The organism is Saliniferula longa (assembly GCF_050789285.1).
Taxonomy (GTDB): Bacteria; Pseudomonadota; Alphaproteobacteria; order Rhodobacterales; family Rhodobacteraceae; genus CAVPWP01.
On the sequence record NZ_JBOUVX010000002.1, the window covers coordinates 672,501 to 729,270 of the forward strand.

General features: G+C 64.8%; 47 protein-coding genes, 1 tRNA gene, 2 rRNA genes and 1 pseudogene (2 of these 51 only partly in view). 33 read left to right on the forward strand and 18 right to left on the reverse strand.

Annotation, left to right across the window (positions count from 1 at the left end; translation table 11 throughout):
- From ACRDNQ_RS09855 to ACRDNQ_RS09875, 5 genes are all read left to right on the forward strand, one after another.
- Positions 1 to 2,117, forward strand: a 23S ribosomal RNA gene (locus ACRDNQ_RS09855) (it extends 713 nt beyond the left edge of the window).
- 73 nt (positions 2,118 to 2,190) lie between these two features.
- Positions 2,191 to 2,305 (forward strand): 5S ribosomal RNA (rrf, locus tag ACRDNQ_RS09860).
- A 78-nt stretch (positions 2,306 to 2,383) separates the two neighbouring features.
- Positions 2,384 to 2,460: transfer RNA gene (locus ACRDNQ_RS09865), tRNA-Met, on the forward strand.
- Between the two features lie 97 nt (positions 2,461 to 2,557).
- On the forward strand, positions 2,558 to 3,142 hold the full coding sequence (locus ACRDNQ_RS09870) for a hypothetical protein (RefSeq protein ID WP_431828476.1): 585 nt from the start codon (positions 2,558 to 2,560) through the stop codon (positions 3,140 to 3,142).
- A 105-nt stretch (positions 3,143 to 3,247) separates the two neighbouring features.
- Entirely contained in the window at positions 3,248 to 3,457 is a 210-nt protein-coding gene (locus ACRDNQ_RS09875; protein ID WP_431828477.1) for a DUF1858 domain-containing protein, read from the forward strand.
- Here ACRDNQ_RS09875 and ACRDNQ_RS09880 read toward each other — a convergent pair.
- Positions 3,452 to 4,153 (reverse strand): Crp/Fnr family transcriptional regulator, encoded by a 702-nt coding sequence (locus tag ACRDNQ_RS09880; protein ID WP_431829107.1) that lies wholly within the window; start codon positions 4,151 to 4,153, stop codon positions 3,452 to 3,454. The two genes, ACRDNQ_RS09875 and ACRDNQ_RS09880, sit on opposite strands and share 6 nt — an antisense overlap.
- Before the next feature lie 187 nt (positions 4,154 to 4,340).
- Between ACRDNQ_RS09880 and ACRDNQ_RS09885 the strand changes: the two genes are divergently transcribed.
- From ACRDNQ_RS09885 to ACRDNQ_RS09895, 3 genes are all read left to right on the forward strand, one after another.
- A complete protein-coding gene (locus ACRDNQ_RS09885) occupies positions 4,341 to 4,772 on the forward strand; it encodes a pseudoazurin (RefSeq protein WP_431828478.1) in 432 nt (143 codons plus the stop codon).
- Between the two features lie 65 nt (positions 4,773 to 4,837).
- Positions 4,838 to 6,055, forward strand: coding sequence for a copper-containing nitrite reductase (gene nirK, locus ACRDNQ_RS09890; protein WP_431828479.1), 1,218 nt, complete (start codon positions 4,838 to 4,840; stop codon positions 6,053 to 6,055).
- A 16-nt stretch (positions 6,056 to 6,071) separates the two neighbouring features.
- Positions 6,072 to 6,821 carry a formylglycine-generating enzyme family protein gene (locus ACRDNQ_RS09895; protein WP_431828480.1) on the forward strand — a complete coding sequence of 250 codons (750 nt, stop codon included), beginning with the start codon at positions 6,072 to 6,074 and terminating at the stop codon, positions 6,819 to 6,821.
- Positions 6,822 to 7,011: 190 nt separating this feature from the next.
- Here ACRDNQ_RS09895 and ACRDNQ_RS09900 read toward each other — a convergent pair whose 3' ends face one another.
- A complete protein-coding gene (locus ACRDNQ_RS09900; RefSeq protein ID WP_431829108.1) occupies positions 7,012 to 7,362 on the reverse strand; it encodes a helix-turn-helix domain-containing protein in 351 nt (116 codons plus the stop codon).
- 141 nt (positions 7,363 to 7,503) lie between these two features.
- Positions 7,504 to 8,211: a DUF1194 domain-containing protein gene (locus ACRDNQ_RS09905; protein ID WP_431829109.1), complete on the reverse strand. Its 708-nt coding sequence runs from the start codon at positions 8,209 to 8,211 to the stop codon at positions 7,504 to 7,506.
- A gap of 313 nt (positions 8,212 to 8,524) precedes the next feature.
- On the opposite strand from ACRDNQ_RS09905, the gene ACRDNQ_RS09910 reads away from it, so the two are divergent.
- A complete protein-coding gene (locus tag ACRDNQ_RS09910; RefSeq protein WP_431828481.1) occupies positions 8,525 to 10,333 on the forward strand; it encodes a winged helix-turn-helix domain-containing protein in 1,809 nt (602 codons plus the stop codon).
- 507 nt (positions 10,334 to 10,840) lie between these two features.
- Here the strand turns inward: ACRDNQ_RS09910 and ACRDNQ_RS09915 are convergent.
- The 5 genes and pseudogenes from ACRDNQ_RS09915 to ACRDNQ_RS09935 all read right to left on the reverse strand — a co-directional run bounded on the left by ACRDNQ_RS09915 (position 10,841) and on the right by ACRDNQ_RS09935 (position 18,107).
- Positions 10,841 to 11,392: a hypothetical protein gene (locus ACRDNQ_RS09915; RefSeq protein ID WP_431828482.1), complete on the reverse strand. Its 552-nt coding sequence runs from the start codon at positions 11,390 to 11,392 to the stop codon at positions 10,841 to 10,843.
- A 115-nt stretch (positions 11,393 to 11,507) separates the two neighbouring features.
- Entirely contained in the window at positions 11,508 to 11,990 is a 483-nt protein-coding gene (locus ACRDNQ_RS09920) for a hypothetical protein (protein ID WP_431828483.1), read from the reverse strand.
- A 655-nt stretch (positions 11,991 to 12,645) separates the two neighbouring features.
- Positions 12,646 to 13,668 (reverse strand): hypothetical protein, encoded by a 1,023-nt coding sequence (locus ACRDNQ_RS09925; protein WP_431828484.1) that lies wholly within the window; start codon positions 13,666 to 13,668, stop codon positions 12,646 to 12,648.
- A 1,849-nt stretch (positions 13,669 to 15,517) separates the two neighbouring features.
- Positions 15,518 to 16,708, reverse strand: a pseudogene (locus ACRDNQ_RS09930) (adenylate/guanylate cyclase domain-containing protein); the annotation flags it as partial.
- Complete coding sequence (locus tag ACRDNQ_RS09935) at positions 16,695 to 18,107, reverse strand: hypothetical protein (protein WP_431828485.1); 1,413 nt, start codon at positions 18,105 to 18,107, stop codon at positions 16,695 to 16,697. The pseudogene ACRDNQ_RS09930 and the gene ACRDNQ_RS09935, both read right to left, overlap by 14 nt.
- 834 nt (positions 18,108 to 18,941) lie before the next feature.
- On the opposite strand from ACRDNQ_RS09935, the gene ACRDNQ_RS09940 reads away from it, so the two are divergent.
- The 3 genes from ACRDNQ_RS09940 to ACRDNQ_RS09950 all read left to right on the forward strand — a co-directional run bounded on the left by ACRDNQ_RS09940 (position 18,942) and on the right by ACRDNQ_RS09950 (position 21,941).
- Positions 18,942 to 20,591: a TPR end-of-group domain-containing protein gene (locus ACRDNQ_RS09940; protein ID WP_431828486.1), complete on the forward strand. Its 1,650-nt coding sequence runs from the start codon at positions 18,942 to 18,944 to the stop codon at positions 20,589 to 20,591.
- A gap of 208 nt (positions 20,592 to 20,799) precedes the next feature.
- Complete coding sequence (locus tag ACRDNQ_RS09945) at positions 20,800 to 20,973, forward strand: hypothetical protein (RefSeq protein WP_431828487.1); 174 nt, start codon at positions 20,800 to 20,802, stop codon at positions 20,971 to 20,973.
- A gap of 419 nt (positions 20,974 to 21,392) precedes the next feature.
- Entirely contained in the window at positions 21,393 to 21,941 is a 549-nt protein-coding gene (locus ACRDNQ_RS09950; RefSeq protein WP_431828488.1) for an amino acid synthesis family protein, read from the forward strand.
- A 153-nt stretch (positions 21,942 to 22,094) separates the two neighbouring features.
- Here ACRDNQ_RS09950 and ACRDNQ_RS09955 read toward each other — a convergent pair whose 3' ends face one another.
- The 3 genes from ACRDNQ_RS09955 to ACRDNQ_RS09965 form a co-directional block, all read right to left on the reverse strand.
- Positions 22,095 to 23,183, reverse strand: coding sequence for an AI-2E family transporter (locus tag ACRDNQ_RS09955; RefSeq protein WP_431828489.1), 1,089 nt, complete (start codon positions 23,181 to 23,183; stop codon positions 22,095 to 22,097).
- Between the two features lie 932 nt (positions 23,184 to 24,115).
- On the reverse strand, positions 24,116 to 25,105 hold the full coding sequence (locus ACRDNQ_RS09960; protein ID WP_431828490.1) for an ABC transporter substrate-binding protein: 990 nt from the start codon (positions 25,103 to 25,105) through the stop codon (positions 24,116 to 24,118).
- Between the two features lie 11 nt (positions 25,106 to 25,116).
- Positions 25,117 to 25,980, reverse strand: coding sequence for a fumarylacetoacetate hydrolase family protein (locus ACRDNQ_RS09965; RefSeq protein WP_431828491.1), 864 nt, complete (start codon positions 25,978 to 25,980; stop codon positions 25,117 to 25,119).
- Between the two features lie 131 nt (positions 25,981 to 26,111).
- Here ACRDNQ_RS09965 and ACRDNQ_RS09970 point away from each other — a divergent pair, with 131 nt between their 5' ends.
- The 5 genes from ACRDNQ_RS09970 to ACRDNQ_RS09990 all read left to right on the forward strand — a co-directional run bounded on the left by ACRDNQ_RS09970 (position 26,112) and on the right by ACRDNQ_RS09990 (position 30,443).
- On the forward strand, positions 26,112 to 26,780 hold the full coding sequence (locus ACRDNQ_RS09970; protein WP_431828492.1) for a FadR/GntR family transcriptional regulator: 669 nt from the start codon (positions 26,112 to 26,114) through the stop codon (positions 26,778 to 26,780).
- Between the two features lie 81 nt (positions 26,781 to 26,861).
- On the forward strand, positions 26,862 to 27,662 hold the full coding sequence (locus ACRDNQ_RS09975; RefSeq protein WP_431828493.1) for an ABC transporter ATP-binding protein: 801 nt from the start codon (positions 26,862 to 26,864) through the stop codon (positions 27,660 to 27,662).
- On the forward strand, positions 27,659 to 28,537 hold the full coding sequence (locus ACRDNQ_RS09980; RefSeq protein WP_431828494.1) for an ABC transporter permease: 879 nt from the start codon (positions 27,659 to 27,661) through the stop codon (positions 28,535 to 28,537). The genes ACRDNQ_RS09975 and ACRDNQ_RS09980 overlap by 4 nt, the downstream gene beginning before the upstream one ends.
- Positions 28,534 to 29,406 carry an ABC transporter permease gene (locus tag ACRDNQ_RS09985; RefSeq protein ID WP_431828495.1) on the forward strand — a complete coding sequence of 291 codons (873 nt, stop codon included), beginning with the start codon at positions 28,534 to 28,536 and terminating at the stop codon, positions 29,404 to 29,406. The genes ACRDNQ_RS09980 and ACRDNQ_RS09985 overlap by 4 nt, the downstream gene beginning before the upstream one ends.
- Entirely contained in the window at positions 29,406 to 30,443 is a 1,038-nt protein-coding gene (locus tag ACRDNQ_RS09990) for an ABC transporter substrate-binding protein (protein WP_431828496.1), read from the forward strand. The genes ACRDNQ_RS09985 and ACRDNQ_RS09990 overlap by 1 nt, the downstream gene beginning before the upstream one ends.
- A gap of 104 nt (positions 30,444 to 30,547) precedes the next feature.
- On the opposite strand, the gene ACRDNQ_RS09995 is transcribed toward ACRDNQ_RS09990, so the two are convergent.
- Positions 30,548 to 31,726: a BaiN/RdsA family NAD(P)/FAD-dependent oxidoreductase gene (locus ACRDNQ_RS09995; RefSeq protein ID WP_431828497.1), complete on the reverse strand. Its 1,179-nt coding sequence runs from the start codon at positions 31,724 to 31,726 to the stop codon at positions 30,548 to 30,550.
- Positions 31,727 to 31,806: 80 nt separating this feature from the next.
- Between ACRDNQ_RS09995 and rlmJ the strand changes: the two genes are divergently transcribed.
- From rlmJ to ACRDNQ_RS10050, 11 genes are all read left to right on the forward strand, one after another.
- Positions 31,807 to 32,583: a 23S rRNA (adenine(2030)-N(6))-methyltransferase RlmJ gene (gene rlmJ / locus ACRDNQ_RS10000; protein WP_431828498.1), complete on the forward strand. Its 777-nt coding sequence runs from the start codon at positions 31,807 to 31,809 to the stop codon at positions 32,581 to 32,583.
- 72 nt (positions 32,584 to 32,655) lie between these two features.
- Complete coding sequence (locus tag ACRDNQ_RS10005) at positions 32,656 to 33,561, forward strand: LysR family transcriptional regulator (protein WP_431828499.1); 906 nt, start codon at positions 32,656 to 32,658, stop codon at positions 33,559 to 33,561.
- 156 nt (positions 33,562 to 33,717) lie between these two features.
- Entirely contained in the window at positions 33,718 to 34,872 is a 1,155-nt protein-coding gene (locus ACRDNQ_RS10010) for an ABC transporter substrate-binding protein (protein WP_431828500.1), read from the forward strand.
- A 71-nt stretch (positions 34,873 to 34,943) separates the two neighbouring features.
- The gene (locus tag ACRDNQ_RS10015) at positions 34,944 to 35,939 is read left to right on the forward strand and encodes an ABC transporter ATP-binding protein (protein WP_431828501.1); all 996 of its coding nucleotides are present in this window, start codon (positions 34,944 to 34,946) and stop codon (positions 35,937 to 35,939) included.
- Complete coding sequence (locus ACRDNQ_RS10020) at positions 35,936 to 36,889, forward strand: ABC transporter permease (RefSeq protein WP_431828502.1); 954 nt, start codon at positions 35,936 to 35,938, stop codon at positions 36,887 to 36,889. The genes ACRDNQ_RS10015 and ACRDNQ_RS10020 overlap by 4 nt, the downstream gene beginning before the upstream one ends.
- Positions 36,879 to 37,685, forward strand: a complete 807-nt coding sequence (locus ACRDNQ_RS10025; RefSeq protein WP_431828503.1) for an ABC transporter permease — start codon at positions 36,879 to 36,881, stop codon at positions 37,683 to 37,685. Before ACRDNQ_RS10020 ends, ACRDNQ_RS10025 begins: the two co-directional genes overlap by 11 nt.
- 22 nt (positions 37,686 to 37,707) lie before the next feature.
- On the forward strand, positions 37,708 to 39,132 hold the full coding sequence (locus tag ACRDNQ_RS10030) for a gamma-aminobutyraldehyde dehydrogenase (RefSeq protein WP_431828504.1): 1,425 nt from the start codon (positions 37,708 to 37,710) through the stop codon (positions 39,130 to 39,132).
- A gap of 90 nt (positions 39,133 to 39,222) precedes the next feature.
- A complete protein-coding gene (gene acsA / locus ACRDNQ_RS10035; protein WP_431828505.1) occupies positions 39,223 to 40,920 on the forward strand; it encodes an acetate--CoA ligase in 1,698 nt (565 codons plus the stop codon).
- Positions 40,917 to 42,914 carry a pyruvate dehydrogenase (acetyl-transferring) E1 component subunit alpha gene (gene pdhA / locus ACRDNQ_RS10040; protein ID WP_431828506.1) on the forward strand — a complete coding sequence of 666 codons (1,998 nt, stop codon included), beginning with the start codon at positions 40,917 to 40,919 and terminating at the stop codon, positions 42,912 to 42,914. Before acsA ends, pdhA begins: the two co-directional genes overlap by 4 nt.
- On the forward strand, positions 42,914 to 44,131 hold the full coding sequence (locus ACRDNQ_RS10045; protein WP_431828507.1) for a dihydrolipoamide acetyltransferase family protein: 1,218 nt from the start codon (positions 42,914 to 42,916) through the stop codon (positions 44,129 to 44,131). The genes pdhA and ACRDNQ_RS10045 overlap by 1 nt, the downstream gene beginning before the upstream one ends.
- On the forward strand, positions 44,128 to 44,373 hold the full coding sequence (locus ACRDNQ_RS10050; RefSeq protein WP_431828508.1) for an acyl carrier protein: 246 nt from the start codon (positions 44,128 to 44,130) through the stop codon (positions 44,371 to 44,373). Before ACRDNQ_RS10045 ends, ACRDNQ_RS10050 begins: the two co-directional genes overlap by 4 nt.
- On the opposite strand, the gene ggpS is transcribed toward ACRDNQ_RS10050, so the two are convergent.
- The 3 genes from ggpS to ACRDNQ_RS10065 are packed head-to-tail and all read right to left on the reverse strand — an operon-like array spanning position 44,370 to position 47,797.
- Positions 44,370 to 45,869, reverse strand: a complete 1,500-nt coding sequence (ggpS, locus tag ACRDNQ_RS10055; RefSeq protein ID WP_431828509.1) for a glucosylglycerol-phosphate synthase — start codon at positions 45,867 to 45,869, stop codon at positions 44,370 to 44,372. The genes ACRDNQ_RS10050 and ggpS overlap by 4 nt on opposite strands.
- A 9-nt stretch (positions 45,870 to 45,878) precedes the next feature.
- Complete coding sequence (locus tag ACRDNQ_RS10060) at positions 45,879 to 46,655, reverse strand: HAD-IIB family hydrolase (RefSeq protein WP_431828510.1); 777 nt, start codon at positions 46,653 to 46,655, stop codon at positions 45,879 to 45,881.
- A complete protein-coding gene (locus ACRDNQ_RS10065; protein ID WP_431828511.1) occupies positions 46,652 to 47,797 on the reverse strand; it encodes an NAD(P)H-dependent glycerol-3-phosphate dehydrogenase in 1,146 nt (381 codons plus the stop codon). Before ACRDNQ_RS10065 ends, ACRDNQ_RS10060 begins: the two co-directional genes overlap by 4 nt.
- Positions 47,798 to 48,160: 363 nt before the next feature.
- Here ACRDNQ_RS10065 and ACRDNQ_RS10070 point away from each other — a divergent pair, with 363 nt between their 5' ends.
- A complete protein-coding gene (locus ACRDNQ_RS10070) occupies positions 48,161 to 49,072 on the forward strand; it encodes a UTP--glucose-1-phosphate uridylyltransferase (RefSeq protein WP_431828512.1) in 912 nt (303 codons plus the stop codon).
- Between the two features lie 12 nt (positions 49,073 to 49,084).
- On the opposite strand, the gene rfbA is transcribed toward ACRDNQ_RS10070, so the two are convergent.
- From rfbA to trhO, 3 genes are read right to left on the reverse strand one after another with little or no spacing between them, the layout of a single operon-like run.
- Positions 49,085 to 49,957: a glucose-1-phosphate thymidylyltransferase RfbA gene (rfbA, locus tag ACRDNQ_RS10075; protein ID WP_431828513.1), complete on the reverse strand. Its 873-nt coding sequence runs from the start codon at positions 49,955 to 49,957 to the stop codon at positions 49,085 to 49,087.
- Between the two features lie 16 nt (positions 49,958 to 49,973).
- Positions 49,974 to 50,825 (reverse strand): dTDP-4-dehydrorhamnose reductase, encoded by an 852-nt coding sequence (gene rfbD, locus ACRDNQ_RS10080; RefSeq protein ID WP_431828514.1) that lies wholly within the window; start codon positions 50,823 to 50,825, stop codon positions 49,974 to 49,976.
- Positions 50,822 to 51,688: an oxygen-dependent tRNA uridine(34) hydroxylase TrhO gene (gene trhO / locus ACRDNQ_RS10085; protein ID WP_431828515.1), complete on the reverse strand. Its 867-nt coding sequence runs from the start codon at positions 51,686 to 51,688 to the stop codon at positions 50,822 to 50,824. Before trhO ends, rfbD begins: the two co-directional genes overlap by 4 nt.
- 95 nt (positions 51,689 to 51,783) lie before the next feature.
- Between trhO and pncA the strand changes: the two genes are divergently transcribed.
- The 4 genes from pncA to ACRDNQ_RS10105 all read left to right on the forward strand — a co-directional run.
- Positions 51,784 to 52,389: a bifunctional nicotinamidase/pyrazinamidase gene (gene pncA / locus ACRDNQ_RS10090; RefSeq protein WP_431828516.1), complete on the forward strand. Its 606-nt coding sequence runs from the start codon at positions 51,784 to 51,786 to the stop codon at positions 52,387 to 52,389.
- A 128-nt stretch (positions 52,390 to 52,517) separates the two neighbouring features.
- Positions 52,518 to 53,810, forward strand: coding sequence for a nicotinate phosphoribosyltransferase (pncB, locus tag ACRDNQ_RS10095; RefSeq protein WP_431828517.1), 1,293 nt, complete (start codon positions 52,518 to 52,520; stop codon positions 53,808 to 53,810).
- Positions 53,811 to 53,843: 33 nt separating this feature from the next.
- Positions 53,844 to 55,028, forward strand: a complete 1,185-nt coding sequence (locus ACRDNQ_RS10100; RefSeq protein WP_431828518.1) for a hypothetical protein — start codon at positions 53,844 to 53,846, stop codon at positions 55,026 to 55,028.
- Positions 55,029 to 55,217: 189 nt separating this feature from the next.
- A protein-coding gene (locus ACRDNQ_RS10105; RefSeq protein ID WP_431828519.1) for a DEAD/DEAH box helicase crosses the window boundary here: on the forward strand, positions 55,218 to 56,770 show its 5' portion. The gene runs 655 nt beyond the window's last position; 1,553 of the gene's 2,208 nt are visible here — the first part of the coding sequence; it begins with the start codon at positions 55,218 to 55,220; its stop codon lies off the right edge, out of view.

Here is a 56,770-nt window from a genome sequence, read left to right on the forward strand (position 1 = left end):
ATGGTCAGGCTGAAGGTACGGTAACACGTACTGGAGGGCCGAACCCACATCCGTTGAAAAGGATCGGGATGAACTGTGCCTAGGGGTGAAAGGCCAATCAAACTCGGAGATAGCTGGTTCTCCGCGAAAGCTATTTAGGTAGCGCCTCGGACGAATACCTACGGGGGTAGAGCACTGCATGGGTAATGGGGGCCCACAGCCTTACTGATCCTAAGCAAACTCCGAATACCGTAGAGTACTATCCGGGAGACAGACGGCGGGTGCTAACGTCCGTCGTCAAGAGGGAAACAACCCTGACCTACAGCTAAGGCCCCTAATTCGTGGCTAAGTGGGAAAGCATGTGGGACGACCAAAACAACCAGGAGGTTGGCTTAGAAGCAGCCATCCTTTAAAGATAGCGTAACAGCTCACTGGTCTAGCTAAGTTGTCCTGCGGCGAAGATGTAACGGGGCTCAAGCCACGAGCCGAAGCTTAGGATGTGCAGCAATGCACGTGGTAGCGGAGCGTTCCGTGATATAACTCCATGCCTCTTTAGTGTCCTCGGGCATTACGGAGGCGCGGGGTTTTCTGTGAAGCCGGGCCGTGAGGCATCCGGTGGAGAGATCGGAAGTGAGAATGATGACATGAGTAGCGACAAACAGGGTGAGAGACCCTGTCGCCGAAAGTCCAAGGGTTCCTGCTTAAAGCTAATCTGAGCAGGGTAAGCCGGCCCCTAAGGCGAGGCAGAAATGCGTAGTCGATGGGAACCAGGTTAATATTCCTGGGCCAGGAGGATGTGACGGATCTCGAGGGTTGTTCTTCCTTATCGGATTGGAGGGGCAGCTTAGAGGTTCCTGGAAATAGCCCTCCATCAGACCGTACCCTAAACCGACACAGGTGGACTGGTAGAGCATACCAAGGCGCTTGAGAGAACGATGTTGAAGGAACTCGGCAAAATACCTCCGTAAGTTCGCGAGAAGGAGGCCCAGTTGCTAGGCAACTAGTGGCTGGGGGCACAAACCAGGGGGTGGCGACTGTTTACTAAAAACACAGGGCTGTGCGAAGTCGCAAGACGACGTATACAGTCTGACGCCTGCCCGGTGCCGGAAGGTTAAAAGGAGGTGTGCAAGCACCGAATTGAAGCCCCGGTAAACGGCGGCCGTAACTATAACGGTCCTAAGGTAGCGAAATTCCTTGTCGGGTAAGTTCCGACCTGCACGAATGGCGTAACGACTTCCCCGCTGTCTCCAACATCGACTCAGCGAAATTGAATTGCCTGTCAAGATGCAGGCTTCCCGCGGTTAGACGGAAAGACCCCGTGCACCTTTACTACAACTTCAGATTGGCATCAGGCCAAGCATGTGCAGGATAGGTGGTGGGCTTTGAAGCAGGGACGCCAGTCCTTGTGGAGCCTCCCTTGAGATACCACCCTTGCTTTGCTTGATGTCTAACCGCGGTCCGTTATCCGGATCCGGGACCCTCTGTGGTGGGTAGTTTGACTGGGGCGGTCGCCTCCCAAAGAGTAACGGAGGCGCGCGATGGTTGGCTCAGAGCGGTCGGAAATCGCTCGTTGAGTGCAATGGCAGAAGCCAGCCTGACTGCAAGACTGACAAGTCGAGCAGAGTCGAAAGACGGCCATAGTGATCCGGTGGTCCCGAGTGGAAGGGCCATCGCTCAACGGATAAAAGGTACGCCGGGGATAACAGGCTGATGGTGCCCAAGAGTCCATATCGACGGCACCGTTTGGCACCTCGATGTCGGCTCATCTCATCCTGGGGCTGGAGCAGGTCCCAAGGGTATGGCTGTTCGCCATTTAAAGAGGTACGTGAGCTGGGTTTAGAACGTCGTGAGACAGTTCGGTCCCTATCTGCCGTGGGTGTAGGATACTTGAGAGGAGTTGCCCCTAGTACGAGAGGACCGGGGTGAACGATCCACTGGTGGACCTGTTGTTGCGCCAGCAGCAGTGCAGGGTAGCTATGATCGGAAAGGATAACCGCTGAAGGCATCTAAGCGGGAAGCCCCCCTCAAAACAAGGTATCCCTGAGGGCCGTGGAAGACCACCACGTCGATAGGCCGGAGGTATAAGCGCGGTGACGCGTTCAGCTGACCGGTACTAATTGCCCGATAGGCTTGATTTGACTCAGTGGAAGCCAGACTTCGACTGATCGAAAGCACACTACAGTGTCGACTTGGAGCATGTTCTTCTCTTGGTTTGGTGGTCATAGCGCGAGCAAAACACCCGATCCCATCCCGAACTCGGCAGTTAAGTGCCGTTGCGCCGATGGTACTGCGTCTCAAGACGTGGGAGAGTAGGTCACCGCCAAACCTAGTGAGGAACATGCCGTATCTCTCTTCTGCGATGCTGCCTCATACACGTTATTCGACGCCATGAGGCCATCTTTGGCGCGGGGTGGAGCAGCCCGGTAGCTCGTCAGGCTCATAACCTGAAGGTCGTAGGTTCAAATCCTACCCCCGCAACCACCGAATCCGACACCCCGGCGTTACCGCGCCGGGGTGTTTTCGTTTCGGCCTCACACAGCGATAGTATTCCGGCGAGATCTCCCACGATCTCAATGGCGTGGCCGTCATCTTCTGGGTGCAGTCGGATCTCGTCGATGAGGCTCCGAAGGATCTCTCCCGCCTCCATCCTTATGCCCTCGGCATTCAGCGCGGCGGCCAGGTCCGCCACCTTGCGGCGGTAGACCTCGGCGAGGCCCGAATGGAGCCGCACCAGGTTCTCCTTTGGCTTCAGATCCTCGATGCGGCGCTCGAGACCTGTTTTTCGATCTTCGAGGTCGGTCATGCGATCCTTCATCGTCGGATGGAACATGCCATTCTCGATGGCGTCGATAATAGTGTCGATCTTACGCTTCACGTCCGCGAGTTCACGCTCGACCGAGACGCGCTCTGCAATCTCATCCTGTTGCAGCCTGTTCCACTCTCGTTGATACTCTGCGACGAACTCCGCGATCAGATCGGGGTGCAGCAGGCGCTCGCGCAGTCCGTCCAGGACCCGCTCCTCGATCTCTTCCCGCGTGATCAGGGCGCGATTGGAACAGGCGCCGCGGTTCCGGGAGGCCGAGCACCCGTACTTGGTCGTGTTCATCAGCGTGTACGCGCCCACGGATTTCTTAGGAGCCCCGCCATCGGTCGTTCTCCTTGAACCCGGGATGGCTGATCCCCAGCGCTGCGCCCGGTAGCGAAGTTTGCGCCAGCACAACGTCCCGCCGCTTTGAGGGGTTTAGTCTGGGTGTCCTGGGAGAGACACATGCGAAACGCCTGGCCCGACGATCCTGACATGCCGCTGGCGGACCTGATGACGCGCTGGCCGTCGACGATCCCCGTCTTTGTGCGCCGCAGGATGCTTTGCGTCGGCTGTCTCGTCGGCCCGTTTCACACGGTCGGCGACGCCTGCGCGGAATACGGGCTGGACGAAGCGGCGTTCATGGCCGAGCTCGCCGAAGCGGCCCGATCATAGATCGGACTTCGGCTGCGAGATCAGGACCAGCGCGTGCGGGTCGAGGACCTTGATCCGCTTGCGCCTGCTTTCCACGAGGCCCTGCTTCTCCCAGGCGCTCAGAAGACGGCTCGCGGTGTGCAGCGTCGTCGCGGTCAGCTCGGACAGATCCTGCCGCGTGATGGGAAAGTCGATCTCGATCCCGTCGGGGACCTTGCGGCCCGTCTGATGGATCAGCCGCAGAAGCGCGTTCGCCACGCGCTGCTCGACCTGCTGGGTCGCCATCTCCACCACGCGGTTCTGGATCTCTCCGAAGCGGTTCCCCAGCGTCCTGTAGGTTTCGGTCGCGAAACCGTCGTAGTCGGCGACGAAACTGTCCCAGAGCCGCGTCGGCCAGCTCAGGACGATGGACTCGGTCGCCGTGACGGCGGTGGCTGGATAGGTCTCGCGGCCGATCGCCCTGGCGATGCCCAGCAACTGACCGGACGGTATGTGTAGGGCCGCCACCCGCTCACCGGTCGGGGTGATGCGGACGACGCGGACATAGCCGTCGAGCAGCATGAAGAACCGCTCCGCTGGCGCGCCCTCGTCGAAGATCGCGACCCCCTCGTCGTATCTCCGCGACGTGGCCTGATCGAGGATCGCGCGGATCTGCGGCCGCTCCAGCCTGGAGAACGGGGGAAGGTGCGTCAGCAGGCTTTCGTCGAGCCGCGGCAGGATCTTTCGCGGGGCCAGGTCGGTCACGTCCGACTTGTGCCACGAATGCAGCCGAAAACGCCAACGCAAATGGCGGCAGGACGTCCCCGGGAAAACCGGTCGCGAGTTTGTGGAAGCGCAAATTCCCGCGCGCTGGGAGGAGTATTCTGTGCCTCGACGAACATCGCGATCTGAAAGGAAGAGGAAAATGCTTCGCACTGTTGCAACCGGACTCGCCGTCGCCGTCCTGATAGGGGGCGCCGCGTTCGCCGAAACCTTCGAGGTCCGGATGCTCAACAAGGGCACCGACGGCGAACGGATGGTATTCGAGCCCGCCTTCATCGAGGCGCAGCCCGGCGACACGATCAGGTTCGTCGCGGCCGACAAGGGCCACAATGCCGAGATCAACGCGGGCATGGCCCCCGCCGGCGCCGAAGCCTTCAAGGGCAAGATCAACGAAGAGATCGAGATCACACTCGAGATCGAAGGCGTCTACGGCGTGATCTGCAAGCCGCACTTTGCGATGGGCATGGTGATGACCATCGCCGTCGGCGACGCCACCGTCCCCGAGGGCTTCCTCGAAGGCCGCGTGCCGCCAAAAGCAAAGGCGCGCTTCGAGGCGCAGCTCGCCAGTCTCTAAACCCCATCCAACGGTCGGCGGGCACCGCGCCCGTCGCCGGTCCCACATCCCCGAAGGAGGAACCCATGACCAGAGCCTTCAATCCCGGCCTCAGCAAGACCAGCCGCCGCAACGTTCTGCGCGGCACCATGCTCGCCGGCGCCGCCGCCATGACCGGGGCCGGCGCGATGTCGGCACCGCGGATGCCCAGGCTGAACGGCGTGAACGCGGCGTCCGCGCGGCTCTACAAGGCCGCCGACCCGCAGAACGCCACCAGCGACGCCAAGCCCGCCAACCTGTCGGGTTACACGCGCGTAAAGCAGCAACTCGTTCCCCCGCCCTTCGCACCCGTCCATGAACAGGTCGCGACCGGCGACCCGAAGATCGTGGAGATCACGCTCGAGACCGAAGAGCGGCTGATGGTCGTCGACGAGGACAACGGCGCGAGCATCTGGGCGCTGACCTACAACGGGTCCGTCCCCGGCCCGCTGATCATCGTGCACGTGGGCGACATGGTCGAACTCACCCTGCGCAACCCCGCGTCGAGCATGATGGAGCACAACATCGACTTCCACGCGTCGACCGGCGCTCTCGGCGGCGGCGGCCTGACCCACGTCTATCCCGGCGAGGAATGCGTCCTGCGCTGGAAAGCGACGAAGCCGGGCTGCTTCACCTATCACTGTGCGCCGGGCGGCGACATGATCCCCTATCACGTCACCCACGGCATGAACGGCGCCATCATGGTGCTGCCGCGCGACGGGCTGAAAGACAGGAACGGCAACCCGCTTCGCTACGACAGCATCGCCTACTTCGGCGAGCAGGACTACTACCTGCCCAAGGACGAAAACGGCGACTACCGCACCTTCGAGGCCGCCGGCGACGACTATGCCGACAGTCTCGAGGCGATGCGCGGGCTGATCCCGACGCATTCGGTCTTCAACGGCGCGGTGGGCGCCCTGACCGGGGAAGGGGCCATCAGGGCCAAGGTCGGCGAGACCGTGCTGATGATCCACAACCAGGCGAACCGGGACTCGCGCCCGCACCTGATCGGGGGTCACGGCAACTACGTCTGGGAATCGTCCTTCACCGACCCGCCGCTCCACGACATGGAGACCTGGTTCGTGCGCGGCGGCAGCGCGGTGGCGGCGATGTACACCTTCGAACAGCCGGGCGTCTACGCCTACGTCAACCACAACCTGATCGAAGGCGTGATGCTCGGCGCGACCGCTCACGTGGTGGTCGAAGGCCAGTGGGACAACGCGCTCATGGAGCAGGTCGTCGCCCCGCGCAGTTTCGAAACCTGAGGGAGGAGGAGGACAGATGTCCGCCGCCGCAAGACCCGAGACAAGACCTGGAAAGACGATCCTTCGCTTCACCATGCTGGGTCTGGCGGCGGCGGGCATCGCCTGGGCCGCGCTCTCGCAGCGCGGCCCGGACCCGGCGTTCTTGCCGGAGATGGCCGAACGGGCGGTCGTCATGCCGGACGGGAGTCCGGTCTACGTGCAGAAATTCGAAGTCACTGTGACCGAGTGGAACAGATGCGAGGACGACGGCGCCTGTTATCTCGGCCTGCGGGCTGGGCCCGATCAGAATCCAGCAACGACACCGGCAACCGGGCTCAGCTACGTGGACGTTCAGCAATACGTCGCCTGGATCAACAAGAGAAGCCGTCATGCCTTCCGGCTTCCGACCGCAGAGGAGTGGGAAGTCATGGCCGCCCCGGTTCTGCCAGAGAAATCCGACCCGCTCTTCACCGATCCCTCGCTGACTTGGGCCTCGAGCTACCTGGTCGAGGGCGTGGCTCCTCGAGCGCTGAAAGCCCAGGGCAGCTTCTCGACCTCGCCGGAGGGCATCGCCGATCTCGATGGCAGCGTCTGGGAATGGACGATGGAATGCTACGACGGGCTCGCCGCGGGGACACCGCCCGATCGGTGCCCGGCGTTCTTCGTGGGTGGCGAGCACCTTGCGGCGATGTCCTACTTGGTCCGGGACCCCGCGCGCGGCGGTTGTGCCGTGGGAACGCCGCCGGCACACCTCGGCATGCGTCTCGTCAGCGATGACTCCGTCTGAGCGATGTTCGCGGTCTAAAGGACTCTCCAAACCGGTTTCGTGCTTGAGGAAGAGTGAAGAGCAATGGGATCCGAGCCGCAGCAGTACTGGCGTTGACGTAAGAAAGAACCGAACTTGTACGAGTCCGGTTTGTCCGCACACCGGACCTCAGGGGCTATCTCGACCACGTCCGCTTCGCCCGACACAGCGGTCATCTGAGCGAACGCGTCAGATATCTCCTTCGTGCCCTTCTCGGACCTCCGGTTTGAGCGCAGCATTCGACATGATGGGCGGTGAACGGACCTTCGCCGCAAGCGGTCCCAATGTCCGCTCTCTCACCTTTTGCAGTCCGAGGGGCGCCCGAGAAATCAGCTGGCCCCGGGCGCGAGAGCGCGGTTCGCTCGGAAAGTTCGGACTCGAGCGCCTTTCCGTCGAGGATCGTGATCGACCCGTAATCCGTCCGGATCATTCCGCGATCGACAAGATCCTTCAGGATCAGGGCCGCCGAAGAGCGGGACAGGCAGGACGCGTCCGCAAGCTCGTTGTGTTTGACGGGAACAATCGCGTAGGGCGCGGTTCACCGCTCCTACAGTGATAGAAAGCTACTTCTGATAATCGATCAGCGGTCCGGACGTTCAGGCAAGGCGCAACCAAGGTCTGGCTCCCGCCCCTACTGCCCGGCAAGCATGAAGGCTTCTAAGGATTAGTGCCCGAATTGCAGCGCCGCGAGAGTTTCGGGCCTAATCTCACGCAGGAGCTTGATTTCGATCGCGGCGGCAAAGCTCTCGAAGCTCTCCACCTCCATGACGAACGCTCCGGGGCCGGCAATCAACCTTGTCCGATACCACTCGCCAAGGTCGGGAACCTCTCGCGCAATCGCGAGCGCGTTGATCGTGATTCCGAGCGCCTCGGCGCGCAAGCGCGCATCAGCCGTGGACACCGCGGTTCTTTTGCGCGGCGCCATCGACTCGGGACCGTCGCCAGACAGGTTTATGATCCGGCGGTAGGCGCAGACGCCGGGAGCGTCGAGGAGTCTGGTCGCCGCCGCTATCGCGTTGCCGATACCGGTGTTGCCGCGAACGGGACGTGGTATTGTCTCGAGGTGCCGCGCCAAATCGTCGGCGCCAGCTCCCCTGACGAGCCTCGTCATCGGCATGATCTGCAAGTCCCGCACCGAGTCGCTGAACACAACCGCGCCGATGTCCACGATTCCGGCATTGGCGAGCGCCGCCCGGACACCCGGGGACCGGAACGCCCGGGCATAGCCCTGTTGCTGTAAGAAGTACTCGTCATCCTTCACGCTGCCCGAGGCGTCGAGCGCCAAAACCAGCGCCACATCGGCGCAGGTCGCCGCCGCGGGAGCGGCCCCACCCAGCGCGATCGCCGCGACGAATGTCCGCGCGGTCAGCATCAAGGGCTGCACCCACCTTGGTCCGGCCCCCGTGGCAGGAAGCCTTCGCGGCGGACGCCGGAACTGTCGGTGCTCGGCTGTGAGCGGGGCGCAAGAATGGACCACTGAGGGAGGAATCAGAATGGCGGCAAAAAGCATTTGTGATCCCCTTGACCGTTGCACGGACGACCGGATCTGAGATTCCCATGTTCAGGCGGCCGCCCTGCTGTGTCCTGAGATTTCCCTGAGAATTGTCTGAAAGCCTGCGCCTCGGCGCGGTGCTAACCCGCCTGTCGCAGCGGAAGACGTCGCGCCGTTGTGTTTGGAGAAGGGAGTGTCCAATGATATCATCCTGTCGTGCAACTCACCGGAAGTGGAGTGGGCGACCTTGACCCAGGAAACTCACGCTCCGATCTGCTTCTCCGGCTTCACACTCGACGTCGTCCGCGGGCGACTTCTATTCGGCAAGGTCGATGTCCCGCTGCGACCGAAGTCCTTCGCGCTCCTGTCCCATCTCGTACGAAACGCTGGCCGGGTTGTGTCGAAGGACGAACTCCTTTCGACGATCTGGCCAGATGTTACCGTGACCGAGGATTCCCTTACGCAATGCGTCCACGAGGTCCGGCGCGCCCTCGGTTCGGCGGGCAGAACCCTGCTCCGGACTGTCCATCGGCGTGGTTACCTCTTCGATTTCGGCGCGGCAGGATTGGACAGGCCGATCTTGGCGCCTTCATCCCTGCTGGAACGGCGGACCCAGCCGGGATCAGGCCCGCTCGGGACAGATGGTAATGCGCAGGTCGAGCCGGTGACCGCAGACGCACCTCTGTACGACACGAACTCGCTGTTACGCAGGCAGGCCATTACGGTCGGGGCTTCGGCGATGCTGCTGATCGGCGTCGGAAATATCGCCGCACGGTTCCGGTCACCGGCGCCCGCACCAAGTGCCACGGGGGCCTCGGTGTACGGGGACAGCGTGGTCCTCAGCATTCCACGGTTTCTTACAGAGACCGGCGATGTTTCGCTCGCGCGGTATGCCGGGGATCTGTGGCTGCAGGTAGCAGGTGCCCTGGCGGGGACGCGTCTCATCACGGTGATCGACACGGGCATAACCTCATCACTCCGCGGTGCCGGGACCGATCCGCCGTCCAGGGAAACCGGTCTTGGCTCGAGGTTCATCCTAAGGGGCGCACTGGTCCGGAAATCCGTAGGCGTGCGCGCGACGGTGTGGCTCGTGGACGCTACAAGCGGCGCGCGTTTGTGGTCTGCGGACTACGACTACCCGACTTCACGTATCGGCCACGGTCGGGACGATCTCGGCGACCAGATTGCCGCGGCGACCTTCGGCGAGATCCGCGACGCGGCGCGGGAGGCGGCTGCGCGAAAGCCGGAGGCTGACCTTCGCTCCTTCGAACTCGTCCTCTTGGCGAACGAGCACCGATGGCTCTGGAGTCCGGAGGGCAATGACGCCGCGATCGACCTCGTGCAGGGCGCCCTGGCCATCGAGCCCCGCTCCGCTATGGCGTGGGCGGAACTCGCGCGCCTCTACGGGCAACGCGTCTGGGCCGGCTTCGGTCCGTCGCTGCGGGACGATGCCGCGCGATGGGAGGAGGCGGCAACGAAAGCGGTCGCCGCGGATGGCAACTACACCTTCGCCCGCGCCGCCCTTGCTGACTACCACATGTACACTCGGACGTGGGACGCCGCGCTTGCCGAGATGGACCGAGCGCTCGCTCTCGCGCCGTGGCTGCCCGAGATTATGGCGTTCGCGGGCGAACTCGTGCTCCCGTGGCTCGGACAGTCAAGGCGAGCGGCCGCACTTGTGGACCGGGCGAAACGCCTCGATCCGGCATCAATCTGGAAGGATGCCGAAGCCGTGGCCTACTTCTTCGTGCACCGGTTCCGGGAGTCTGCCGCGGCGGTCGAGTGGATGCCCGAGCCGTCGCGGTGGATGCAACTCTTCGTGACGCTATCCTACGCCCAACTCGGGGACGGCGATGCTCTCGAACGCTGGCGCGACCGGCTTCGGCAAGGCTGGCCGGATTACGCCGCGCGGGACGTCGAGGCGACCTCCTTTGCGCCCTTAGCCGAGGCGGAGCGCGCTCTCTGGCGGATGAGCCACATGAAGGCAGGCCTCGCGGCCTGAGCGGCACGCAGGGTTCGGGGCTTACAAGAGTCACCGGCGAGCCGCGAGACAACCGGACAGGTCCCGGGGAGGCCAGGCGCTTCCGTCCGGGCGTGTTTTCTGCGGTCATCGGCCTCCGATTTCATCGAAGCTTCAGGGTTCCTTCGTGACGCGACCGCCTCGTTTCGGCGCCTGTGCAGGTCTCGACCCCCGAGATAGTAAGGGATCGCCGCGTCAAGTTCCCCACTGCCGACCTTCGTCATCCGCAGACGAATGACCTCTTTAGGCCGAATGCAGCCTGACCAGAGTTTCGTCGGAATGACAGCTTTGATTCTGGTGTCTGACGTCACCCTTGGAATGCCCAAGGTCCGCTTTCCGCAGATAGTTGCCGTGGTCTGTGACCGTCCGCTTCGCCCGACACAGCGGTGATCTGAGAGAAAGAGTCGGTTGTCGCCTTGTAGCCCAAAGCGGGCCTTGGCCGTGGCAGCAGACTCTTCAGTGGCGCATGAGAGTAGTCACTTTCCGCAATCAAATTTGCAACCCAAGAAACATCACGGCGAAGGGAACAGGCGAGACGGCAAGCACGATGGTCAGGAGAGTCGCCAACGGCGAGAAGATTCCGCTGAGACCCGCCATAATCATGATGCCGCCGCCACCGCCAATCACGGAGTTGCCCGGTGTGTTCACGGCCAGAGCCAGAGCGACATAGCGGTATCGCAGCGCAAGGCTGAAGGCGCGCTTCGACTGACCATCGAGAAGCATCGCAAGTCGATCCTCCTGCGACAGCGGAGCGGCGCGGGCGACAAGCGCGGCCGCGCGGCGCATCCTTAGAAGCGACAAAAGGCGCCCTAGCAAACCGGTTGGCAGGAAACGCCCAATGGCGAAGGCTAGCATCATTGACGCGACGGTGCATACATAGATCAAGGGCGCAATGGCTGCCCCAAACGCGGCGAGCATCGCTAACCCGACCTCGGCGCCGGGCACAAAAGGCAACGCTAAAAGGCCGATATAAGCCACCGCTCCTAACATGATGGCGCGGTGCACCTGCTGTTCGTTATCCGGCCGGATCTGCAGGTTCAACGCATCTCTAATAGCGTGCGCGCCCCATGTTGCCAGAACCAAGATTGCGATGAGAACAACGACCCGCAGAACAATCGTGCGAAGCGACGCGCTTGCCGAATTCAAGTAGGATACCTCAGCCTTCGGCGCTTTCTGTCCCGGCAGGCGCCGCTTTCCCAGTGGCCGTCAGAACGATCTGGTTTGTCCAGTACCAGCGGCGGGTAGTCCAAGTCCCGTCCGCAGTGATGTCATCCCCATCAACTTGCCCGTAGAAAACGACGGTGTGCGGTGCGTCCGCGCAAACCGTGCGGACGGTAAAGTGGATCACGCCTTCGATTTCCTTGGTCTGGTAATCGGACCAGCCGAAATCGCAATAGTTCTGGCAGTCGACGGATTGAAACTTCCCGTCGCGGAAGATGAGCAAGTCCTCAAGCACCGCGCCGCTTTCCGTGTCCACACCCAGGACTTCGAATGACCGGCCATCAAGGGCGCCAACAGATGACCAGTTGCCTTCGGGCACCTGCAGGTCGGGGATGTCTTCTTTCATAACCGACATCGTCGCCGCACCGGTGCCAACTGTTGCAAGAGCGATGGCAGCGACTTGAATGATCTGGGTCATGATGAAACTCCTCAGCAAAGGCGGGTCCGTGTTGACCAAGTATAGGGCCATCATACGGCGAGACACCGCGCGCTCATAGCGGGAAACCGGTCGGCCGTTCTTTCGACGCGGCCTTGCTCAAGCGATGATCAGCCGGAGCGTGCGCTCTTTGGCTGGCCCGGCATCCGGTCTTGCGGCCCTATTCGACCACGAGAACCACGTAAGACATCGCCGTGTAAGCGAGGCGCGCAAGAACGCATTCATCATTTCCAGAAATCCACAGCCTGTTGACCGGACGACGCTTGAATGACCGCTTCGTCCGCAAACCGGACCTTCCTCGGGGTCCGTCCAAGGTCCGCTAACCGCAGATAGCTGCCCCGTCTGGGATCCACGAGTGGCGGACATCAACAGGGCACATAGCTGCGAGAAGCGGAAGCTGGCGTTCGAAAGGGCGGGATCTGGGGGTCAAGACCCTATGACTAATTCCTACAGGGCATGGTGGTCGCCGGATCAATTGCTGTTGGATACAGGAAAACCCTTAGGTCAGTGCGCACACAAGTCCTTGGACAAATTCCCCGGAACGGCAGCTGGGGGCACAGCGTTTAGTGTCCTGCCCGGGAACCGAGCGGCTCACCATCCCGTGCGCGACAGTATCGCCTGCGGCGGTCGGACGAACTCAGGAATCGGTCCTGCGGCCGGGCCAGATCATCAAGGATAGCTGTTCCAGCAGCGGCAGGCTGGGCTCCTGGGCGGCAATAACAAAGCTTTGGGCCAGGATCTCGTCGGGGTGGAATATCTCCTCGGTCAGGTTGCGTCCGACCCGCCGCAAGTATTGCGACAGCAGCGCAGCCGAGGGGTGCAGGCGCAACTGCCCATCGGCACCGCGGCGCCAGCCGTTCATTGTGCCGTCGAGTTCCAGAAAGACCCACTCGAGCGTCGCGAAGAACGCGCCGCCTTCGTATGGGCTGCGCGACATCAGCACCGGCATCATCGGCACCGCCGCAGTCCCGTCGGGCGGCACGAGGTCGATCCACACGTTCAGACACGGTGCGTCGGGGTTGGTGATCTTCAGCGCGGAGTAGGGCAGCCCGCATGGAGCCGGGTCGTCTGGCAGGACAAGCGGCGCCGCCAGTTCCCGGAAGCCCAGTTCGGCATAAAGCCGTGCGCGGGCGGCCGGGTTGTTCTTCGACAGGATGTGGAAAAGCTCGTGGGTGAGGATGCCGGCAAGATAGCCCGTGGTTTGCGCCGGATGCAGATCGTCGCCTCCGGGCGGCGGCACCCGGAGCGAGGCGACCATGTTGGCAGGCAGGACGATGGTGTCCAGGTGACGCGTATATGCGGCCGCCGCCTCTTCCCGGCCGGTGGTCTTCACCAGATAGACCACCTTCGGAACACTCATGTCGATCCCGGCGAAGACCGGCCGCAGCGCCGCGACGATCAGCTTCAGCTGGGCGATCTCGGTTGGATCCCAGTCGACGACCTGGGTGGTCAGGAAATCCAGATAGGTCATCTCGTCAACGACGTGGCGGGCCTGGGGCAGGCCCACGCGGGCGCAACGGTCGAACGCGCTTTGCGACCGCGTGGCGACATCGGCCGCTGATAGCCGCGTCCGCCCGGTCTCGACCGAGGTAGCGACAAGACGGGTTTCCGCCCGTGTGCCCGAGGCTTCGCGCAGAATGCCGAGGTCGCTGTCGTTCATGCCGGTCGCTTCCTGCCTATGCCGTACCGGGCAGTACGGCCGGAAACGCCTCATCAACCCACTGCCGCCAGAGCACCGCTCCCTGCGCTTCAGCCACGCGGCGCGCAGCGGCGGCCGACGCCGCGGCAGCAGCCGCCTCGCCGCGGGCGCGTTCCACGATCGCGCGGGCAAGCAGCAACGGTGCTCGGAACTGATCTTCCCCAGTGGAGTCGATCAGGGACAGATACTCCTCCACCAGCGACCCAGCGGTGTCTTCCGATCCCTGCTCAACGTGGAAGGGAGCGAGGACCGCCGCGAAGAACGACTGCCAGCAGGTGAATCCTGTCTGACGCCATGCGGCGAAGCCCGTCTCCATCTGAGCGATCCCTTCGACGACATCGCCGCGCCGCGCCACACTCCAGCCGTGGGCGAAGGTGGCCATCGCTACGAACTCGGGGAAACCCTGCGCGATGGAGAAATCGCGCGCCTCGGCGCTGGCGGCAGCAACGGTGTCCACATCCCCCCGGAGCAGAGCCGTGTTGAACCGCGCCAGCAGGGCAAAGCCGCGTTCGTGGGGGAACTTCAGGTGATCGGCCACTGCGATGGCCCCCTCGGCCAGCGCGCGGCCTTCCTCGAACTCGCCCTGAACGGTGCGGGCGAGCCCCCGGTAGAAGTGGCCGAAAACGCCGAATTCCTTGATGAAATGCGCGTAAAGCGCGCCATGCAAATCGGGATCGTGGCGCTCGATGACACGGCCCAGGGTTTCAGCCGTCCGAGCATTGTCGCCGCGATGAAACGCGACCATTCCGTGCAGCAGGTTCCCCGCCATGTGGGCGGCATCGGACGGCGCGCGACGATCGATCTCGATGACCGTTTCGGCCAGCCTCTCGGCCCGGTCCAGGTCGGCCACCGCCCAGGCATGTTCGGCCGTGTAGAAGATCACCGGGATCATCTCGGCTTCCAAATTCAGAGCTTCAACCAGTTCCATCGCCCGGGCCTGGCAGGCCCCGAAGGAATCGCTGCCCGGTCCTTGCGTGACCATCAGCGTTGGTCCTCGCACCGCGAGAAGCTGAAGCTCCAGCAGGTCGCGCTCGGTGTCGGCGGGCAGGTCGGCGAGGCAGGCCAGTCCTGCGTCCAGATGGCTCAGCGCCTCGCCCGCCGCGCCCTTGCCGGCAGCGGCCATCGCTGCGGACAGGAAACGCGGCACAGCCTCTGCCGGGCGGCCCGCGCGGGCCAGGTGATTGGCCAGAAAGTGATCTTCGATGCCGCGGCCCAGAGACTGAACACCCTCCACGATCGACTGATGCACAAGCCGTCGCCCGTCAGAGGTCATGTTCCCGTAGATGGAGTCGCGGATCAGCGCATGGCTGAAGGTCACGCTGTCCGAGCCTTGCGTGCCAACCGACGGATAGGCGAGACGCTGCGCGAACAGCGCCTCCGTCGCCGCCTTCGCAGTGCCCTCGCCCTGCCCGACGATGTGCCCCACCAGCGCCGGGTCGAAGCTGCGCCCGAGGGCGGAGCCAACGCGGGCGAAAATCCGCTCCGCAGGGGTCAACCGGTCGAGCCTCGCCTGCACCATCCCGCCCAGCGACAGCGGAACCCGGATCGAGCCGGGCGCCCGTGGTTCGGTGGTGCGCAGCATTTCGGCGTATTCCAGCAGAAACAGGGGGATGCCCTCGCTCTTGCGGATCAGTTCGTCGATCTCGCCCTCGTCGGCCGCAGTGGCGTCTCCCAAAGCCTCGAGCGCCAGCGCCCGTGCCTCGCTCTCGTCCAGCGGGGCAAGCGTCATGAGGGTGGCTTCCGGCCAGCCGTTCCCGAAGGGCGGCTCGGGCCGCGTCGTCAGCACGATAAGTCCGGGGTGAGGGCCGACGCCGCCCATCAGCACGTCGACGAACTGCGCAGAGGTTGGGTCGATCCAGTGCACATCCTCGATCACCACGACAAACGCGCCGCTGCCCGAGACCGAGGCGAAGATCTTGTTCGCCAGAAGGGTCAGCGCACGGCCGCGCCGCAGCGGGATCGACTCGCTTGCGTCCATCGGACGTTCGGCACCCAGCGGGCTGAGCAGGTCTAGAAGGAGGTCGATTTCCGCTGGGTCGGCGCCCCAAATCTGGCTGATAAGCCGCTTCAGCTTGGCGTGGCGCGCGGCCAGATCGTCGCCGCCCGCTGCGCCGGCCAGCCATTCAAGGTAGCGCCGCACCGGGTAGAGGGTTGTGCCCGTGTGTTCGGGCGCGCATTGCAGAACAAAGCTCGGCGCACCTGCCGCGGCTTCGTCCTGCAGAAAGGCCGATACCAGTCGTGACTTGCCGAAGCCCGGGCCAGCGGCAAGGATCACGCTGCGCCCGCCTTCCGTGCGGGCGGTGCGGAACACTTCTCCCAGCTGTTGCAGTTCGGTGGACCGGCCGATCAGCGGGCCGCTTCGGTGACCGCGCAGCGCTTCGAACCGGGTGCTCATCCCGCCACGGGCGCGCAAAGCCTGGTAGACGCGCTGTGGCTTGCTGAAACCCGCAAGCTTGTGGTCGCCCAGGTCGCGCAGGTGGAACATTCGCCCGACAAGGTGCATCGTGTCTTCGCAGATCAGCACCGTGCTCGGTTCGGCCAACGCCTCCAACCGTGCGGCGCGGTTGATACAGGCGCCCACCGAGTTGGCGCCGAACTGGTCGCCGTCGGCGCGCAGCATCACAGTACCGGAACTCACGCCAAGCCGGGTCTTGATCATGTGGCCGTCGCGGCCCGCAGCGAAGGCGCCGGCTATATCGAGCGCGGCTTCCACCGCGCGGCAGGCATCGTCCTCCGCCGCGACAGGGAAGCCGAAGTAGCAGATGATCCCGTCGCCCTGGTACTGCGCAATCACGCCGCCGCGCGCGCGGACGGCGTCGGTGCAGGCGGCGTGGAAGCGGCGCAGGAGCAAGGCATACGGTTCCGGGCCGAGCGTTTCCATCAGCATGGTCGAAGAGACGAGATCGGCCATGACCACGGTGACGCCGCGGTACTCCACAGATCCGGCCTCGGTCGGCAGGTCGACCGAAGCGGTGGCCATCTGGGACTCAGTGGTGGACATGGAACCTCTCGAAGGCGTGCGCCTCCTGCCCGGTGGCCGCGGCCCAAGCTCCCAGGGCGAACATCGTGCTGAGGTCGTAGTCCAGCGCGATCCCGCCGATATTGCTCGACTGCGGCACCTTTCCGGGCCGGTTCTGGAACCACTCGGCCCATTTCTCCGAGCCGGGCTGGAACATCGGGAACGGCGCGCCATCGGGCGGGAAGGTGCGGTTGGGCGACGGGTACAGGTTGACGGTGAAGGGAAACTCCGCGGTGCCGTGGCAACTGAGGCAGGAGGACGCGCGGAATCCATCGGCCCCCATGAAGCGCGCGCCCGAAGGCAGGATCACGTCATGACGCACTGCAACGTCCATCGGCGCCGCCAGCCGACCGCCCCAGCCCAGCGTATCGGCGAAGAAGGGCGGGGCGTCGGGGTTCAGCCAGGTTTCGGTCAGACCGCCGCTTTCGGGCAGGCCGTTGGGTCGGGTAGCGGCGGCGGGATCGTTGCCCCACATGGCGCCGGCGGGAAGGAACCTGTCCCAGGGGGTGCCCGCCTGACGCGCATCATAGACATAGGCCAGGTAGACCCACCCGGTTTGAGGCGCCGCAACGGGATCCTTCACCTTGATCGCCAGCTGAAACGGATAGATCGTCTGGACCACGTTCTCCAGCGGTAGAGAAGGGTCGGCTTGATGCGCCTTCTGCGCATCCGTCGTGGGGCGAAACACAGTCCACTCGGCGGCGCCCTTCAGCACCGATCCGGTGTCAGGCGAAGGCCATTGGTCCGGCTGCACAGTGGCGGCCTCGGCCTTCACCACGATGGATCCGGGAGGAAAGTTGAGCTGTCCAAGATCGGGTTCGTAGACGTCGGCCCAGACCTCGCCCAGCATGCTGGCAGCCAACTCATCATAGTAGATCACGCCGTAATTCTGCATCCACTGCGTGGTCGGCTTGTAGGGGGACGACCAGCTGTCCGATGGCACGATCTGCCCACCGTAGGTGTTCATGATGGCTTCGCGCCCCGACGTCGGGTCGCCGCCGTCACTCGCACCAATCCAGACCATGTCGTACCAGCCTGCGGCGCGAGCGTCCCATTTCTCAGGCGTGTCGATCAGGGCCCGCATCGATGGTTCGAGGTAATCCTTCAGCGCTGTCATGTACTTCAGCGCCGTGTCCTGCGTCAGAGGCCCGTTCAGCACGCCGCCGCCCGGTAACCAGTGCTCGGTCGGAGCAGTGTCGGGATAATCGAGGTTGGCGATGTTCAACGGCCCGTTATAGGCCGCCTGATCGGGATAAAATCCGTTGTTCGAAGCCAGCGGATCGGCCACGGCCGCGGACGTCCCGGCCAGCCCAAGGAAGATGAGCGCCGCACCAGGTGAACACATGCTTTTCCGTGTAGCCTGAAATTCATGGAGCCTCATTCATCCTCTCCGGGCCAAAACCACGAAATCGTGATGGTTGAATGTGAGCGTGACAGATTGTGTTTATCGGTCAAGGGGCTTGCTGGCGGTTGTCGGATGAGGGCACTTTCAGATGAGCGCGACTTGAGGGGCGGTCTACCCAGGGTTCACCAATCGACGGAGAGCCTACGGGGCGGTCCGATCCGGAAGAGTCCGGATAAGGCGAGCAAGATCAAGCCGGGCCATATCGAACGGGTTGTCGCAAGTCTTCGCAGGAAATCGACCGAACTCGAGGCCGAGATCCCCTCGGCAAACTCTCCCGAGACGCGGGCGAGACCGGAGAAGTAGCTTGGTGTCGCGCGGACACATATCGAGCGGGCGGAATGGCTTCTGAGGGAGCTCGGCTATAGCGACATGACGCAGATCACATAGCGAGACTCCATGATCGTCGGAAACGGCCCTGGTGGAAGTTGCATCTGACTGGCAGCGGCAGCCGCGACCACAGCAGGGCTTCGTACACGGGACCTTAACCGAAATCCGACGAAGGTCCGCTTTCCGCAGCTAGCTGCCGTGGTCTTTGATCGTCCGCTTTGCGGACAAAGCGGACGGTGCAACCTGAACGATCAATGGCAGCTTTCGACTTGCAGCAGATGCCGCGAAGAGCACCAAGGTCGGACAAGAGAGGTCTGCTGCTCTGTGCTCCAACGCCCGTTTTTTGCCGGCGGATACTGCGGTTGGCACAGATGAACGCTCGCTTGAAAGAGCATCAGGCACCGAAATTTGATAGGAAGCTCCGGCACGTTCGGATTTATTATGCCAGACTCATACTACGGAAAATCGAAGGCGGAGCCGGGCGTGAAATCATTGTCATCATTCCGCTTCGGCGATTTCCTCCTGGTGACGGAAGAGCGCAAACTGACGCGCGACGGTATCGAATTGCCCCTGGGCGCCAGAGCTTTCGACATGCTGAGCTTCATGGTCGCGAACCGTCATCGTGTCCTGACCAAGGCAGAGATCCTCGACGCCATCTGGCCGAACATCGCAGTTGAGGAAAGCAACCTGACCGTTCATGTGTCGGCCTTGCGAAAGGTGCTCGGCCCCAAGGCGCTGGCAACGATACCTGGCCGGGGCTACCAGTTCGTGCTCCCTGTAGAGGAAGACACGCTTGTCCCTGCCCCTGACGCCGACAAGCGCAAAACCGCTTTCCCCAAAGTCCTTGTCCTCCCCTTCACCAACACCTCGAACGATCCCGATCAGGAGTATTTCTCCGACGGCATCAGCGAAGACATCATCACCGATCTCTCCAAAGTCGCCGCCTTGTCCGTCGTCGCCCGAAACACGGCCTTCACCTTCAAGGGCCGAGCCATCGACGTTGCGCAGACAGCCCAAAGCATGGGTGTGACCCATGTAGTCGAGGGCAGCGTGCGCAAGGCCGGTGGTCGGATACGTTTCAACGCCCAACTTGTTGACGGCGCGACGGGGCATCCGATCTGGGCGGATCGCTTCGACCGCGACCTGACCGACATCTTCGATCTCCAGGATCAGATTGCCGAAGCCATCGTCACAGCACTCAGGGTCAGGCTTGTCCCGTCCGAGCGCGTGGCAATCCAGTCGCGCCCGACCGACAACCCCGAAGCCTATGAAATCTATCTGCAAGCGCGCTATCACCACACACGCTTGGACAGGCAGAATTTCGCAATTGCGCGCCGCCTCGCTCAAAAGGCGCTTGAAATCGACCCCAAGTATGATCTGGCATGGGCGCTTCTTGCGATCAGTCAGACGGGGCTTCACGCCCTTTCGGCCTCGGATGACCATGGCCTGCACGCGGCTGAACGCGCCCTCGCTCTGAATCCGGATCTATCCGAGGCACTTGCGGCCAAAGCCTTTGTCCTCGCCGGTCTTGGACGCTTCGACGAGGCTTTCGAGCTTCACGAACGCTCGCTTGAACTCGACCCGGAGTCCTACGACGTGCGCTTTCTCTATGGCCGTTCGTGTTTTCAGACCGGGCGGCACGCCGATGCCATCGCGCACTGGGAACGCGCATCCGAGCTTTCGGAAGCGGATTTGGCGGCGACCTCCCATCTCGCGATGTGCTACAGGGCAACAGGCCAGCATGCGAAGGTGCTGGACTCAGCCCGCCGCACGCTCGTGCGGGCGGAACGCGTGCTTTCAGAGAACTCGTCGGATTCCTACGCGTTGATCAGCGGGGTCGGTGCCTTTGCGAAATTGGGAGAAGCCGAACGCGCCAAGCAATGGGCTCGGCGGGTCAAGGCCGTTGATCCCGATGATCCAAGCATTGACTACAACATTGCTTGCGCAATGGCGCTGCTTGGTGAAACAGAGGCCGCACTCGATACGCTCGAAGCGTGCCTGACGCGGGTCGACCCCGTCACCTTCTCGGTCTGGGTCGGACAGGATAACGACCTCGACGCCCTGCGCGATCTCCCTCGCTTTCGGCGCCTCGTTCGCGACCTTGACGCGCGTGCGGTTGCCGCACGGGCGTAACCAAGCCAGCCAGCCCTTTGGGTTCGGGCCATCGCCGCGTGTGGCTGCCTTCAAGCCATAGGCGTCAACATAGAAATCTGCCGGTCATTCCGAACGTTTCCGAAGTCTTCGGAACGGTTCGGGCTGTTTCAGGACATGCAACCTTCTGGCTGCCAACCTAGCTTCACAAACCGGCCATTCCGGCAAGTTCTTCAGAAGGATACCCGACATGACCGATCTTTCGGCGCCGCCGCAGACCCAAGCTCCGACCTCGCTGCTCGCACGCGCTCTGCGCAGTCTATCGACGCTCGTGAAGTCTTTCTTCGGGCCGCGCCTAAACTCCCACGTCGACCTTCGCTACGCCAATGAGCATTTCCTCAGAGACATCGGCTTGCGCCGCTGAAATGGTGCCACGCCAATTCCTGCGATCGGAAGATCATTGCAATCGATGCAGTGGGGCGCTGCCAATAGCCCTGCTGTTTCGAAAGCACAGCAGGGCAGAAATTTCGGCCGCTATTTGGTCAGTTGTTCGAAACCGGGCATTCGCCGTGAGACAGAAAATCGCCAAAATGGGCTCGAAGTCGACGACCGAGTCTTCTCGTCAGATGACTGCTGTGTCGGGCGAAGCAGACCTCGCCGGTGATCTGCTAGAGGTCCGCATTGCCCAACGAAGCGGTCATATGAGTCTTTCGGTCAGACGACGGCAAAGAGCCCGGAGCGGCTGCGCCCAATCAAAGGGCACCGCTCCTTTCAAAGAAAAGGATCGACCCTGTGGCGATAGGAGCCCATCGTGTCGGCCATCACTAGGCGAGGAAGGCTGCGATGGTGAAGACCCGCAAGACTGTAATTCTGCGCGAGCTGATTGAGACCGATTTGCTCGGTGAGCCGTGCGAACCAGTTTCACGTGTGGCGGTCGCGGCGGTCTTCAAGAATCCAGTCTTGGGGCGTTTCGAGCGCGATCTGTCCCCGCTGTTCGATATCGGGGCCGAACTGGGACAGAAGCTTGCTGAACAGGCGATTGCTTTGCTGAACCGTCCGCCGGTTTCGTATGGCAAGGCCGCAATCGTCGGGGTCTCTGGCGACATGGAGCACGGTGGCGCCGTGATCCACCCTCGATTGGGCGCACCGATGAGAGCAGTCGCAGGCGGCGGCGAAGCCGTCATACCTTCTAACGTGAAAGTCGGGCCTGTTGGCGCATCGATCGATCTGCCGCTCGGTCACAAGGACAATCCATGGTCTTTCGATCATTTCGATACCATGACCCTATGTGTCCCGGACGCTCCTGCGCCGGAAGAAATCGTCATGTTCTTTGCCTATGCGGATCGCGGGCGCCCGATCCCGAGATGTGGAAGCGGACCGATCAAGATGTAGCCCTATCAGCAGCCGCGTTGTCCCGCACTCCAGACTTTGGGCGGGATCTCATCCACGTCCGCTTTGCCCGACTGAGTAGTCACCCCTGGGGGTGACGGACCGAGGTAGGGTACCGTAGCAACAGCTTTTGTCGTGAACCGGTCGCCGCCGATATCATGTGTCCTCGGTGTCCGCGGCCATCCAGGCGAGAAGCATCTCGTAGATCACCGCGGTCAGCACCGGCCCAAGGAAGACGCCGATCAGTCCCCAGGTGAGGAAGCCACCGACCGTCCCGATGAACGCGATGATCCCTGGAAGGTCCGTACCGTGCGTGCTGAAGTACGGACGGATGAGGTTGTCGACCGTCATGACGGCACCGAAGAACCACGCCGCGAGCAGCGCCGCCGTCAGATACGAACCCTCCCAGATCAGGATGGCCGAGGCCACGAACAGGACGACGATGGGGCCGATCTGGATTAACGCGAGGAGAAACGTGAACCCGGCGAAGAGGATGATGGCGGGAAGACCGGCGACATAGAGCCCGATCCCGGCAAGAAGCGTCTGGGCAGTCGCTGCATAGATGACCCCCGCGAACGAGTTGCGCGTGGTCTCGAGCGCATTCACGAAGAGGCTGCCGGCGAACTTTCCCCCGATGCGCGTAAGTAACCGGTCAAGGAACGCCCGGACGGCGAAGCGATTGTGGAGAATGAACAGCGCGACGATCGCGCCCAGCAGAAACTCGAACAGAAATGCGCCGAACGTCCCGATCCGGCTCGTCGCCCAGGTGGCCACGCCCAAGAGATGCGACGCGATCCCCGGGATCTGGCTTCCCATGTCCGTCTCGGCCACGCCCCAGGCGGATTCGATGGACGCTCCGACGACCGGGAGGTTGACGAGCCATTCCGGCGGCGTGGGAACCGGAGCGGCAGACATCGTCTCGAACCAGTCTGCGGCGACCGGGAAGTGACCGATCAGTTCCCATGCGAAGAAAAGCGCCGGGAGCAGGAGAACCATCAGAAGCAGGAAGGCGAAGACGATGTCTGCCACCAGCCGGCGTCCGCGAAGGCGGCTCACCAGCCGCTCGTAGGGATGGGCGCAGATAACGGCCAGGAGCAATCCCCAGAGAATCGCGGGGAACATCGGTGCAAAGACCTGGTAGGCAAGGGCAATGACGATGGCGATGAGGCTCAGCGACACCGCATTGTCGACGATGAGCCCCCGGATGTCCTGGGGGCGCTGGTTGCCATCACGCCTCGAATCCAAATGCTGCTCTCTTCGTAGCGACCCAATTACTGGGCGGATGCGCCCGGATCATCAGTATCAGGAACTTCGCGCCCGGCACACCCAAGTCCGCGTGACAAGGATCGATCCCAGTGCCTCACACCCTCTACGGCACAACGGATCTTGCTGCATCTGCATTGGTTCGAAAAACCTGGACACCGGACCTCGAACTCGATTTGCCCAAGGTCCGTTTTCCGCAGGACGTTGCCATCCTCTTGATCTGTTGAGGCGCTCAACCCGCGGGGCCAGCGTAGCTGGATGTGTCAAGTCTCAGCGCTGACGCGACCATCGGCAAACAGTATCCAAAGCGAGCCCCGCAACCAACTTTAGCGAACTTGCCGCTTGATCAAGGCCCGCCGCACTGGCGGGCCATGCTTCGTTCGGTGTTTGCAGCAGCATTCCATCGAGTTCGATTGGCTTGCCTCGTTCGAATGGTCCGCTTTCGGTCCCGGTGCATGACCGGTCTTGCCGCATCGGCTGGTGTGACCGGCGAAGCCGGCTGCGAAATGACTTCGGGAGCTCGAGGCCGATAACCCAATCCGATGTACGGGTGCGTCGTGGTGTAGTGCTGCCGCAAGTTCCCGAGGATGCTTCTTGCGTTCACCAGGCTGTAGAGAATTTCACCGCCAGATCCGCTCGACGTGGGTAAGGTTCACTGCCCACCCGACGTCCCGCGGGAGCGCCGTTGTCGCCTGTCGTGATAGCGTTCGCGCTGGCAACCGTTTCCGGCGCCGCCCGGTCCTGCGACACCACCGTCACCCGCCGATGTGTCGCGACGATCTTCTCGCGTGGTTGCTACTCCGGCGGATCCCCTGATCCTCGATCTGGCGGGAAAGCCTGCTTCAGGGCGAACAGCCTTCTAAGCGGGGCGGGCCTCTTTTTGGGTGCGCTAGGCTCGCTCGGTCGCGCGGGTCCTAGGATACGAGGTCCAGCGTGCTTGGATGGAAGAGATCCCGCGCAGGCAGTGGCCTCGATGTCAGCCCATCGAGGTGCGCGAAGCGGGTCATGGCGTCCAGTTCGTTCTGGTTGCGACCAAAGCCATAGGGCCAGGGGTCCGCACCCATAAGACCAACGGTTTCGTCGTAATGCGCCGCGATCCAGGGAAGCGAAACGCGCAGGAAATTGTTCCGCTGCACCTCGTCCAAGGCGATCGCCTTGGCCGCCGAGAAGGCGCGGAAGATCTCGACCGGAAGCCAGGGATTGTCCTGGGCGAGCTCGCGCCGGATCGCGATACAGTGCATGATCGGGAAGAACCCCGACTTCTTGTAGAACGCGATCTCGGCGCTGCGGTAATCCGGCCAAAGCCGCACGACCGACCCGGTGCCTGACAGAAAGCTTGACGGCGGACGGGGTGTGATCAGCGCGTCGATCTCGCCGGATGCCAGAAGTCCGTTCAGCGTCTCGGTCGGCGCGATCCGGCGCATCCGGATATGATCGGGCAGCGTGATGGCCACTCGTTCGGTGCCCCCCGGAACCTCCTGGCTGCCGACCACCCATTCCACATCGGATGGGGCGATCCCGTGGTGTTCGGCAAGGATGCCCCGCATCCACATCGCGGCGGTCTGCTGGTACTCGGGCAACCCGATCCGGCGCCCTTTCAGATCTTCGGCCGCCGCGATGCCGGCGGCGGCGTTCACAAAGACGCCCGAATGCCGGAACGCGCGCGACGGAAAGACCGGCACGCCGACATAGGCGCTGTCGCCCCGGGCGGTCGTGGTGATGTGGCTTGCCATCGACAGTTCGGTGATGTCGAAGGCGCGGTCGCGAAGGGCGCGGCGGAAGATCTCTTCCGGTTCGCCTGGTAAACCAATTATCTCGACCCCGGGGATGGAGACTCGACCATCGAGAATCGGTCGTGTCCGGTCCGAGGCGGTGCAGGCCAGGCTAAGGGTGAGTTTCGCCATCTCTTCGCCTCTCACACGCAGGTATTCGCAAGCGTTCCGATGCCCGAGATCGTGATCTCGACCCGGTCGCCGGCTTTCAGGAAGGTCGGCGGGTCAAGCCCGATGCCCACGCCTGCGGGCGTTCCGGTCGCGATGATGTCGCCGGGTTCCAGCGTGATGCCGGCCGAGATCGTTTCGATCAGCGTCGGGATGTCGAAGATAAGGTCGCTAGTGTTCGCGTTCTGGCGCAGTTCGCCGTTGACGTGGCAAGTGACCGTCAGGTCGGTCGCCTCCACCGCATCGGCGGTCACCGCCCAGGGGCCCATCGGGGCGAAGGTGTCCAGCGACTTGCCAAGGAACCACTGCTTGTGATTCTTCTGCAGATCGCGTGCGGTCACGTCATTGACGATTGTGTAGCCCCAGATGTGAGACCACGAGTTTTCCTTGGAAATTCCGCGCCCTCCGGTGCCGATGATCACGGCGAGTTCCGCCTCGTAGTCGACCTTCTGGGTCACGTCGGGATGGAGTGCGATGGGTTCGTCCGGGGCGATCACGGTGCTGGGCAACTTCGAGAAGATCGCCGGAAAATCGTCGACATCCTTGCCCGCGACCGCGCCCGCCTCGTAGCCCGAGCGCGCAAATTCCCTGGCGTGTTCGCGATAGTTCTTGCCAACGCAGATGACGTTGCGGTGCGGGCGGGGGAAGGGGGCCAGCAACTTGACGCTGGACAAAGGCACGGAAAGACCGGGCACCACCAGCGTCGCGGGATCGACGCCTGCCACGATGATCGTGCGCAGATCCGACCACTCCTCGGCGAAAAGATCGATTCGCGTCTCTTCGGTCGAAACGCGGCCGACGCGCTGGTTGCCCTGGTAAACCACCGTTGCAAGCTTCATGCCCAAGCCCTTTCTGATGCTCGTCTTTCGTGATGAAATCACCCAAGGTCCGCGAAATGTCAACCAAAAGCCAAAACTGGTTGACAGATATTCAGGGTGCGGTTTATCGCTTTTCGTCAAAGGTCAGGAAAATGCAGCGAAGCGACCACAACGTGCGGGATTATCTGACAAGCGCGATCGACCGCGGGGCGTTTGCGCCGGGCGCCCGTCTGCCGACCGAGCGCGAGCTGTGCGAACAGCTCGCCGTCAGCCGCAGCGCCGTGCGCAACGCGCTTGCCGTCCTTGAAGGCGAGGGGCGGATCGTTCGGATCGCCGGCAGCGGGACCTATGTCTCGGGTGCCGAGGCGAACACCAACGCCGCCATCCGCGATCTGCCGATGGTCACGAGCCCGGCCCAGGTGATGGAGGCGCGTCTTACGATCGAGCCGCAGCTTGCACAGCTTGTCGCGTCGAACGGCACCGCCGCCGATTTCGCCGCGATGCAACGCTGCCACGAGGCGGGCGTGGCCGCGAAGACGCTTGAGGAATTCGAAACCTGGGATGCCGCGCTTCACGAGGTGATCGCCGAAGCCGCGCGCAATCCGCTGGTGGTCGAGGCCTACAACCTGATCACGCGGGCGCGCGATCACGGTGAATGGGGCGCGCTGAAAAAGCGCAGCCTCACGCCGGAACGCCGCGCCCAGTACGAGGCCGACCACGAGCGGATCGTCGCTGCGCTGCGTCAGCGCGACGCCGACCTGGGCGAACAGGAACTCCGGAAGCATCTGCTTCGGGTCAGATCGAACTTGCTCGGCCTCTAGGCCGGGACTGGGGACTGCAGAACGAGGATCGCCGCCGGAAGGCGGTGACGGCCGGGTCTTCCCGCGCCGCAGGAGAAAGACATGAGCGATACGACGACGGCCCTCCGACCCAGCGCCGCGACATCCGCGCCCGCGGTGATCGCCGCCACGCGCGTGTCGAAAACGTTCGGCGAGGGCCGCGTCATCGCCTTGGACGAGGCGTCGTTCGAGGTTCACCCAGGCGAATTCATCACGATGGTCGGGCCCTCGGGGTGCGGGAAGTCGACGCTTCTGCGCATCGTGGCAGGCCTCATCGACAGGACGTCGGGAACGATCGCCGTGCACGGAAACGAGGTGACGGGCCCGCGCAACGACGTGGCCATGATGTTTCAGAAGCCGACACTTCTGCCCTGGAGGACCGCGGTCGAAAACGTGCTGCTTCCCACCGAGCTTGCCGGAACCGTCACCGATGCCGACCGCCGCAAGGCGCTTGATCTTCTCGCGCTGGCGGGCCTCAAGGACTTCGCCTTTTCCTTTGCCAGTCAGTTGTCGGGCGGCATGCAGCAGCGCGTGGCGCTGGCGCGGCTGCTTCAGACCGGGGCCGATATCCTGCTGCTCGACGAACCCTTCGGCGCGCTCGACGAGTTCACGCGCGAGCGCCTGAACGTCGAACTGATGCGCATCGTGGCCGAGGTGATGGCGACGACGCTGTTTGTGACCCACAACATCGGCGAAGCGATCTTTCTTGCCGACCGCGTCTTCGTTATGACCCCGCGACCCGGGCGGCTTGCGCGCATCGTCGACGTGCCGTTCGACCGGCCGCGCGCGCCCGATTTGCAGCTTACGCCCGAGTTCAACGCGCTGGTGGCCGAAGTGCGCGCCATCCTCGGTGGCCACGAATGACGGCGGCGGCGGATATCGACGTCCCGCCCCTGCCGAAGGCGGGCCGGTCGGCCGGGCGCATCATCTTCAACCACCTGGCGATCCTGTTCGCCTGGGTCGGCCTGTGGGAGCTTGGGTCGCGCGCGGGTTTTCTCGACCCGCTGTTCTTTCCCCGTCCCTCGGACATCCTGGTCGGGTTCTGGCGGCTTTACGTCGTGCAGGGCAACGTCTGGTACCATCTCTGGCTCACCATGGCCGAGGTCGCCGTCGGCTTCGTCGCGGGCTCGGTCCTCGGGATCAGCCTCGCCTTCATCGTGGGGATGAGCGACACGGTGCGGCGGTTCCTCAAGCCCTATGTCATCGTCCTCGAGGCGACGCCGCGCATCGCGATCGGGCCCATCGTCATCGCCGCCTTCGGCTTTGGCTGGACCTCGAAGATCGTGATCGTGATGCTGGTGTGCTTCTTCGCGCCCTTCGTGAACACGCTGAACGGCATCATAAATGTCGACCGCGACCAGCTTGACATGTTCCGGTCGATGCGCGCCACGCGGATCCAGACCTTCCGTAAGCTTGTTCTGCCCGACGCCCTGCCGGAGATCATGGCAGGCCTGCGCCTTGCCATGGCCTCGGCACTTGGTGGGGCGCTGGTGGCCGAATTCATCGCCTCGAACGCCGGCATGGGCCAGCTCATCAGCACATACACCGGCAACCTCAACATGGCGTCGGCCTTCGTCTGCGTGCTGACCCTGTCGGCGGTGGGTTTCTTCATCCTGCGCGGAATGGAGGCGGTCGACCGCAGGCTCGTGTTCTGGGTCGATCGCGACCGCGCCGAGGCGATGGGCCGCAAGCGCGCGGTGGCCTGGGCCCACCTGACGTCGCGGACGGGCACGTCATGATCCGCGCAGCCCGCCGCATATCCGCCTTCGGCGTCGAGGTCGCCAAGCACCTTCTGGTCTTCGCGGCCCTGATCGCCGTGTGGGAAGGCGCGTCCGAGCTTGGGCTGATCGACACCATCCTGGTGCCGCGCCCCTCGGACATCTGGAAGGGGATCGTCAACCTCTACTTCACCCAGGCCACCATCTACTGGCACTTCGGGATCACGCTTTACGAAGCGGCGATGGGCTTCCTGATCGGATCGACGATGGGCCTTCTGCTGGCGATGGGGTCCGCGCTGAACGACAACTTCCGCCGCTACGTCTCGCCCTATGCCACGCTTCTGAACGTGACACCCGGCCTTGCGCTGACGCCCATCATCATCGCCTGGTTCGGCTTCGGCTACAGCTCGAAGATCGCGCTTGGCGCCATCACCTGCTTCTTTCCCGTCTTCGTGAACACGCTGATCGGGTTGACGAAGATCGATGCCGAAACGGCCGAGATGTTTCGGTCGATGGGGGCCAGCCGCCGTGATACGTTCCGGAAACTTCAACTGCCCGCCGCGCTTCCGATCATCTTCGCCGGCTTCAAGATCGCGGTCACCACGGCGCTTGTCGGCGCCGTGGTCGCCGAATTCTCGCAGGGCACCGCCGGGATCGGCGTGCTCATGCAGCGCTACGCCTTCCAGCTGAACGGGGGCGCGGCCATCGCATCGCTTCTAAGCATGTCGCTGCTGGGCCTCATGCTTTTCGTCATCATCGAGATCATCGACGACCGGATCGTTTTCTGGCGTCGGGATGCCCGCATGACCGCCGTGTCGCGCAAGCGACGTCAGCAATGGTCACGCATGCTTGAGCCGGAATCGACATCCGACAACCAAGGGAGGACCTGATGAAACACCTGACCAAAGCCAGCCTGCTGGCCCTTGCGGCCGCATTCGCCGCAGAAAGCGCGGTGGCGCAGCAACTGACGACCGTGAACGCGATCATGCCGAAGCAGCGTTCCGCCAACTATTTCCCGCTGATCGTGGGCGAGGCGCTGGGCTATTTCGCGGAAGAAGGCATCGAGGTGAACCTGCTGCCGTCCGAGACGCCGATCCCGTTCATCAACTTCGTGCGGAACGGCCAGGCCGACATCGCCATGCTCGACCCCGCCGAAGTGCTGACCGCCGTCGCCGCGGGGGCCGAAATCAAGGTCGTCTACGAAGTGATGCAGACCGCGCCCGACGGGATCGCCGTGGCTGGCGAAAGCGCGGTTCAGGACATGTCCGAGTTGAACGGACAGACCGTGGGCCTTGTCACCGAGCGTGACATGGTGACGATGAAGATCGCGCTCGACGCCGTGGGGCTGACCGAGAATGACGTGACCACCGTCGTCGTGGGCGAAGCCGGCCCGACGCTGGCTGCGGCCTTCCGCGACCAGACGGTCATGGCGATTGCCGGCTCGGGCCCCGACTGGCTGGCGATTCAGGCGAACGGACAGCCGATCCGTCTGATCACCCCGCCTGCGGTCTCGAACAAGCCCGGCAACACCTTCGTGGTGGCGGCCGAGTCCACTACCGAGAAGGCCGACCTTCTGGAAGGTTTCATGCGGGCCTGGTCGAAGGGCATGTACGTGGCCGAGATCGACGCGGAAGTCGTGGCGAAGATCGCCCAGACCGCCGTTCCGGAAGAATGGGAAGACCCCACGTTCGGGCAGCAGTACCTCAACAACGCAATGCGGCTGAACGTTTCGGTCACCGAACAGAAGGGCGATCTTCAGACCGAGATCTGGAGTTCGATCCAGCCGGCCATGATGAAGTTCGGCGTCATCGGCGCCGAAGTCGATCCCGCGACGTTCCTGGAACCCGCCTTCATCGGCCCGGCAAACGACTGGTCGAAGGAAGAAGTTCAGGCCGAAGTCGCCGCCTGGCGCGCCGCGAACATGTGATCGTTCCCCCGGTCTTCTGACCCCTGGCACCCCGCGTCGGTGACGGCGCGGGGTGTTTTCGTGTTCCGCTGGTCTCGGGTCGGTAGCCGTCCGGCGTCCTTGTCTCAGCCACCCTGGGCAAGCCGTTCGGCGATCGCGCGCCCTGCCGCGACGCCCGACGACCACGCCCACTGGAAGTTGTAGCCGCCAAGCCATCCGGTGACGTCGACCGCCTCGCCGATGGCGTAAAGCCCCGGAACCCGCCGCGCCTCCATCGTCTTCGAGGAAAGGTCATCGGTGTCGATCCCGCCCGCCGTGACCTCGGCCTTGGCATAGCCTTCCGTGCCGGTGGGGCGAAACGTCAGCGCCTCCAGCGTGCTGGCGGCGGCGTCGATCTCGGTGTCGGCAAGGTTGCCAAGCTCTTTCGCAAGGCCGATGCGGCCTGCCATGGCCTCGGCCAGTCGGGCCGGCAGGTGCTGCGCCAGGGCGGCTTTCAGATGCGCGCGCGGCATGTCGCGCCGCGCCGCCTTGAGGCGCCCTGCCGCATCGGGCAGAAGCCGCAGCGACACCTCGTCCCCTGGCCGCCAGTAAGACGACACCTGAAGGATGGCGGGCCCCGAAAGCCCGCGATGGGTGAAGAGCGCCGCTTCCTCGAAGCTCACGTCGCGAACGCGCGCGCGCACGGGACACGCAACGCCCGAAAGCTCGCGGAACATGACCTCGTCCTGCCCAAGGGTCAGCGGCACAAGCGCCGGACGCGGTGGCACGACCTTCAGGCCGAACCGGCGCGCAAGGTCATAGGCAACGCCGGTTGCGCCCATCTTGGGGATGGACGGCCCGCCGGTGGCTATGACAAGGGCGGGCGCGCGGGCGCCTGCCAACTGAAAACGGCCATCGGAATGACCGATCTCGCCGATCGGAGTCGACAGCCGCACCTCGACCTCGCCCTTCCGGCATTCGTCCAGCAGCATCGCCACGATCTGTCGGGCCGAGCCGTCGCAGAAAAGTTGGCCCAGCGTCTTTTCATGCCAGGCGATGCCGTGGCTTTCGACCAGCGAAAGGAAGTCCCATTGCGTGTATCGGCTGAGCGCCGACTTGGCGAAATGCGGATTCTCGGAAAGGAACCGCTCGGGCACTGTCCCGGTATTGGTGAAGTTGCACCGCCCCCCACCCGAGATCAGGATCTTTTTGCCCGGCCTGTCGGCGTGGTCGATCATAAGCACCCGCGCACCCGCCTGCCCGGCGGTGGCCGCTGCCAGAAGTCCCGCCCCGCCGGCGCCAAGGATGATCGCGTCGAAGTCCATCGCGGCCTTCTAGCCCGCTGACGATGGCGCGGAAAGTGCCGGCGCTTGCCGGGGCGCGGGAACCCGGCTAGGCGGGGGCGATGCTGTCCTACCAGCACATCTACCATGCCGGGAACCCGGCCGACGTCCAGAAGCACGCGCTGCTGGCGGCGATGCTGGCCTATCTTGCCGCCAAGGACAAACCGCTCTCCTACATCGAAACGCATGCCGGCCGGGGCCTTTACCGGCTTGACGCGCCTGAAGCGGCCAAGACGGGCGAGGCAGCGGCCGGCATCGGCCGTCTGGCCGGCGCCTTCCCGGCCGATCATCCCTATTCCCTGTGTCTGGCGAAGGTGCGCGCCTTTTACGGCCCCTCCGCCTATCCCGGATCCCCCTTGATTGCGGCGCTGGGCCTGAGGCCCTCGGACCGCATCCACCTGTGCGAACTTCACCCCCGCGAACACGCCGAACTTGTTCGCGTCATGGCCCCCTTCCGTGCCGACGTGCGGAAGGAAGACGGCGTCGCCGCGGCGCTGTCGATCTGCCCTCCCACGCCCCGGCGCGGGCTTCTGATGATCGATCCGTCCTACGAAGTGAAGGCCGACTATGCCGCGATCCCGCGGTTCATCGCCGCGATCCGGCGCAAGTGGAACGTGGGCATCATCGCCCTGTGGTATCCGATCCTTCTGGATGGACCGCACAAGGGGATGGTCGACGCGATCCTCGCCGCCGACCCCGACGCGCTGCGCAGCGAGGTTGCCTTTCCTCCCGTGCGCGAAGGGCATCGGATGACCGGGTCAGGCATGATCGTGCTGAACCCGCCCTATGGCCTGCCGGACGAGGCCGCGCGGATCGAAGCGCTGTTCGCCGGCCTCTGACGCCCGGTTGCGCCGTCGCGGTCCGCCGTGCACTAATCCGCGCTGCATCGGGACCCGTCAGCGGACATCGCCTTGGCCTTCACGCTTCGCCAGCTTCAGTTCTTCCTCGCCGCCGCCGAGCAGGAAAGCGTGTCGCGCGCGGCCAAGGCGCTGTCGATCTCGCAGTCTTCGGTGACCGAGGCGATCAAGGCGCTTGAGGCCGACCTTGGCGTCGCCCTGTTCGAGCGCAAGGCGCACGGGCTTGAGATCACGAACGCCGGCCACCAGTTCCTGCGCCACGCCCGCAAGATCCGCGACGACGTCTCGGACGCGCGCCGCGCCTTCGACGCCGGCCCCGAGACCCGCACCGGCGAGATCCGGCTGGGCGTCACCGCTCTTGTTGCAGGCTACGGCCTGTCGGACGCGCTGGCCCGCTTCCGCCGCAGCTATCCCGCCGTCACCGTCGCGGCGATCGAGGATACCGGCGACTATCTTGAGCATCTCCTGATCGGCGGCGAAATCGATGTGGCCTTCCTCATCACCTCGAACCTGCACAACCGGCACGCGCTTCAGGTCGAAAGCATCGCGGTCTCGGCCATGCGCCTCTGGCTGCCGCTTGGCCACCCCTTCGTCTCGCGCGAGGCGGTGACGCTGGACGAGGTCGCGGCCGAGCCGCTGATCATGCTGTCGGTCGAAGAGATCGAGGAAAGCACCTCGGGCCTCATCACCTCGCTCGGGGCGCGGCCCAATGTGGCCTTCCGCACCCGCTCGGTCGAGGCGGTGCGCAGCCTCGTCGCCACCGGCATGGGCCTTGCGATTCTGCCCGACCTCATCTATCGGCCCTGGTCGCTCGAAGGCGACCGGATCGAGATCCGCGATGTCTCGGGCGATCTGCCCACCGTCCAGGTCGGCCTTGCCTGGCGTCGGGGGGCGCCACTGGGCGATATCACGCGCGATTTCATCCGCCTTGCGCAGGCCTCGTTCCGCGCCGCGCCCTAGGCCTATCGGCTTTTCCGATACAAGGCTTCATCATTTTCGGATTGCGAACTCTGGTCCGCCTGCCACTCTGCGCATGGCAGACCATGAGCCAAGGGGAACCTCCCGGCACTGGCGCCGTCCTGGCGGCGATACTCTGCATTCACGGGGAGATGAAAAATGACAGCACGACTTCTGGGAACTGCGGCGTTGATGGCGATGGTCGCAGCGCAGCCCGTTCTTGCACAGATGACCGAAATCGGCGCCGGCGAAGGCCGGCTCGATATCGTGGCCTGGCCCGGCTACATCGAGCGCGGCGAAACCATGGCCGAATTCGACTGGGTGACAAAGTTCGAGGAAGCCACCGGCTGCATGGTCAACGTCAAGACGGCCAACACCTCGGACGAGATGGTGGCGCTGATGAACGAAGGCGGCTTCGACCTTGTCACCGCATCTGGCGACGCCTCGCTGCGGCTCATCGCCGGCAACCGCGTCCAGCCCGTCAACCTCAGCCTGATCCCGTCGTGGGACACGGTCGACGACCGGCTGAAGAACGCGCCGTGGTACGTCGTTGACGGCGTGCACTACGGCGTCCCGTACATGTGGGGACCGAACGTCCTGATGTACAACACCGAGGTCTTCGGCGACAGCCCGCCGACCTCGTGGAGCGTGGTCTTCGAAGAAACGACCCTGCCCGACGGCGCCCCGAACGCGGGCCGTGTGCAGGCCTATGACGGCCCGATCCACATCGCGGACGCGGCGCAGTACCTGATGTTCCACAAGCCCGAGCTTGGCATCACCTCGCCCTATGAACTGAACCAGGACCAGTACAACGCCGCGCTCGACCTGCTGCGGGAACAGCGCAAGCTTGTCAGCCGCTACTGGCACGACGCCTTCATCCAGATCGACGACTTCAAGAACGAAGGCATGGCGGCCTCGGGGTCATGGCCGTTCCAGGTGAACCTGCTGCAGGCGGACGGCGCGCCGATCGCCTCGGTCATCCCGCAGGAAGGCGCCACCGGCTGGGCCGACACGACGATGATGCATGTCGATGCTCCACACCCGAACTGTGCCTACATGTGGATGGAGCATACGCTCAGCTCGAACCTGATGTCGGATCTGTCCGTCTGGTTCGGCGCGAACCCCGGCGTGCCGGCGGCCTGCACCGACGGGCGCGGCATGCAGACGGCCGAAGGCTGCACCAAGAACGGCTTCGACGATTTCGAGCGGATCCGTTTCTGGACCACTCCGGTCACGAACTGCGAAAGCCAGGGCGAATGCGTGCCCTACTATCGCTGGGTGTCCGACTACATCGGCGTGATCGGCGGGCGCTAAGCCCGTTCACCCTGACCTGAAACCGGCCCGGCGGCGCAATGCCGCCGGGTCCAGCCCCGGTGTTTTTCCAGATGACCCTTGCCGTCGAATTCGAGCATGTCTCGCGCCACTTCGGACAGGTGCGCGCGGTCGACGACGTCTCGATCGGGATCGAGGAAGGCTGCTTCTTCGCCATGCTCGGCCCCTCGGGGTCGGGCAAGACGACCTGCCTGCGCCTGATCTCAGGGTTTGAACGGCCCACGGCCGGCCATGTCCGCATCTTCGGACAGAACTCCGAGGCGATCCCGCCGAACCGCCGCCCGGTGAACACGGTGTTCCAGGACTACGCCCTTTTTCCGCATCTCACGGTGCGCGAGAACGTGGCCTACGGACCCAAGATGGCGGGCGTCGACCGCCGCACGCGTGACGCAGCCGCAGAAGAGATGCTGTCGCTGGTCAAGCTGTCGGGCTATGGCGACCGCAAGCCCGGTCAACTTTCGGGCGGCCAGCGCCAGCGCGTGGCTCTGGCCCGCGCCCTTGTGAACCGCCCGCGCGTCCTTCTGCTGGACGAACCTCTGGGCGCGCTTGACCTCAAGCTGCGCGAGGCGATGCAGGAGGAACTGAAGACGCTTCAGCAGACCTTGGGCATCACCTTCATCTTCGTGACCCATGATCAGGGCGAGGCGCTGTCGATGGCCGACCGCGTCGCTGTCTTCAACGACGGCCGCATCGTGCAGGAAGGCACACCGCAAGAGATCTATGACCGCCCCCGCACGCGCTTTGTCGCCGACTTCGTGGGTTCGGCCAACGTGCTGTCGCCCGAGATTTCCGCCCGTGCCGGAGGCCCGGCCTCATGGGCAAGCCTGCGTGCCGAGGCGATCACGCTGACCGACCCGGCCACGGCGCGGCTGTCCGGAACTGTCCGAAGCGTCCGCTACCTTGGTGCGGTGAATCGCGTGACCGTCGCGATCCCCGAGGGCGAACTTACCGCAAACGTGCCAACCGGCCAGCCGTTGCCGTCTGCGGGCGCGACTGTCGGCCTGTTCTGGGACGGGGACGCGCTGCACCGGATGGACGGCGACGCATGACCGACCTGTCCCAGATACCGGGGGTGGACCGGGGCCGGGGTGGCTTCTTCGGACGTCTCTCGGATCTCTTCTGGCGGCGGCCTAGGCTGTTTCTGGTCCTGTTGCTGACACTGCCGCTGATCTGGCTTGGCGTGATCTACATCGGGTCGCTGGCCGCGCTTCTGGTGCAGAGTTTCTTCTCGATCGACGAATTCTCGGGCCTCATCAAGCGCGAGTTCACCTTGCGCACCTATGCCGAGCTGTTCCGGCCGTCGAACTTCGACATCATCCTGCGCACGGTCCTGATGGCGGCGGCCGTCACGATCGCCGCGGCGATCGTGGCCTTCCCGATCGCGTATTATGCCGCGCGCTATGCGAAGGGCCGGATGAAGGCCTTCTTCTATCTCGCCGTCATGCTGCCGCTCTGGTCGAGCTATCTGGTCAAGGTCTATGCCTGGAAGCTGATCCTGGCGAAGGAGGGCATCCTGAACTGGGCGGTCGAAGGCATCGGTGCGTCGGCCGTGCTGAACGCCGTCCTGTCGCTGCCTGTGATCGGGGGCAACTCTCTGTCGGTCAGCTACATCGGGACCTTCCTTGTCTTCCTCTATGTCTGGCTGCCCTTCATGATCCTGCCCCTGCAGGCGTCACTCGAACGGGTGCCTGCCAACCTGCTCGAGGCCTCGGACGACCTTGGTGCCACCTCGCGCCAGACCTTCCGCAACGTGATCCTTCCGCTGGCGATGCCGGGGCTTATCGCAGGGTCCATCTTCACCTTCTCGCTGACGCTTGGCGACTACATCATCCCGCAGATCGTGGGCTCGTCGCGCCGCTTCATCGGGCAGGCGGTCTATCAGCACCAGGGCACGGCGGGGAACATCCCGCTGGCCGCCGCCTTCGCGGTGGTGCCGATCGTCATCATGGGCGTCTACCTGTGGATGGCCAAGCGCAAGGGGGCCTTCGATGCACTCTGAGCGCGCGCCCCTGGGCCTGAGGGTCGCCGCCTTCGCAGGGCTGCTTTTCCTGCACCTGCCGATCCTTCTGATCTTCGTCTATGCCTTCACGACCGAGGACAAGAGCTATCAGTGGCCGCCGCCGGGCTTCACCACGCAGTGGTTCGGCGTGACCTGGAACCGTCCCGACGTCTGGCAGGCGCTGTCGCTGTCGCTCAAGGTGGCGGCGATCTCGACCTGCATCGCGCTGATCCTCGGCACGCTGGCCGCCGCCGCCGTCAGCCGCGCGGCCTTCTGGGGGCGCGAGGCGGTGACGCTTCTGGTCATCCTGCCCATCGCGCTGCCGGGCATCATCACCGGGATCGCGCTGCGCTCGGCCTTCAACCTGGGCGAAATCCCGTTCTCGACCCTGACGATCGTCCTGGGCCATGCGACCTTCTGCATCGTCGTCGTCTACAACAACTCGGTCGCGCGCTTCCGCCGGATTTCCGGTTCGATGCTGGAGGCATCGGCGGACCTTGGCGCCAATGGCTTCCAGACCTTTCGCCATGTCGTTCTGCCCAACATCGCGACCGCCCTTCTTGCCGGCGGAATGCTGGCCTTCGCGCTGTCCTTCGACGAGGTGATCGTCACCACCTTCACGGCCGGACAGCAGCAGACCCTGCCGATCTGGATGCTGGAAGAACTGGTGCGACCCCGCCAGCGCCCGGTGACGAACGTGGTCGCGATGGTCGTGGTGATCGTGACCTTCCTGCCGATCCTTGCAGCCTACTACCTCACGCGTGGAACCACCGATACGGCCGGCTCCGGCAAATGACGTCTGAACGGGAGGAGAACCGATGGACACCAAGCTTCTGATCAACGGCGAATTCACCGCCGGAACCGAAACGGCCGAAACGATCCTGAACCCGCGCACGGGAGAGACGGTCCTCGAACTGCCCGAGGCGTCGACCGATCAGGTCGATGCGGCCGCGCGCGCCGCCGCCGCAGCTTTCGAGGGATGGTCGCGCACGACGCCCGCCGAAAGATCTGCGGCACTCCTGCGCATCGCCGACCGGATCGAAGCCGAGGCCGAGGCCTTCGGGCGTCTCGAGGCGCTGAACTGCGGCAAGCCGATCAATGCCGCCATCGGCGACGAAATCCCGGCAATCGTCGATTGCTACCGTTTCTTCGCGGGCGCGGTGCGCACGCTGCACGGGCCGGTGGCGGGCGAATACATGGCCGGACACACCTCGATGATCCGGCGCGATCCCGTAGGCGTCGTGGCCTCGATCGCGCCATGGAACTATCCGCTGATGATGATGGCCTGGAAGCTGGCACCGGCGATCGGCGGCGGCAACACCGTGGTCTTCAAGCCTTCGGAACAGACGCCGCTCACCGCGCTGAAACTTGCGCGTATCCTGGCCGAGGAACTGCCCAAGGGGGTGGTCAACGTGGTGACGGGCCGGGGCGAGACGGTGGGCAACGCCCTGATCCACCACGACGCGGTCGACATGATATCGCTCACGGGCGACGTGGCGACGGGCAAGAAGATGCTTCAGGCCGCCTCGAAAAGCGTCAAGCGCACCCATCTGGAACTGGGTGGCAAGGCGCCGGTCATCGTCTTCGACGACGCCGACATCGACGCGGTCGTCGAGTCGCTGAAGATCTTCGGCTACTACAACGCCGGGCAGGACTGCACCGCCGCCTGCCGCGTCTATGTCGCCGACAAGGCCTATGACCGGCTCGTGGCCGATCTGACCTCGGCCGTCGAGGGCATCGCCTACGCCCGGCCCGACGACACCGAAAACGAGATCGGCCCGCTCATCTCGCGCCGGCAGCGCGACCGTGTGGCAAGCTTCGTCGAACGTGCCCGCGAACTGATGCATATCGAGATCACCACGGGCGGTGCGACCCATGGCGACAATGGCTTCTACTACCGCCCGACGGTCGTCGCCGGCGCGCTTCAGGAGGACGAGATCGTTCAGCGCGAGGTCTTCGGCCCCGTCGTGTCGGTCACGCGGTTCTCGGATGTCGACCAGGCCGTGGATTGGGCCAACGACAGCCACTACGGCCTTGCCTCGTCGATCTGGACACGCGACGTCGGTCGCGCGATGGCGACGGCAGCACGCCTGAGGTATGGCTGCACCTGGGTGAACACGCATTTCATGCTGGTCAACGAAATGCCGCACGGCGGTCTGAAGCAATCGGGCTACGGCAAGGACATGTCGATCTACGCGCTGGAAGACTACACCGCCGTCCGTCACGTGATGATCAAACACTAGGCCAAGCGCCCCGCCGATGACGGCGGTCAATGCCTGACCCCGACTTCCCCCCAATCCTGTCGATTGGGAGGAACCGGGGAGGATCAGCGCGTGAGCGAGCACGACAAGAGCGTCGGCGCGTCGAAAGGCGTCGACTGGGTTGGCCGTGCCGGACTCGACTTTCTCGACGGTGCGCTGAACATCGCGCACGAGGCGGTCGACCGGCATGTTCGGAAGGGGCACGGGGCGCAGACCGCGATCCGCTGGCTGGGCCGCGACGGCACGCGCCGCGAGATCACCTACGAAGAGCTTGCGGGCCTGACGGCGCGCTTCGCCAACGTGCTTTCCGCCCAGGGTGTCGCGCCCGGCGACAGCGTCTTCGCGATGATGGGCCGGGTGCCCGAGCTTTACGTGACCGCGCTGGGCGCGCTGAAGGCGGGCGCGGTCTTCACACCGCTCTTCTCGGCCTTCGGGCCCGAGCCGATCCGCACCCGGATGGAGATCGGCGAAGCGCGGGTTCTTGTCACGACCGAGGCGATCTATGCCCGAAAGATCGCATCCTGGCGGCACGAAATCCCCTCGCTGAGGCTAGTCCTCATCGTCGGAGACAGCGCGCCCGAGGGCTGCGTCGCCCTTGGCCCCGCGATGGTGGCGGCCTCGGAGGGCTTCGACACCGTCCGGACCGATCCCGAAAGCCCCGCCCTCATCCACTTCACCTCGGGCACGACAGGGCGGCCCAAGGGGGCGGTGCATGTCCACAACGCCGTGATCTATCATGCCGTCTCGGGGCGCGAGGCTCTGTCCCTGACGCCCGGCACGGTATTCTGGTGCACCGCCGATCCGGGCTGGGTCACCGGTACCTCCTACGGCATCATCTCGCCCCTGGTGAACCGCACGACGATGATCGTGGACGAGGCCGAGTTCGACCTTGACCGCTGGTACGGCACCATCGGGCGCGAACGCGTCGAGGTCTGGTATTCGGCCCCTACCGCCATCCGCATGATGATGCGCGCAGGCGATGCTGCAGCGGCGCCCTACGATTTTTCGTCGCTGCGCTTTCTGGCCAGCGTGGGTGAGCCCCTGAACCCCGAGGCGGTGGTCTGGTCGGAAAAGGTCTTCGGTCAGCCGTTCCATGACAACTGGTGGCAGACCGAAACCGGCGGGATCATGATCGCCAACACACCGCGAATGACGGTTTGGCCCGGGTCGATGGGTCAGCCGCTGCCGGGCATCGTGGCGGGCATCGTGGCCCGGGACGGCGACGACGTGCGGGAACTTCCCGATGGCGAGATCGGTGAACTTGCGCTGCGCCCCGGCTGGCCGTCGATGATGCGCGCCTACCTGCACGAAGAGGCGCGCTACCGAAAATGCTTCGCCGGGGGGTGGTACCTGTCCGGCGACCTCGCCATGCGCGACAGCGAAGGGTATTTCTGGTTCGTGGGTCGCGCCGACGACCTGATCAAGTCCTCGGGCCATCTGATCGGCCCGTTCGAGGTTGAAAGCGCGCTCATCGAACATGACGCCGTGGCCGAGGCCGGCGTCATCGGCGTGCCGGACGAGACCGCGGGCGAAGTGGTGAAGGCCTATGTCACGCTGAACCCGGGCTTCAAGCCCTCGGAAGACCTTGAACGCGACATCCGCGGGCACGCGCGCAAGCGCCTTGGGCCTGCCGTCGCCCCGCGCGAGATCGTCTTCCGCAAGACGCTGCCCAAGACCCGGTCGGGCAAGATAATGCGCCGGCTTCTGAAGGCGCGCGAGCTTGGCCTGCCTGAAGGCGATATCTCCACCCTCGAGACGGACGAGACATGACGACAGCCACGAAACCCCACCTCGACCGCGCGCATGTTCTGGCACTTCTGCGCGACATGATCCGCGTGCGCAGGTTCGAGGACAAGTGTGCCGAGCTTTACACGCAGGAAAAGATCCGCGGATTTCTGCATCTCTACGACGGGGAAGAAGCGATCGCCGCGGGCATCCTCCCGGTCCTGGGACCGGACGACCGGGTCGTCGCGACCTATCGCGAACATGGTCATGCCCTGATCCGCGGACTGCCGATGACCACCGTCATGGCCGAGATGTTCGGCAAGGCCGAAGGCTGCTCGGGCGGGCGCGGGGGGTCGATGCACCTGTTCGACGCGGCGACGAACTTCTACGGCGGCAACGCCATCGTGGGCGGCGGGCTTCCCCTGGCCGGCGGGCTGGCACTTGCCGACCGGATGCAAGGCAAGACCCATGTCACCGTCTGCTTCTTCGGCGAAGGCGCCGTGGCCGAGGGCGAGTTTCATGAAACGATGAACCTGGCCTCGTTGTGGTCCCTGCCGGTTCTCTTCGTCTGCGAGAACAACGGCTATGCCATGGGCTCGGCGCTGGCACGGACCGAGGCGCGGACCGATATCTTCGACAAGGCCGCTGTCTACGGGATCGAAGCGCAACAGATCGACGGGATGGACGTGGTCGCGGTCGAAGCCGCCGCCCGAAAGGCAATCGACCGTATCCGCAACACCAGCAAGCCTGTCTTCCTGGAATGCCGGACCTACCGGTTCCGCGCGCATTCGATGTTCGATGCCCAACTCTACCGTGACAAGGCCGAGGTGGAGGAGTGGCGCAAGCGCGGCCCCATCGTCCGCTTCCAGGGGTGGCTTCTCGAGAATGGCATGATCCATGCCGACGATGTCGCCAAGATCGAACGCGATGTAGACGCCGAGATCGCCGAAGCCGTTGCCTTCGCCGAGGCCGGGGCGTTCGAGCCGGTCGAAGACCTAACGCGCCACGTCCTTGGCGATCCGCCCCCGCCGCCGGAAGCGGCGGCCCCGTCGGGCAACATGGTCGAGACGACCTACCGTGAGGCCGTGAAGCAGGCGATCCGCGAGGCCATGATCCGCGACGACCGCGTGTTCCTGATGGGCGAGGACGTGGGCGCCTATGGCGGCTGCTATGCCGTCACCAAGGGCCTGATGGCCGAGTTCGGCGAAGATCGCATCCGCGACACGCCGCTGTCCGAATCCGGCTTCACCGGCGCGGGCATCGGGGCGGCCGCCGCGGGCATGCGGCCGATCGTGGAACTGATGACCGTCAACTTCTCGCTTCTGGCGCTTGACCAGATCATGAACACGGCGGCAACCCTTCGGCACATGTCCGGCGGACAGTTCGGCGTGCCGCTTGTCATCCGCATGGCGACCGGTGCGGGCAAGCAGCTTGCCGCGCAGCATTCCCACAGCCTTGAAGGCTGGTACGCCCATATCCCGGGTCTGAAGGTGCTGACGCCGGCCACGCTGGAAGATGCCCGGGGCATGCTGTGGTCCGCGCTTCAGGACCCCGACCCGGTGCTGATCTTCGAGAACGTCATGCTGTACAACATGGCGGGCAGCATCGATGCGAACGCCGGGCCCGTGGACATCACGCAGGCCGCCGTCCGGCGCGCGGGCACGGACCTGTCGCTGATCACCTACGGCGGATCGCTCTTCAAGACGCTCGAGGCGGCCGAGGCGCTGGCGAAGGACGGCATCGACGCCGAGGTGATCGACCTGCGTGTGCTGCGCCCGCTTGACGACGCGACGATCCTCGCCTCGGTGGGCAAGACGCGCCGGGCCGTGATCGTCGACGAAGGCTGGCGCAGCGGATCGCTTTCGGCAGAGATCGCCGCGCGGCTGGCCGAAACCGGGTTCTGGAGTCTCGACGCCCCCATCGGCCGGGTCTGCTCGGCCGAAGTGCCGATCCCCTATCCCCGGCATCTCGAAGAGGCGGCGATCCCGCAGGTTCCGGCCATCGTCGCCGCCGCGAAGGCGGCGATGGGGAAAGGCTGATGGGCGTCTTCCGCATGCCCTCGCTCGGCGCCGACATGGAGGCCGGCACGCTGACCGAATGGCTGGTCAAGCCCGGCGACACCGTGCGGCGCGGCGACATCGTGGCCGTGGTCGAGACGCAGAAGGGCGCGATCGAGATCGAGGTCTTCGAGGAAGGCAGGGTGCATTCGCTGACGGCAGAAGTCGGGCAGCAACTGCCCGTCGGCGCGGCGCTTGCCGTGATCCTTGCCGAAGGCGAGGCCCAGCCCGCCGGCGCAGCCGAAGGCCCGAGGCCCGAAGCGGCACCGAAGCCGCCCGCACCCGCGCCCGAACCGCCCCGCGCCCTGGCGTCAGTCGAGGTGCCTCCGGTCGAGGTCCCTCCGATCCGGACGCCGCGGGTCGAGGTGCCACGGCCAGGCGGCATCGTCGCCTCGCCTGCCGCCCGCAAACGCGCGGCCGAGCGTGGCGTCGACCTTGCGGCCGTGGCGGGCAGCGGCCCCGGCGGGGCCATCGTGCTGGCGGATGTCGATCGGCCGGGGTCGGCACCCCCGAGGACGGAGGCGCCGCGCGCCCCCTTCGACGAGATGCGCAAGGCGATCGCGGCGGCGATGACGCGCTCGAAGCAGACGATCCCCCACTTCTATGTGTCGGAGACGATCGACCTGCAGCCCGCGATCGACTGGCTGGCCCGGCACAACGCCGATGCGCCGCCGGCCGAACGCCTGCTGGTCGGCGCGCTTTTCGTTCGCGCCGCGGTCGTTTCGGCGGCTCGGGTCCCCACGACGAACGGCCAGTTCAGCGATGGGCTCTTTCACCCTGCCGACGGCGTGAATGCCGGCGTCGCCATCGCCCTGCGCGGCGGTGGGCTGGTGGCGCCGGCGCTGATCGGCGCGGACGGGCTGTCGCTGGCCGAGACGATGGCGGGCATGCGTGACCTTGTCTCGCGTGCCCGTGCCGGCCGTCTGCGCGGCTCTGAAATGACGTCGGGAACCATCACGATCTCAAGCCTTGGCGATGGCGGGGCCGAGGCGATGGTGGGGGTGATCTTTCCGCCGCAGGTCGCGCTGGTGGGCATCGGGTCGCCACGGACGCGGCCCTGGGTCGTGGACGGTGAAGCGGTTCCGCGCACCGTGGTGTCCGTGTCGCTCTCCGTCGATCACCGCGTCTGCGATGGCCGCCAGGCCTCGGCCTTCCTCGACGCCTTCCGAACCTTCATCGCCCAGCCGGAGAGCCTATGACCGACGATGATATCCGCGCCGCCTATCTTCAGGAACTGGCCCGCGTCGCCCCCGATATCGACCCCGCCACCGTGGGCGAGGACGATCACCTTCAGGACGATCTGGGTCTCGATTCCATGGATGTGCTCAATCTGGTCGCGTCACTGCACGACCGGCTTGGCGTGAACGTGCCCGAGGCGGAGTATCCCCAGATCGCGACGCTGTCGCTGGCCGTGGCCTATCTGGCGGCGCGCGCCGGCTAAGCCGCAGTGCGCGGCGCATCGGGCGCAGGCGTCATCCGACTGATCCCCACCGCTTCCCCCCAGGCGGCGATGTCCTGCCGCGCGACCGAGGCGCGCAGATCGCGCATCCGGGTGCGCCGCTCGTCCTCGTCCATCTCCAGCGCGGCGCGGATCGCTTCGTCCATGGCGCGGTTCGAGAAGGGGTTGGTGATCACCGCAGACCCCATCTGGACGGCGGCCCCGGCGAATTCCGACAGCACGAGAACGCCGTCGCCGTCGACGCGCGAGGCCACGAATTCCTTGGCGACAAGGTTCATTCCGTCGGCCAGCGGCGTGATCCAGGCCACGTCGGCCGCGCGGTAGTAGGCGACAAGCTCGGCAAAGGGGATCGCGCGCGAGATCAGCGCGATCGGTTGCCAGCCAAGCGTGCCGAACCGCCCGTTGATCCGCCCGGCGACCTGCTCGATCTCGTTCTGGATATCCTCGTAGGCCTTCATGTTCCGGTTGGCGCTGACCGAGACATGCATCAGCCGCACCTTTCCGCGCAGGTCAGGGTGGCGGTCGAGAAGCCGTTCGAAGCTTTGCAGCTGCTCGACGCCGCCCTTTGTGTAATCGGTGCGGCCAACCGACAGCACCAGTTTCGCTTCGCCCAGTTCGGTGCGGATTTCGCGCACCCGCTCGGCGGTCGCGTCTTCCCGCGCGCGCCGTTCGATATGGGCCACGTCGACCCCGACCGGCGCCACGACAACCCCGACCTCGCGTCCCTCGACGCTCAGGCAGGTCGGCACCGACCGTTCGTTCAAGGCCGTGCCCTCGAAGACAAGGCTTTGGTCCACGGCCTCGCGCCGCGTGACTTCGACGTCCCGCAAGCTGCGGGCGACCTGCACGAAGTTCGCGGCATAGCGCGGGATGTGGAACCCCACGGAATCGCAGGCCAGCAGGCTGTCCACGATTTCCTTGCGCCACGGCAGCATGTTGAAGACATCGGCGGCCGGAAACGGCGTGTGGTGGAAGAAGGCGATCTTCACGTCCGGCCGCAGCCGCCGCAAATAGCCCGGCACGAGCCAGAGGTTGTAGTCGTGCACCCAGACAAGCGCGCCCTGCGCCGCCTCGGCCGCCGCCGCCTCGGCGAAGCGCCAGTTCACCTCGCGGAAGTTCGGCCAGTCCACGGGGTCGTAGTTGTAGCGCTCCTTGAAGCCGTGAAGGATCGGCCAGAACGCCTCTTTCGAGGTGACATGATAGAACTCGCGCACCTGGTCCGCGGACAGCGGTAGGCGCGACACGGAATAGCGTCCATAGTCGTCCTCGATCTCGACCACCGGCTCGAACTCTGGGTTCGAGGTGTCCTCGGCCAGCTTCCACGCGATCCAGGCCCCATGGTCCACGCCGCCGAAGAACCCCTTGAGCGTGGGCACGATCCCGTTCGGGCTCTTGTTTTCGCGCAGGACGACCTTTCCGCCCTCCTCGACCTCTTCGTAGGGCTGGCGATGATAGACGATGACCAGATCGGATGACATGGGGTCTCCTCAGGCGTGGGGGTGAAGATCGAAGGCGCGGATCGCCTCGCGGATGCCGGCGGCACCCCGGGCGGTCGCGCGGTGAACGTGCGCGTGTGGTTTCAGCGCCTCGATCAGGCGTGGCTCCGACCCGCCGACGGCAACGGCGGGCAGTCCCAGCGCCAGCATCGACAGGTCGTTCATCGTGTCGCCCGCGACCAGGCAGGTCTCGGGCCGGACGCCAAGGTGATCGATCAGGCGCGCAAGCGACGGACCCTTGCTGATGCCCCGTGGCAGGACATCGAAGAACCGATCGTCCGATATCAGCACGTCGAACCCCATCGCCTCGACCATCGCGACAGTCCGCGCGTCGAAGGTTTCGAGGTCCAGGTCGTAGCTGACGCGATAGCGGAACGCGGTGGGCTGAAGCGTCAGCCCGGCGGCCCCTTCCAGCGCTGTGCGCACCCGATCGCCGGCGTCGTTCCAGCCCTGCGCGATCTCGGCCTCGAGGGCGGGGATCGGTCGGATATCGCCCTCGGGCCCGACCTCTGCGATGGTGGTGCCGACATCGCCCACGACATAATCGGGACGCGGGACCCCGGTTCCATCGGTCAGATCGGCGATGAACCTGGGGTCGCGGCCGGTGACGAAGACAAGTCCGACCGTTTCGCGATGCGTCTCGATCCAGGCATAAAGCGCGGACCTGTCTTCGTCCTCTCCGCCGAGGAAGGTCCCGTCAAGATCGGTTGCAAGCACCATGTGTTTCGCAGAGATGGTCGCCCGCGTCGGCGTTTCGTGGCGGGTCATGCGTGGATCCTTTCCGCCAGTGCCGCAATCGCAGCATCCGCTGCCGGATGGTCCAGCGACAGCGCCAGGGCGCGCGGTTCGGCCTCGATCGGGCGCGACCAGAGGCCTGCGAAAGTTCTGCCCAGATGCGCACCTTCGTGCAGCACCGCACGCACCGCCTCGCAGATCGGCATGGCCACGCCCGCGCGCCGCGCAAGATCGGTCACCGAGCGCGCGTTGGCCTCGCCCTCGACCACCACGGGGCGGCCGTCAAAGCAGTCGGCCCGCGCGATACCTTGCCCCAGCTGCATGCCCAGCGTCATGTTGCGCGAGGTCGTGCTTGAACAGGTCAGCGTCAGGTCGCCAATGCCCGACAGACCGGTCACCGTTTCGCGTCGCCCGCCCAGCGCTTCGGCCAGCGCCTTCATCTCGTCGACGCCGCGCGTGATGAGGGCGGCGCGCGTGTTCTCGGCGAAACCCGCGCCTGACATCATGCCGCAGGCAATGGCGATCACGTTCTTGACCGCGCCGCAGACCTCGACCCCGACAAGATCGTCCGAGACATAGGCGCGAAAGCTTTCGGTGGTCAGGGTGAGCGCCAGGCGCGCGGCCGGGCTGGTGGCGGGCGCAAGCCGGTCGGCATGGCTGAAGGGAAAGGCGACCGTGGCTGCCGTTGGATGGTTCAGCGCGGTCTCACGCGCGAAGGTCGGCCCCGAAACCGTGCCCAACGGGCGCGCCCCCAGTTCCTCGGCGGCGACCTGTGTCATCAGCAGGCCGGTCTCGTCCTCGATCCCCTTGGCGCAGATGGCGACCGGCACGTCGGGACCGATGTATTCGGCGACCTGCCGCGCCACCGACCTGACGCTGCGCGAAGGCACGACGATCAGAACCGCCTCGGCGCCTGCCAGGGCGTTTGCCATGTCATGCACCGCCGCAAGCCGGCTGGGCAGGGGCACATCGGCAAGATGCCGGTCGTTGCGGTGGGTCCGGTTGATCGCGTCCACCACCTGTCGGTTGCGTCCCCAAAGCCGGACCCGCGCGCCCGACCGTGCCGCCGTGGCGGCCAGCGCGGTGCCCCAGGACCCTGCGCCGATCACGGCCACCGTGGCGTAAGGGGATGCGCGAAAAGGAATGGGGTCGCCGTCGACGGCTTCGATCTTCATGGTCACCTCGTCTTGTTTTTCTGCCGCGCGCCCCACAATCGGGGGCGCCGCACCGCCTGAAGGGGCGCTGGGCCGGAGATCCCGCGCCATCGGTCGCACGGGGTGTCCTCTATAGGGTTGGGGCATTTGCGCCCGGGTTCAACCCTTTATGCCGCTCTGCGGCGAGATCTTTCCGTAATGACCTTACTTACGCACATGTTTTGGGCGAACTGGCGGAATCCTCGGCGAAAATCCGCCGAAAACATTCGCAATTCATCAAAAACGACCATTGCTGCGTCGCTTTTTGACGTTTCTGCGTTGCGGCACTATATCGAGGGGGTGCCTCTCGTAGGGGCGCGAACATGAACCATTAAGGAGAAGACAGTGACCAAGACCGGACCCGTCCGCACCGCGATCTTCCCGGTGGCTGGCCTGGGGTCGCGCTTTCTGCCAGCGACCAAGGCCACCCCGAAGGAGCTTCTGCCGGTGATCGACACCCCCCTGATCCAATACGCCATCGATGAGGCGAAGGCAGCGGGGATCGAACGGCTGGTCTTTGTCAGCCATCCCTCGAAAGCCGCGATCGAACGGCACGTCATGGATGACGCCGCGCTTCGGGCGGATCTGCAAGCCCGTGGCAAGGCAGGCCTTGCCGCTGCACTGGCCGAAACGGCCCTGCGCACGCCCGAGGACGACGTGATCTTCACCTTTCAGCACCAACCGCTTGGCCTGGGGCACGCGGTGCTCTGCGCCCGAGATCACGTCCTTCCCGGGCCCGCCGCAGTCATTCTTCCCGACGACCTGATCCTTGGCGAACCGGGCTGTCTTTCCGAGATGATCGATGTCTACGCCACGGCCGGGACGGGGCATCTGGTCGCGACGATGGAGGTCGCGGCGCAGGAAACCGGCAAGTATGGCATCCTTGACACCGATACCGGAACCGCTGCTGCCCAAGGGCGACTTTTCCCTGCCAGGGGGATGGTCGAAAAACCGAACCCCAAGGACGCGCCATCCCGTCATGCGGTGGTTGGGCGTTATGTTCTCGATGCGTCGATCTTCGACGATCTTGCCGCCCAGGCCCCCGGCGCAGGCGGGGAAATCCAGCTGACCGACGCGATCGCGAAGGGCATCGACCGCGTGGGACTTGCCGGTTTCGCCTTCAGCGGAACGCGGTTCGATTGCGGCTCGAAAGCCGGCATGTTGCGCGCCACGCTGCACCTGGCAAGTCAGGACCCGGAATATGCCGAGGTTCTCGAGGACTACGGCCTTGCGCCACGGGTCGCCCCGGCCGCCTGACGACCTGACGCCTCAGCCTTCGGCGAGACGTTTCAGATAGCGGCCATAGGTCGTCTTTCCGAACCGTTCGGCCGCGGCCATCAACGTGTCGCGGCCGATCCACCCCTGGTCGAATGCGATCTCTTCTGGCGAGCCGGTCTGAAGCCCCTGCCGCGCCTCGAGCGTGCGGACGAAGTTGCCCGCATCCAGCAAGGACCCGTGCGTGCCGGTATCAAGCCAGGCATAGCCGCGGCCAAGCTTCTCGACGGTCAGGTCGCCACGCTGAAGATACATCTCGAGCAGCGAGGTGATCTCGAGTTCGCCGCGCGCCGATGGCGTGACGTTGGCCGCCAGCCGGGGCGCGTCGCCGTCAAGGAAGTAAAGACCGGTAACGGCAAAGTTCGACGGCGGCACCTCGGGCTTCTCGATGATCGCCTTCACGCGGTCGCCGTCGAAATCGACGACGCCATAGCGCTCGGGATCGGCCACGCGATATCCGAAGACTGTGCCGCCGGACGTCCGGGCATCCGCCCGTTCCAGCACCTGCGGCAGCCCGTGACCGAAGAAGATGTTGTCGCCCAGCACCATCGCCGAGGGCGCGCCGGCAAGGAAATTCTCGGCCAGGAGATAGGCCTGCGCCAGTCCGTCGGGCGAGGCCTGCGTGATCCACGTCAGGCTCAGCCCCCATTGCGACCCGTCGCCCATCAGGCGTTGGAACTGGGCCTGATCCTCGGGGGTGGTGATGACCGCGATCTCGCGGATGCCCGACAGCATCAGCACGCTGAGCGGATAGTAGATCATCGGCTTGTCGTAGATCGGCAGAAGCTGCTTCGACACCGCGATGGTGATCGGATAAAGCCGCGTGCCCGATCCTCCGGCCAGGATGATGCCTTTCCGCGTCGTCATGGATGTTCCTTCGCCTTCATGCCTGTGCCAACTCGTCCAGCACGGCGGCAAGCCCCGCGCGCCAGTCGGGCCGGTCGATCCCAAAGACCGTTTTCGTCGTGCTGCAGTCAAGTCGCGAATTCCGCGGCCGCGGCGCGGGCGTGGGATAGGCCTCGGACGGGATGTCGGTGACGGCGACAGGGCGCCGCGCCTGCTGGAAGACCTCGCGCGCGAAGTCTGCCCAACTTGCATCCGGCGCGCCGGAAAAGTGATAGACACCGCTCTTTGAGGGATCGGACGTCAGGGTCTTTGCAATGGTCAGGCAGGCCGCCGCGATGTCGCCCGCCGGGGTCGGGCCACCGATCTGGTCGGCGACCACCGAGATTGCGTCCCGCGTGTCCGACAGCCGCAGCATCGTCTTGACGAAGTTGACGCCATGCGCCGAGAAGACCCAGCTTGTCCGCAGCACCGCCCAGGTGCCGCCGGCCCTGGCGACCGCCTCTTCGCCGGCAAGCTTCGACTGGCCATAGACACCCAGCGGCCCGGTCGGATCGTCCGGCCGCCATGGTCGGTCGCCCGAGCCGTCGAAGACATAGTCGGTCGAGATGTGGACGAAAGGCACGCCAAGCGCGGCGCAGGCCCGGGCCATCGCGGCCGGCGCCTGAGCGTTGATCACGAAGGCCGCGTCCCTTTCGGTTTCGGCCTTGTCGACGGCCGTCCACGCGGCGGCGTTGATCACCGCCGCGGGCTGGCGTTCCAGGATCATCGCGGCGCAGGCTTCGGGCTGCGACAGGTCCGCCGCGTCGCGGCCAAGGACGTCTGCCCCGGGCGCGCGCCGCGCCAGTTCCCGCGCGACCTGCCCGGTCTTTCCGAAAACCAGAAGGCTCACGCCCGCTGCCTTTGCCGGTCGCGGAACCGGTCGCGGTCGGCGTCTTCGAATTCGCCGATGCAGCGCGCGCAGGACACGCCCGCTTCATAGGCGGGATGCGAAGTCTCTTCCGGAGCGACCGGGCGACCGCAGGCGAAGCACATCACATGCGGTCCCTCGCGCAGACCGTGGCCGACCGACACGCGCCGATCGAAGACATAGCAGTCGCCATCCCACAGGCTGTCCGCCTCGGGCACGTCTTCGAGGTATTTCAGGATACCTCCTTCAAGGTGGTGAACGCCCTGGACGCCCTGCGCCACCAGCCATGCGGTGGCCTTTTCGCAGCGGATGCCGCCAGTGCAAAACATGGCGATGCGCTTGCCTTCGAAGCGTGCGCGGTTCGCCTCCCACCAGGCGGGGAAATCGCCGAAGCTGGCCGTTCCCGGGTCGATCGCGCCACGGAACGTGCCGATCGCGACCTCGTAGTCGTTGCGCGTGTCGATCACCGCGACGTCGGAGGCCGAAATCAGGGCGTTCCACTCGGCCGGCGGCACATAGGTGCCCACACCGCGCGCGGGATCGGCCTCGGGGCGGCCCATCGTCACGATCTCGCGCTTCAGACGGACCTTCAGCCGGTCGAAGGGCATCGTGTCGGCCCGGCTTTCCTTCCATTCGAGGTCCTCGAACCCGGGAATCGCGCGCAGCGCGCCCAGCACGCGCCCGACCCCTTCGTCGGTCCCCGCGATCGTGCCGTTCACGCCCTCGGGCGCCAGCAGGATCGACCCCCTCACCCCCGCGCCGCAGGCAAGCTGGGCAAGCGGCCCACGATGCGCCGCCGGGTCCGGGAGGGGCGCGAAGCGATAGAAGGCGGCGACGGTGACCATGGGCACGATCTATGCGATCCTGTCGCGGCCCTGCAAGGGCAGGTTGACGCCCCAGCTGCCCCCGCCTACCCAGAACCGACCGGAAAGGAGCCCCGATGCGCCCCGCGAACGAAGCCCTTGTCATCATCGACGTCCAGAACGACTTCTGCCCCGGCGGCGCGCTTGCCGTGCCCGGCGGGGACGAGATCGTGCCCGGGATCAACGCCCTGATGGACGACTTCGCGGCGGTGATCCTGACGCAGGACTGGCATCCGGCGGGCCATTCCTCGTTCGCCTCGTCCCATGCCGGGCGCGCGCCCTACGACATGACCGAGATGCCCTATGGCCCGCAGGTCCTGTGGCCCGATCATTGCGTGATCGGGACGCGCGGTGCGGCCTTCCATCCGGACCTGCGCACCGATCCAGCCGATCTGGTCATTCGCAAGGGCTTTCGCCCCACGATCGACAGCTATTCGGCCTTCTTCGAAAACGATCACGAAACGCCGACGGGGCTTGAGGGTTACCTGCGCGCGCGCGGGATCGACACGCTGACGCTTGTCGGCCTCGCGACGGATTTCTGTGTGAACTATTCGGCCGTCGACGCCGCACGCCTGGGCTTCGGCGTGACGGTCGTCGAACGCCTGTGCCGGGCCATCGACCTGTCCGGGTCCCTTGCCGCCGCGCGCGACGGGATGCGCGGCGCCGGCGTGCGTCTGGCCTGATCCCCGGCGCCGGTCGCCGCAACGATCCGCCACCTGCCTGGCCAGGCGAGGGCGCCGTTTCCGCCGACGCCCTTGCGCGCCCCTGTCCGGCTTTGCTCTAACAGGGCGGAACGGACAGGAGGCCGCCCATGGTCGATATCGCCACCCGGGTCTACAACCATCACTGGAAGATCGACCCGATCGTCCGGTCGCTTCTCGATACCGATTTCTACAAGCTGCTGATGTGTCAGTCGGTCTTTCGCAACAAGCCCGACACCAACGTCACCTTTAGCCTGATCAACCGCACGCAATCCGTCCCGCTGGCCAAGCTGGTGGATGAGGGCGAGCTGCGCGAGCAACTGGATCACGTCCGGTCGCTGTCGCTGGCGCGCGGCGAATCCACCTGGCTGCGGGGCAACACCTTCTACGGAAAGCGCCAGATGTTCCGCCCCGACTTCATGGAGTGGTTCGAGGCGCTGCGCCTTCCACCTTACCACCTCGAGCGCGTGGGCGATCAGTACGAACTGACGTTCGAAGGCAAATGGCCCGAGGTCATGCTGTGGGAAATCCCCGCGCTTGCGGTGTTGATGGAGCTTCGGTCGCGCGCGGTTCTGCGCGACCTCGGCCGGTTCGAGCTTCAGGTGCTTTATGCCCGCGCCATGACCAAGCTGTGGGAAAAGGTCGAACGGCTGCGCACGCTTCCCAACCTGCGGCTTGCCGACTTCGGCACGCGGCGGCGGCATTCCTTTCTCTGGCAGGACTGGTGCGTGCAGGCCATGCTCGAAGGGTTGGGGGGCGCCTTCATCGGCACTTCGAACTGCCTGATCGCCATGCGCCGCGACATCGAGGCGATCGGCACGAACGCGCATGAATTGCCCATGGTCTATGCCGCTCTGGCCGACAGCGACGCCGAACTGGCCGAGGCGCCCTACAAGGTGCTGGCGGACTGGCACGAAGAGCATTCGGGCAACCTGCGCATCATCCTGCCCGACACCTACGGCACAAGGAACTTCCTTCGCAACGCGCCGGACTGGCTTGCGGGATGGACCGGGGTGCGGATCGACAGCGGCGATCCCGCCGAAGGTGCCGAGATCGCCATCGCCTGGTGGAAGCAGCGCGGCGAGGACCCGACGAAGAAGCTCGTGATCTTCTCGGACGGTCTGGACGTCGACAAGATCGAGGAACTCCACCGCCAGTTCTCGGGCCGGGTGATCGTGAGCTTCGGCTGGGGCACGCTTCTGACCAACGATTTCCGCGGCCTGACCCCCGACGACCGCCTTGCGCCCTTCAGCCTGGTCTGCAAGGCGACCGAGGCGAACGGACGCCCCTGCGTCAAGATTTCGGACAATCCCAACAAGGCGACCGGCCCGAAGGCCGAGATCGAGCGCTACAAACAGGTGTTCGGCGTGGGAACGCAGGCGGAGATGGAGGTGCTGGTCTAGACTGCGGCGCAGCGTGGAAAGGAAGGTGAAGCGATGCCCGAAATTCAGAATCCCATCGGCTTGAGGCAAAGCGTCGAGCTCTTTCGGTCTTCTTATCGTGATGAGGGGTTCGATGCCGCAACCGCGACCATAGGCGCCTATCTGATTTCGCGCGCCGCATACCTGACCGTACCGGACGATCGAAGGCCCGAGTATCTTCCTCCTGACGAAATGGAAGAACTTGGGTTTCCAAATGCGCCTCCCCGCGCGCTTGTAGAAGGCGGGAGAGTGAATCTCGAGGAGGTCAGGGGCGCGCAGGATGAGGATTTCATAGCCGAAGAACGCGATCGGCCTGATCATGATCGACTTCTTGCCGAAGCCATAATGGCCGCCGAGGAAACCCGATCACCCGAGGACATTTTGGGCGCGATCAAGATCGGGCTGTCTTCCCCAGACGACCTGATCCGCATCTGCGCGTTGAGCAGCGCGATGAAGCTATTCACGATTTCAAGTCTGGGGATACTGCCTCGGATCAGTCATTTCATATCGGTCTGGGACGACCTCGATATCGTCGCCCAGGAGATTTTTCTTGCGCTCTTTCCGTCGATTTCCAGATCGCTTGGTCTTTCTTCAAGGTCCGGCAGTGCGGGCCGCATCGGGGGCGACCCGGGCGGTGTCGCGGCCGTTTCGAACAGATCGAATGGCGTCACCCTGATTCACGGAACGCACTTCGATGTGAACCCTGACCCTGTGTGGTATCACCCGCACATCGGGGACCTGCACAATCACATACGAAGCTTTCGAACCGACATTTATTCCGGCGGGAACTTCTTCGACTGGGAGGGGCGCTGGTCGGATCGCGGCCGGTATGTTGCCGCGAAGAACCTGAGAAACTGGGTGGAACTTCATGGGTTTTCGGGCAGCGACATCGTCTGTCACAGTCATGGGGGAAACGTGGTCATTTCCTCAACCCGGCTTGGGGTGAAATACGATCGCGTTGTGTTCCTGAGCTGCCCAGTGCACTGGCCCAAATACTCCTTTTCTCGTGCCGAGATTTCCAAGGCGCATTTGGTCCGGGTGAGATTCGACAAGGTGGTATTCGCAGATGGGGGCGCGCAGCGGTTTCCACCGGGGACGGTCGAGCAGGAAATGACAGTCGGCGGCTGGTTTGGAACTCACGGCATGACCAAGGAAAGCAGGACGTGGTCTCAGCACCACGTCGATCGTCTTCTGATCTAGGTTGATCGGGAACTTCCTCCCGCGGGCCCCTCAACTGAAACGGGCTGCGCGCGGCGTCTGCCGCCTTTCGCGCGTCATGCCGTTTTGACGTCCGGGGCGCGCATGCGCCTAGACAGCCGGCGCGCGATACCCTAGCCATGCAGCCTTCGCCGCACCCTGCCGGCCCTTGCCACGACGGACAGCCCCCGCATGATCCCGACCCTTTCCGAAGCCCTTGCCGAACGCGGGTTCGATGCCCTGACCGACGTGCAGCAGGCCGTAACCGCCCCTGACCTTGCGGGGGCCGACCTGCTGGTTTCGGCCCAGACCGGGTCGGGCAAGACCGTGGGCTTCGGCCTTGCCATCGCCCCCACGCTTCTGGGGGACGCGGACCGGCTTGGCCCGCCGGCCTTGCCGCTGGCGCTGGTCGTCGCGCCGACGCGCGAGCTTGCGCTTCAGGTGCAGCGGGAACTGGCATGGCTTTACGCGAAGGCAGGGGCGCGGGTCGTGTCCTGCATCGGCGGGATGGACGCGCGCGAGGAACGGCGCGCGCTGGAACGCGGCGCGCATATCGTGGTGGGCACCCCCGGCCGGCTGCGCGATCATATCACGCGTGGCGCGTTCGACCTGGCGGATATCCGCGCCATCGTGCTGGACGAAGCGGACGAGATGCTTGACCTCGGCTTCCGCGAAGATCTGGAATTCATGCTGGCAGAGGCGCCCGCGGACCGACGGACCCTGCTGTTTTCCGCGACGGTTCCGCCCGCGATCGCCGAGCTTGCCAAACAGTACCAGCGCGACGCGGTGCGCGTGACGACGCTGGGCCGTGGATCGCAGCATGCCGACATCGCCTATCAGGTGGTGCAGGTGTCGGCCGCCGATGCGGAACACGCCATCATCAACCTTCTGCGCTTTCACGATGCACCGACCGCGATCGTGTTCGCCAACACGCGGGCCGCGGTGAACCGGCTGGCCGCCCGGTTCGCCAACCGTGGCCTTTCGGCAGTCAGCCTTTCCGGAGAGCTGAGCCAGGACGAACGCAGCCACGCCCTTCAGGCCATGCGCGACGGCCGGGCAAGGGTCTGCGTCGCCACCGACGTGGCTGCCCGGGGGCTGGACCTGCCGAACCTCGATCTGGTGATTCATGCCGATCTGCCCACCAACACCGAGGCGCTTCTGCACCGGTCGGGCCGCACCGGCCGTGCCGGCCGCAAGGGGATTTCCGCGCTTATCGTGCCCGACAAGGCGACGTCGAAGGCCGCGCGGCTTCTGAAATGGGCGAAGATCGAAGCCGAATGGACCTTTGCCCCGACACCCGAGGAAATCTTCGCCCTCGACGAGACACGCCTTCTTGCCGATCCGGTCTGGACGCCCGAGATGACCCCGGCCGAAGCCACGTTCGCCGCGCGTCTTCTGGCAGAGCACACGCCCGAGCAGATCGCCGCTGCCTGCCTGCGGTTCTATCGCGCCCGGCTGTCCGCCCCCGAGGAACTGAACGCGCCGCCGACCCCCGGCAGCCCGCGCCCCGAACGTGCGGCCTTTGGGCCGTCGGTCTGGTTCGAACTCTCGGTCGGGCACGACCGCAGGGCCGAGGCGCGCTGGCTTTTGCCCCTGCTTTGCCGCGCGGGAAATCTGGAGAAATCGCAGATCGGCAAGATCCGCGTGCGCCCCGACACCACCCTTGTCGAGATCGCCGAGGCGGCGGTGCCGGGGTTCCTTGACCGGATCGGCCCCGAGGGCGTGCTGGAAGAGGACATTCGTGC

What these genes read in the sequence shown, in the direction of transcription:
- ACRDNQ_RS09875 (WP_431828477.1), top strand. Translation starts at nt 3,248, where the DNA reads ATGCGAAACGCCTGGCCCGACGATCCTGACATGCCGCTGGCGGACCTG.
- ACRDNQ_RS09885 (WP_431828478.1), top strand. Translation starts at nt 4,341, where the DNA reads ATGCTTCGCACTGTTGCAACCGGACTCGCCGTCGCCGTCCTGATAGGG.
- nirK (WP_431828479.1), top strand. Translation starts at nt 4,838, where the DNA reads ATGACCAGAGCCTTCAATCCCGGCCTCAGCAAGACCAGCCGCCGCAAC.
- ACRDNQ_RS09895 (WP_431828480.1), top strand. Translation starts at nt 6,072, where the DNA reads ATGTCCGCCGCCGCAAGACCCGAGACAAGACCTGGAAAGACGATCCTT.
- ACRDNQ_RS09905 (WP_431829109.1), bottom strand. Translation starts at nt 8,211, where the DNA reads ATGCTGACCGCGCGGACATTCGTCGCGGCGATCGCGCTGGGTGGGGCC.
- ACRDNQ_RS09920 (WP_431828483.1), bottom strand. Translation starts at nt 11,990, where the DNA reads ATGACCCAGATCATTCAAGTCGCTGCCATCGCTCTTGCAACAGTTGGC.
- ACRDNQ_RS09925 (WP_431828484.1), bottom strand. Translation starts at nt 13,668, where the DNA reads ATGAACGACAGCGACCTCGGCATTCTGCGCGAAGCCTCGGGCACACGG.
- ACRDNQ_RS09935 (WP_431828485.1), bottom strand. Translation starts at nt 18,107, where the DNA reads ATGAGGCTCCATGAATTTCAGGCTACACGGAAAAGCATGTGTTCACCT.
- ACRDNQ_RS09945 (WP_431828487.1), top strand. Translation starts at nt 20,800, where the DNA reads ATGACCGATCTTTCGGCGCCGCCGCAGACCCAAGCTCCGACCTCGCTG.
- ACRDNQ_RS09950 (WP_431828488.1), top strand. Translation starts at nt 21,393, where the DNA reads ATGGTGAAGACCCGCAAGACTGTAATTCTGCGCGAGCTGATTGAGACC.
- ACRDNQ_RS09960 (WP_431828490.1), bottom strand. Translation starts at nt 25,105, where the DNA reads ATGGCGAAACTCACCCTTAGCCTGGCCTGCACCGCCTCGGACCGGACA.
- ACRDNQ_RS09965 (WP_431828491.1), bottom strand. Translation starts at nt 25,980, where the DNA reads ATGAAGCTTGCAACGGTGGTTTACCAGGGCAACCAGCGCGTCGGCCGC.
- ACRDNQ_RS09970 (WP_431828492.1), top strand. Translation starts at nt 26,112, where the DNA reads ATGCAGCGAAGCGACCACAACGTGCGGGATTATCTGACAAGCGCGATC.
- ACRDNQ_RS09975 (WP_431828493.1), top strand. Translation starts at nt 26,862, where the DNA reads ATGAGCGATACGACGACGGCCCTCCGACCCAGCGCCGCGACATCCGCG.
- ACRDNQ_RS09980 (WP_431828494.1), top strand. Translation starts at nt 27,659, where the DNA reads ATGACGGCGGCGGCGGATATCGACGTCCCGCCCCTGCCGAAGGCGGGC.
- ACRDNQ_RS09985 (WP_431828495.1), top strand. Translation starts at nt 28,534, where the DNA reads ATGATCCGCGCAGCCCGCCGCATATCCGCCTTCGGCGTCGAGGTCGCC.
- ACRDNQ_RS09990 (WP_431828496.1), top strand. Translation starts at nt 29,406, where the DNA reads ATGAAACACCTGACCAAAGCCAGCCTGCTGGCCCTTGCGGCCGCATTC.
- ACRDNQ_RS09995 (WP_431828497.1), bottom strand. Translation starts at nt 31,726, where the DNA reads ATGGACTTCGACGCGATCATCCTTGGCGCCGGCGGGGCGGGACTTCTG.
- rlmJ (WP_431828498.1), top strand. Translation starts at nt 31,807, where the DNA reads ATGCTGTCCTACCAGCACATCTACCATGCCGGGAACCCGGCCGACGTC.
- ACRDNQ_RS10010 (WP_431828500.1), top strand. Translation starts at nt 33,718, where the DNA reads ATGACAGCACGACTTCTGGGAACTGCGGCGTTGATGGCGATGGTCGCA.
- ACRDNQ_RS10015 (WP_431828501.1), top strand. Translation starts at nt 34,944, where the DNA reads ATGACCCTTGCCGTCGAATTCGAGCATGTCTCGCGCCACTTCGGACAG.
- ACRDNQ_RS10020 (WP_431828502.1), top strand. Translation starts at nt 35,936, where the DNA reads ATGACCGACCTGTCCCAGATACCGGGGGTGGACCGGGGCCGGGGTGGC.
- ACRDNQ_RS10025 (WP_431828503.1), top strand. Translation starts at nt 36,879, where the DNA reads ATGCACTCTGAGCGCGCGCCCCTGGGCCTGAGGGTCGCCGCCTTCGCA.
- ACRDNQ_RS10030 (WP_431828504.1), top strand. Translation starts at nt 37,708, where the DNA reads ATGGACACCAAGCTTCTGATCAACGGCGAATTCACCGCCGGAACCGAA.
- pdhA (WP_431828506.1), top strand. Translation starts at nt 40,917, where the DNA reads ATGACGACAGCCACGAAACCCCACCTCGACCGCGCGCATGTTCTGGCA.
- ACRDNQ_RS10045 (WP_431828507.1), top strand. Translation starts at nt 42,914, where the DNA reads ATGGGCGTCTTCCGCATGCCCTCGCTCGGCGCCGACATGGAGGCCGGC.
- ACRDNQ_RS10050 (WP_431828508.1), top strand. Translation starts at nt 44,128, where the DNA reads ATGACCGACGATGATATCCGCGCCGCCTATCTTCAGGAACTGGCCCGC.
- ggpS (WP_431828509.1), bottom strand. Translation starts at nt 45,869, where the DNA reads ATGTCATCCGATCTGGTCATCGTCTATCATCGCCAGCCCTACGAAGAG.
- ACRDNQ_RS10060 (WP_431828510.1), bottom strand. Translation starts at nt 46,655, where the DNA reads ATGACCCGCCACGAAACGCCGACGCGGGCGACCATCTCTGCGAAACAC.
- ACRDNQ_RS10065 (WP_431828511.1), bottom strand. Translation starts at nt 47,797, where the DNA reads ATGAAGATCGAAGCCGTCGACGGCGACCCCATTCCTTTTCGCGCATCC.
- rfbA (WP_431828513.1), bottom strand. Translation starts at nt 49,957, where the DNA reads ATGACGACGCGGAAAGGCATCATCCTGGCCGGAGGATCGGGCACGCGG.
- trhO (WP_431828515.1), bottom strand. Translation starts at nt 51,688, where the DNA reads ATGGTCACCGTCGCCGCCTTCTATCGCTTCGCGCCCCTCCCGGACCCG.
- pncA (WP_431828516.1), top strand. Translation starts at nt 51,784, where the DNA reads ATGCGCCCCGCGAACGAAGCCCTTGTCATCATCGACGTCCAGAACGAC.
- pncB (WP_431828517.1), top strand. Translation starts at nt 52,518, where the DNA reads ATGGTCGATATCGCCACCCGGGTCTACAACCATCACTGGAAGATCGAC.
- ACRDNQ_RS10100 (WP_431828518.1), top strand. Translation starts at nt 53,844, where the DNA reads ATGCCCGAAATTCAGAATCCCATCGGCTTGAGGCAAAGCGTCGAGCTC.